The organism is Rodentibacter trehalosifermentans (assembly GCF_002000545.1).
Lineage (GTDB): Bacteria > Pseudomonadota > Gammaproteobacteria > Enterobacterales > Pasteurellaceae > Rodentibacter > Rodentibacter trehalosifermentans.
The window spans coordinates 1-44831 of the sequence record NZ_MLHL01000026.1 but is presented as its reverse complement, the minus strand read 5'-3'; the positions used below and the strand labels follow the sequence as shown (position 1 = coordinate 44831).

The window sequence follows — 44831 nt, the reverse complement described above, 5'->3', positions numbered from 1 at the left end:
TCAGCCCCTTCTATTATTTTTTCTTCGCGTATTTTAGAGAGTCAATGGCAACGGCGAGGATAATAATGCTTCCTTTAATAATATATTGCCAGTAAGGATTAACACCAATATAGGTTAATCCATAATTGATGACCGTAAAAATAATCACCCCAGTAACCACCCCAACGACCGTTCCTACTCCGCCGGCAAATGAGACCCCACCGACCACACAAGCCGCAATAGCATCTAATTCATACATAAAACCGAGGTTGTTGGTTGCCGAGCCTATACGACCGGCTTCTAACATCCCCCCAAAGGCATAGAACATACCGGCGATAATGTAGATCACCACAAGATTGCGTGCCACATAACACCGTGATTTTTCTTTGTTACCGCTGATTTGCCATTCTCGTTGTAGCTTACTATAATGCCGAACAATCGCTTTAAAGAATTTAAGGATAGAAATGCAATTTTCTAAGATGCACGGTTTAGGCAATGATTTTGTAGTAGTGGATGCTATTACACAAAATGTTTATTTTACGACGGAAACCATCAAACGCCTTTCTGATCGCCATCGTGGTATTGGTTTTGATCAGCTCTTAATTGTGGAGCCGCCTTACGATCCGGAGTTGGATTTTCATTATCGTATTTTTAATGCCGATGGCAGCGAGGTTTCCCAATGTGGTAATGGCGCACGTTGTTTCGCACGTTTTGTTACTCTTAAGGGCTTAACCAACAAAAAAAATATTGCGGTCAGCACCCAAAAAGGAAAGATGATTTTAACGGTTCAAGAAGACGGTCAAATTCGTGTCAATATGGGCGAGCCAATTTGGGAGCCGGCAAAAATTCCTTTTATCGCCAATAAATTTGAAAAGAATTATATTTTACGTACTGACATTCAAACGGTGCTATGCGGTGCCGTTTCTATGGGAAACCCTCATTGTGTTGTACAAGTGGAAGATATTTGCAGGGCAAATGTGGAACAACTCGGACCTTTATTAGAAAGTCATGAACGCTTTCCAGAGCGTGTTAACGCCGGTTTTATGCAAGTGGTAAATCGTAATCATATTAAATTACGGGTTTATGAGCGTGGTGCCGGTGAAACCCAAGCCTGTGGTAGCGGGGCTTGTGCGGCAGCAGCCGTAGGAATGATGCAGGGCTTGCTTGATAACAAGGTACAAGTTGATTTGCCAGGGGGGAGCCTTACAATTGAATGGCAAGGCGAGGGACATCCACTTTATATGACCGGAGAAGCTACTCATATTTATGATGGGAATATTACGCTTTGAAAGAAGTGCGGTTGAATTTAACCGCATTTTTTTGCGCTATTTTTAAGCAATCAATCTATTTTTTATTATTTCTGTTTGACAGTATGCCATAAATCGGTAAAATACGCCTCGCTGTTTAGCAATAGCAGTAACGGGCGGGAATAGCTCAGTTGGTAGAGCACGACCTTGCCAAGGTCGGGGTCGCGAGTTCGAGCCTCGTTTCCCGCTCCAATTTGCCCGAGTGGTGGAATCGGTAGACACAAGGGATTTAAAATCCCTCGCCTTTCGAGGCGTGCCAGTTCAAGTCTGGCTTCGGGCACCATTTTATAAAATCTCAATTTTATAAAAAACTCCTTTAAAATCCTACATTTGGGTCGTTAGCTCAGTCGGTAGAGCAGCGGACTTTTAATCCGTTGGTCGAAGGTTCGAATCCTTCACGACCCACCAATTTATAGCAAATTATAGCAAAGTCATCATCAAATCAGTCGTTAAACTTTCATTTTTTTCCTATCTTTCAAGCATTGTTAGATAAACCTCTTATTTTTACGAGATTAATTTTTCCAAGGTTGCAAAAAGCCTTTATAAATTAATCATCATTTATTTGGGTTTTATCGCTATTTTTTGGAATAGATTGCAAATTAATGGTGCGTTAGCCTTGGTGAGCTTCTAACAAGACTAAGACCTCATAATGTGCGGTGTTTGGAAACATATCAAAAAGTTGAATTTTTGTTGCTTTATAATGGGTGAGATAGCGTAAATCTTCACCCATTGAAACGGCATTACAACTGGAATATAAAATGAAGCGAGGTTGCATTTCATTGAGAAATTCACTTAATTTTTGCCCAATGCCACGGCGGGGCGGATTGACAATGGCCAAATCAGGATGATTTCCTGTCTGATTTAATGCAAAATTTGCCGCATCTAAAGATTGGAATTCTACCTGTTCTATCCCCAATGTTTGAGCCGATTTTTGTGCGGCTAAAATTGCTGAGGGGGAAATTTCTATTCCTGTGAGCGCTATCGGCTGGGATTGAGTTTGTTTAAGTATTTTTGCACAATGCAAGCCAAAGCCGCCCACACCACAAAATAAATCCCATAGTTTGCTTATCGGTAAGTGCTTTACCCATTCTTGTGCCGTGGCGTATAAACCGGCTGCAACGTTTGGGTTGGTTTGGAAAAAGCCTTGAGGGCGGATAAAAAGTGGCACATTATTAAAATTTTCCGGCAGATATTGCTGCTTTGTTAAAAAGATTTCTTCTTCACCTTCTAGAATGGCGGCATGTTGAGGCTGTAAATTGACACTGACTACCTCCAGTTGTGGGAGTCTTGCTAAAAGCCCATCAAGTTCACGACGAATGAGGGGTAACTTACTTTCAGAACGCAGTACAACGCGTAACATCAATTTTCCTGTCGCATGGCTTTCTGTTAGAAAAATATATTTTAGTTCGCCTTTTCGTTTTTCGATATTATAGGGAACTAAACCGGCCCGTCCGATAAAATCCTTAATAATAGGAAAAATCCTCTTAAACGAGGTGGGATACAAGGGGCAATCACATAAATCCACCGCACCTTGAGGATGAGCAAAAATCGGTCGTTCTACCGCACCACTCACCGCCATTTTGGCTTTATTACGGAATTCTGTCTGTGTCGATTGAAAAGGAGAAAACCAAACTAACTTTTCGCAGTTTAAATGAGAAAGCTGATGTTTAAGATGGGTTATCTTTTCAGCAAGTTGTTGCTCATAAGGCTTTTCAAGCCATTGGCAAGAGCGACAATCTCCTTTTTGATAATGATGGCAAATCATACTTTTTGTGCTAACCATTCTTGTTGAAGTGCGGTCAGTTTTTTATGATTTTCTGACCAACGTGCGCTTTTCGTCAAGGCTTCCCAAGTGCGGGATTTTCTTTTAAAGAGGGAAGCTAAACGGGCTTGTCGTTGAGCAAAGTGTGCTTGGGTTTCGATTAATTTTAAATGATCAAGCACTTGAACCACACCTTGTCGTTCATTACAAAGTAATAATAAATCACAACCGGCATTCAAGGCTTTTTCGCTGCGTTCTACAAAATCGCCCATAAATCCGGCTCCTTTCATACCCAGATCATCAGAGAAAATCGCCCCATTGAACTGTAATTGCGCCCGTAAAATATGTTTTAACCAATATTCCGAGCCACTTGCCGGTTGGCTATCACATTGTGAATAAATCACATGGGCAGGCATAATAGCATCTAATTTGCCTTGTTGAATTAATTGCTGGAAAGGTTGAATGTCTTGGCTGAAAATCTCATTCCGAGGTCTTTCATCATAAGGGGTTTCTAAGTGAGAATCCGCTAACACATGGCCGTGCCCCGGAAAATGTTTACCGGTTGTTGCCATGCCTGCTTCATGCATTCCGTCAATAAAAACGCTTGCTAAATTAACCGCACTTTTCACCTCATTTGAAAAACTCCGATCGCCAATAGCACGACATTCATGGCCCAAATCTAAAACAGGGGCAAAGCTTAAATCAATATCAAGGGCCAGCATTTCTGCCGCCATTTGCCAACCTGCTTCGTATGCCCAAGCCTGTTGTTGCTGAGGCGATTTGGATAAGGCGGCAAACGCCTGCATTGCCGGTAATTGGGTGAAACCCTCTCGGAAACGTTGTACCCGCCCGCCTTCTTGATCTACCGTAATTAATAGTGGTTTTTTTACACGCTGGCGGACGGAGGAAATAAGGTGTTGAATTTGTTGGTGATCGTGAAAATTACGGGTAAACAAAATCAGCCCGGCGACTAAAGGATGCGTGAGTAATTCCACCTCCTCTTGGGTGAGTTCATAGCTTTCAAGATCAATTAATAATGTAGACATAATTTATTGTAAATAAAGGCGATAATTTGTACTTTCCGGTGTTGGTTTGGCAAGCTCAATAAACTGTTTCTCTTGGGGCTGTAAATAAAAATGACCGACAAGGCTCTCTTTTTGTTGTGCCCAAACTTGCGTTACGCCCTGTTCGTTATACCAAAACAAATGGTAATTTACATGGCGTGGTTGAGTACTTTTATTTTTTACCCAAGCGGAATTGAAATCTGCTTTAGCTTCTATCGAAGGGGCAAGTTCTGCCACGATATTCAAAATAGGGCGATTTGTGTGGTTCAAATTCGGTACGGAACTTGAACAGGCCGCAAGCACGAGGCTTGCAAAAATAATCAGTGAACGTTTCATGATTTACCTAACATTTTGCCTAGCGGTTCTCCCCCGACGAGGTGCATATGGAGATGGAACACTTCTTGTCCGCCGTGTTGATTACAGTTGACGATAAGGCGATAGCCTTCTTCTGCAATCCCTTCTTGTTTGGCTAATTTCGCCGCGACGGTAAATAACCTTCCGAGCGAAACTTCATCTTGTTCTGTCACATCGTTGACTGTGGGGATTAATTTATTCGGAATGATTAAAATATGAGTTTTCGCTTGCGGCGCAATATCTCGAAACGCAGTGACAAGTTCATCTTGATAAACGATATTTGCAGGAATTTCTTGACGAATAATTTTGCTAAAAATGGTTTCTTCTGCCATAGCTTCTCCTTTATATATAATAAAAAAGTGCGGTTAAAAATTACCGCACTTTTTATCAAAAATTAGAGGGAATTGCAATTGACCCTCTCATCAAAAAGCCTATGAAAAACAGAGGCTTTTATCATTACTCTTCCTCTTCTTGTTTAATAAAGGATTCGTTGATTTCGATTTGTGCTTTATCCCGCAGGGCTTGTAAAAGTTGTGTGCGTAATTCAAATTGACGGGCTTGGCTTAATTGAGCGCCAAATTGTGCCAATTCCTGCTCATTTAATGTGCCCTGTTCTACCTTTTCAAGGGCAGCAACAATTACATCGCCTTTACTGTTGCGGACCACTTTATGGACCGTTTTTCCTTGTTCCGGTTTTACCATGGAGAAAATACCATTGGTTAAAATCGGATCTTGGGTTTCAACAAAACTAAAGGTTTGTGGTGCGCTGAATGTGATACCTTCCGATAATTTATTCGGCTGGTGAGAAAGCTCATCGACTAATTGGGTTGCATTTTCCATTAAGGTTTTTTCGGCTTTCTCACGTTTTAAAAAGCTTTCAATATCTGCTTTCGCTTCCTCTAGTGATTTTACCCCTTCCGCTTTATGATCTAACACTCTAACGACAACGAAGTGTTGTTCACCCACATTTAATGGCTCGGAATTTACACCTCCATTGGTAATATCGGAATCAAATATAGCCGAAACCACATTCGGGAAGTTGAGTGCTGCAGGGATATTTTGACGGGAGAAATCATCGCTTTGTTGAACTTTTACCCCGGCTGCTTGTGCAGCCGCATCTAACGATTTGCTGTCTTCAAAGGCTTTCTCGCGCACGTTTTTCTCAATAGAATAAAAACGGTTTTCCAACAAGGATTGACGAACAAGATCGGCGATTTGCCCTTTCACTTCATCAAGGGGTTTTTCTTTCCGTTCTTCCACTAAGATAATATGGAAATTGCCATCCACATTCACCGGTTCGCTATATTTTCCTACAGGGAGGGAGAGGGCGGCATCTTCAAAGGTTTTAGGTAATTCATTTGCATTAATCCAACCCAATTCACCCCCATTTTCACCTGAAATTTTATCTAAGGAATGGGTTTTGGCTAGTTCGGCAAAGCTTGCGCCATTTTGTAATGCTTGATAAGCGGATTGTGCCTCTTGCTCGTTAGCAAATTGGATATGCGCCAAACGTTGAGAGACAAATTGTGCTTTATTGTCTTGATAATATTGTGCAATTTCGACATCACTTACTTGAATGCCTTTGGCAACATCCTCGCGGGAAACTTCAATATATTGCACTTTCACTTGTTCAGGTTGCACAAAGGCTTTTTGATTGGCCTCGTAGTAGCTTTTCACTTCATCTTCAGAAATTGTTTGTTTTGCCATTGCTTCTAAAAGCGGTAGGGTGGCTAAACGTGCAATACGTTTTTGAAAGAAAACCTGTGCATTTTCTTTGACTTGAACGGGCACCATAAACTCGCTGTCAGCAATACCTTTTTGCATTTGTTCCAACGTGAGTGCACCACGCAAAATGCTTGCATAAGTATCAGAATTTAAACGGTTTTGTGCGAGAATTTGTTGGTATAGCCCATTATCAAATTTTCCATTGGATTGAAAATTAGGATCAGAAACGATGGCTCGTTTAATCATCTCGTCGCTGACATTTAATTTGAGTTCTTTCGCATATTGACGGAGCAATTCTTGATCCACTAAACGTTCAATGAGTGCTTGACGTAATGTGTTAACAAAAACAGGCGAATCAGATTGTGTTAAAAAGGCTTCACCTTCTTGGGCTGCGCGTGTTTCAAACTCTTGGTTGTAGCGCTCCATAAAGGTTTGTTGGGAGATGGTTTCCCCATTCACCTTGGCGGCGTAGGTGTCGTTTGTGTTAAATAAATAACCGGACATCCCCCCAACCAAAAACGAAACAGTAATTAATCCGAGAATAAATTTTGCAATTTTGGTGTTTGCCGCACCATGCATTTTTTCAATTAACATATTGACCCTTTTAAAAAGACAAAATTTTCGAAATTATAATCGAAAGTGAAAGAAATCGCACCTTAAAATGCGAAAACCCCGTGTTCAAAGAGGACTTTAATTCCCATAATAATGAGCACCAAACCACCAAAAATTTCAGCTTTACTTTTAAATTTTTTCCCTAAAAAATGACCGCTCTTTATACCGATAAAGGAAATCACTAAGGTAGTCGTCCCAATAATCCATATTGCTTGGAAAATATTTACGTTTAAAAAAGCAAAAGAGATACCTACGACAAGCGCATCAATGCTGGTGGCCAAACCCAATGTGAATACCCGTTTCATGCTAATAAGGGATAGGATGTTCTGTTCTTCATCTTCGGTGAAGCCTTCCCGAATCATATTGATACCAATAAGTGATAAAAGCAAAAAGGCGATCCAATGATCCCAATCTTGAATCAGACGGTTAAATTGCGATCCTAATAAATAGCCGATAAAAGGCATAATCGCTTGAAAAAAGCCAAAGCAAAAAGCGATCAGCAAGGCTTGTTTCCAACGAAACGATCGCATGGCTAACCCTTTGGATATGGACACAGCAAAGGCATCCATCGAAAGCCCTAATGCAATGAGCCATAATGTATAAAATGCCACGGTTGCTCCCCTTTATTTACCAATACAAAAGGAACTGAAAATATTGCCAAGGAGATCATCTGAGGTAAATTGTCCGGTGATTTCACTTAAATGCGTTTGCACCAAACGTAACTCTTCTGCCAATAATTCACCGGCATGGAAAGTCGTTAATTGAAATAAGCCGCTTTGTAGATGTTCGGCGGCTTTTTCTAAGGCCTCTAAATGACGGCGGCGGGCAAGAAATCCCCCTTCTGTTCCCATTTGGAAGCCCATGGCTTGTTTTAAATGCTCACGGAGCAGTGACACCCCCTGATGCGTTTGAGCCGATAAGCGAATAACCGGATAGCCGTTTTCTTCCGTTAAACCGGCGTGTTCATCACTTAAATCAATTTTATTACGCACAATAGTGATGGGAATGGTTGTCGGTAATTTTGCAAAGAATTCTGACCGCAGTTTTTCAAGATCTTGGCTATCGGGGTCATGGCTATCCAGCATTAAGATAATGCGATCGGCTTGTTCTATTTCTGTCCAAGCGCGAGAAATGCCGATACGTTCCACTTCATCGGTGGCATCTCGAAGTCCTGCGGTATCAATAATATGCAACGGCATCCCATCAATATGGATATGTTCACGCAATACATCACGCGTTGTGCCTGCGATTTCTGTCACAATGGCGGCTTCACGTCCGGCAAGGGCATTTAATAGACTTGATTTTCCCGCATTGGGGCGGCCTGCGATCACTACTTTCATTCCTTCACGCAAAATTGCCCCTTGCTTTGCTTCACGGCGAACGGCATCCAGTTGTTCGATAATATTGCGTAAATTTGCCTCAATTTTGCCATCGGCCAGAAAATCAATTTCTTCATCAGGAAAATCAATGGCGGCTTCAACATAGGTACGAAGATAGATAACAGAATCAACCAAGGCATTAATTTTATGGGAAAATTCCCCCTGCAAGGATTTTAATGCCGAACGGGCGGCTTGTTCGGAGGTGGCATCAATTAAATCGGCAATGGCTTCGGCTTGAGCGAGGTCTAACTTATCGTTTAAAAATGCCTGTTCAGAGAATTCGCCCGGACGGGCTAAACGAATCCCCTCAATTTGCAAGATTCGTTTTAACAATAGATCCAGCACTACTTGCCCACCATGACCTTGTAGCTCTAAAACATCTTCACCGGTAAAAGAGTGGGGGGCTTTAAAATAAAGTGCAATGCCTTGATCCAACAGGGTGCCGTCGGCATCTTTGAAAGGCAGATAATCTGCCATTCTAGGTTTCGGACATTTACCGAGGACAAGCTCTGCCACATGGAGGGCTAAAGGGCCTGAAACCCGTAAAATACCTATTCCACCACGCCCCGGTGCTGTCGCTTGGGCAACAATTGTTTCTTTCATAAAAACGCTTCCAAAAATCACCGCACTTTTGTGCGCTTAAAATACAAGAGGGCGTATCGCATACGCCCTTAAAGATCGGTTTTCAATAGGTTATGAGAGAAAAGGCACCTTTCGATGCCTTTTTCTGTCAGTAAGAATTATTTATTACGAGAATGTAATCCTTTTTTCTCTAATCCACGGTAAATCAGTTGCTGTTGTACTATTGTGATAAGGTTAGAGACTAACCAGTATAATACTAAGCCTGCCGGGAACCAAAGGAAGAAAAACATAAAAATTAACGGCATAAAATTCATCACTTTTTGTTGCACAGGGTCCGCGACCGGTGTCGGTGACATTTTTTGCAACAAATACATTGAGATCCCCATGAGGATAGGCAAAATGTAATAAGGATCTTGTGCCGATAAATCTTGAATCCAGCCAAAGAACGGCGCATGACGAAGTTCTACCGCTTCCATAAATGTCCAATATAACGCAATGAAAATCGGCATTTGAAGAAGGATAGGTAAACAACCGCCTAAAGGATTAACTTTCTCATCTTTGTAAAGCTTCATCATTTCTTGGCTCATACGCTGACGATCATCCCCAAAACGCTCACGCATTTCTTGCATTTTCGGTTGTAGCATCCGCATTTTTGCCATTGAAGTATATTGGGCTTTAGTGAGCGGGTATAAAATGGCTTTAACGACAATTGTCACACAGATAATCGCCAAGCCCCAATTGGATACTATCCCTTGAATAAAGGTTAATAAGAGGAAGAGGGGTTTAGCAATAAACCACGCCCAGCCGTAATCGACGGTTAAATCGAGGTGGTTGGCTACTTTTGCCATTTCATTTTGCAATTTAGGGCCTGTCCATAGTGAACTGGAAATCGTTTCTTCTGCACCGGCAGGAATGGTAACCACCGGCCCACGATAGCCTATGGAAGCGACATTATTCTTACTATCGGTGAGGGTATAAAGTTGATTATCCGCATCTTGGTTTGGGATCCAAGCGGAAACAAAATAATGCTGTAATACGGCAACCCAACCTGCTTTGGTATTGATGGAAAGATTGGCATCTTGCATATCGGAGAAGCTGTATTTTTTATAATTGGTTTCAGAGGAAGAATAAGCCCCACCGGTGTAAGTCGGCATTGCGACATTACCGGAGCTTTCCACTAAAGTGTGTTTTAACTGACCATAAGGTTTGACTTCAATGGCTTGGGCACTTTGGTTATTGATTTTATAATCGACACCAAGATCATAACTTCCCCGTTTTAACACAAAGACTTTTTGATAGGTAACGCCCTCTTTTTCAAAAACCAATGGCACTGAAAGGGTATCTTGCCCTTCGGCTAATTTGAAGTGATCACCTTCAATTTGATATTGCGCACGACCGGATTTGGTATCAATGCCGTTTTTTCCGATCAAACCGCTTTGTGCGATATAAATATGTTCAGGAGAATCTTTTAACAGGACAAAAGGGGTGTTGGAATTTAATTCTGCATCATATTTTAAGAGTTCGGAACTCACCACATCGCCGTCTAAGGTATCGACTTTCAAACGTAACACATCATTTTCAAGGGTGATAAGACGACCTTTGACTGCTGAATCCGACGCAATTTGTGTTGATGGGGAAGAACTTGCAGGGACATCTGAACTGATTGATGTGGTTTGTTCTGCAACCGGTGGTGGATTTTTATCCAATTGCCATTGCTGATAAACAAGGAAGGAAATAAAAAATAGTGCTAATACTAAGAGGCTACGTCTTGAGTCCATTACTTTTTCTCATCGTTATTATGGTTTTTTGGTGGAACCGGATCGAATCCACCCGCATTTAAAGGGTGACATTTTAATACACGTTTTAGTGTAAGCCAACCACCTTTTAACAATCCATGGGTTTTTAATGCTTCAATGCCATAGCATGAACACGTCGGGACAAATCGACAACGTGGGCCTATCAGGGGACTTATTGTTACCTGATAGAGACGAATTAACCCAATGAGGATTTTTGAGCCAAACGAATGTGCCGTTGCCATAATTTTTCCAATGTTTGATAAAATGTGGGGTTATCAAGTTTACCTATCCCGCCTTTTGCCACAAAAACAAAATCACAAGCCGGTAACTGATGTTGATGCAAGCGAAAACTTTCACGCACTAAACGTTTAATTCGATTGCGATCATGCGCACGCTTCAAATGTTTTTTAGCGACAGTTAAACCTAAGCGAGGATGCTCAAGATTATTTTTTCTAGCGAGAATACTTAGTTCAGGCGTGCTGGCTCGAAACGGTTGTTCAAAGACATTTTTGAATTGAATGGGAGTCAACAAACGCAACTCCCGAGAAAAGTTTAATTTAACCACTAAGAATAGCGATTATGCAGATAAACTTTTACGACCTTTAGCACGACGACGAGCTAAAACTTGACGGCCGTTTTTGGTTGCCATACGAGCGCGGAAACCGTGAGTACGGTTGCGCTTTAATACTGAAGGTTGGAATGTACGTTTCATTGTAATCTACCTAAATCAAAAATTATTGTGTTTTGAATTCAAAACAAGGGTTAAAAAAATAGACCGCAATTCTAATCATAAATTGGGCTTTCGTCAAACAAAGAACGGGATTTTTATCACACAATTTCCCACATCTTTAAAAATCGCAAGGATTATACGGATTTTAGCCTGAATCTCAAGTCACCTTTTTTTAGTTTTTCGCTTTTCGGGAGAGATTTTTTTTCAAGATTATTGTAAAATCCCCCCGATTTTTAACCGCACTTTGTAACGGTGATTGACCCCATTCCCACACACAATGGAAAAAGCATAACTAAGGATAATTTATTGTGAGCCTCTCTAATCTTTGGCAAAATTGCCTTTCCCAATTGCAAGATCAAGTTTCTGCTACCGATTTAAGTACTTGGCTTCGCCCCTTACAAGCCGATGTGGTTTCTGAAGATCAAATCGTGCTTTATGCCTCAAATGTATTTGTAAAGGGGTGGGTGGAAACCCATTATCTTGCGCAAATTCATCAAATTTGCCAAAACCTCTCACAAAACCCAAGATTACAAATTATTCTTAAAGAAGGCGTAAAACCCGCACCTAAAGCCGAGCCTGCAGTGCAAGCTAAACCGCAAGAAAGTGCGGTCAATATTGAGTCTGAAATTGAAAAACCGCTGAAGTTTGAATCGCATCTCAATACCAAACATTTATTTGAAAACTTTGTAGAGGGAAAATCCAACCAATTGGCTCGTGCTGTCGGACAAAAACTGGCGCAAGCACCCGGTGAGGCTGCCGCCAATCCTTTTTTCTTATATGGCGGCACCGGTTTGGGGAAAACCCACTTATTACACGCTATTGGTAATGGTATTTTAGCCAATAAACCCAACGCCCGTGTTCTTTACATTCATGCGAATAATTTTATGCAGCATATGGTGAAAGCAATGCGTGATAACAACATGGAGCAATTTAAAAAATTCTATCGTTCTCTTGACGCACTGTTAGTGGATGATATTCAGTTTTTTGCTGAAAAAGAAAAAACCCAAGAAGAGTTTTTCCATATTTTCAATAACTTATTTGAAACCGGTCGACAAATCATTTTAACATCCGACCGTTATCCGAAAGAAATTGAGAAAATTGAAGAACGTTTGAAATCCCGTTTTGGTTGGGGATTGACCACCGCTATTGAGCCGCCTGATTTAGAAACCCGTGTAGCGATCTTATTGAAAAAAGCAGAAGAACATCAAATGAATTTGCCGGAAGAAGTGGCATTTTTCATTGCACAACGTTTACGCACAAATGTACGCGAACTGGAAGGCGCACTCAATCGCGTGAAAGCAATGCAAGATTTTAAAGGCGGTGAAATTAATATTGATTTTGTACGTGATACCTTAAAAGATATTCTTGCCTTGCAAGAACGCTTGGTGACGATCGATAACATACAAAAAACCGTAGCGGAATACTATCGCATCAAGGTGTCGGATTTAAAATCCAAAAGCCGTCAACGCTCGGTGACACGCCCTCGCCAAATCGCTATGGCACTGGCAAAAGAATTAACCAACCGCAGTTTGCCGGAAATTGGTCGGGCTTTTGATCGGGATCATACCACTGTATTGAACGCCTGCCGTGAAGTGCCGAAATTTCGTGAAAAAGATAACAGTATTCAAGAAGATTGGGCGAATTTAATTCGCACCTTATCTGCATAAGGAGCCATCATGCAATTTAGTATTTCCAGAGAAAATCTCTTAAAACCGTTACAACAAGTTTGTGGCGTATTAAGCAGTCGCCCAAATATTCCAGTATTGAATAATGTATTACTTCAAATCGAAGATAACCGTTTAACCATTACCGGAACAGATTTAGAAGTCGAACTTTCAACGCAAACCCAGCTTTCCTCTTCTACTACAAATGGCAATTTCACCATTCCGGCAAAAAAATTCTTAGATATTTGCCGCACTTTATCCGATGAATTTGAAATTACCGTCACCTTTGAGGAAGATCGTGCCATTGTACAATCAGGCAGAAGTAAATTTAATCTCACCACTTTGCCGGCGGAAGAATATCCGAATTTAACAGATTGGCAATCAGAGGTGGATTTTGCCTTGCCGCAAAATACCTTGCGCCGTTTGATTGAGGCGACCCAGTTCTCTATGGCAAACCAAGATGCCCGCTATTTCTTAAACGGAATGAAATTTGAAACAGAAGGCAACTTACTCCGCACTGTCGCAACAGACGGACACCGTTTGGCAGTTTGTACCATTGCACTTGAACAAGAATTACAAAATCATGCGGTTATTTTGCCACGTAAAGGCGTGTTGGAACTCAATCGCTTATTAGAAAGCAGTGAAGAACCGGCACGTTTACAAATCGGTACAAATAATCTTCGCATTCATCTCAATCATATTACCTTCACATCAAAATTAATTGATGGTCGCTTTCCGGATTATCGTCGTGTATTACCACGTAATGCCACCAAAATTGTGGAAGGGAATTGGGATGCCCTAAAACAAGCTTTTGTTCGTGCCTCTATTCTTTCCAATGAACGTGTCCGTAGCGTACGTTTAAATTTAACTGAAAACCAACTTAAAATCACAGCCTCCAATCCTGAACACGAAGTGGCGGAAGAAATTGTTGATGTCGTGTATTCCGGTGAAGAATTAGAAGTCGGTTTCAACGTGACTTACATTTTAGACGTACTTAACGCTCTCAAGTGTCAACAAGTTCGTATTCGACTAACCGATGCGTCCTCTAGCTGCTTAATTGAAAACTGTGAAGATAACAGCAGCGAATATGTGATTATGCCAATGCGTCTATAAGATGGCAATTTCCCGTTTACTGATTGAAAAATTTAGAAATTTAAATGCCGTCGATCTTGAATTAGATTGCGGCTTTAACTTTTTAATCGGCAATAATGGAAGTGGAAAAACCAGCCTGCTAGAGGCAATTTTCTATTTAGGACACGGGCGCTCCTTCAAAAGTGCGGTCACAAATCGCATCATTTCTTATGATGAACCCCATTTTACCCTGTTTGGAAATATTCAAGAAAACCAACATCAGTGGTCAATAGGATTACAAAAACTTCGCCAAGGCAACACAATTGTTAAAATCAATGGTGAAGACGGAAACAAAATTTCCGATCTTGCTCACTTGCTCCCCATGCAACTTATCACCCCGGAAGGTTTAACTTTGCTTAATGGTGGACCAAGCTATCGCCGGGCATTTTTAGATTGGGGCTTGTTTCATCATCATGCTCATTTTCATTCTGCTTGGCGTAACCTAAACCGTTTATTAAAACAACGCAATGCAGCGCTCACTCAACATCAACCCTATGCAGCAATTAAAATCTGGGATATTGAGTTATCCAAACTTGCGCACGATGTCAGCAATTGGCGTGCAGAGTATGCGGAAGCTTTACGTACAGATATTGAAAAAACCTGCCAACTTTTTTTACCGGAATTAGAAATTAGTGTCGCTTTTCAGCAAGGCTGGGATAAAAACACTGAATATGGTGATTTACTGGAACAAAATTTTGAGCGGGATAAAGCCCTTGGCTATACTTTTTCCGGCCCACAAAAAGCAGATTTTCGTTTTAAAGCGAATGGATTACCCGTAGAAGATGTACTTTCTCGTGGACAATTAAAATTACTCATGTGTGCCTTACGTCTCGCCCAAGGCGAACATTTAATGAAAGAAAAACAACGTCATTGTATTTTCTTAGTTGATGATTTCGCTTCGGAATTAGATCCATTTAAACGTGAATTGCTTGCCGAACGTTTACAACAAAGCGGATCACAAGTATTTGTGACGGCAATTACACAGAAACAGCTTAAAGAGATGAAAGCGGAAACAGGAAGATTATTTGAAGTAGAAGATGGAAAGATTCGTGGAGTAATACCTTGATAAATATATAGAATTTGATAGTATAGGGTTAAAAATTAGTCATTTGGAGGACAACATGGAAGCCAACCAACCAACCAACCAACCAACCAGATAATAAAACCTATTATTTACATTGGGTTGATTATCTTATTCTTATTCCCTTCTTATTGATTGCACTCCTTCTTATTACTCTTTTTGTTGCTACTCTAGTAGAAGAAAGTAGTTTTTCCATTCCTTCATTCATCGGCTCTCTGGTCTTTATCGCGTTCTCAATCGTAGGATTTCTTAACCGAAAAGTGTACAAAGTCTATACAGATGAAAATGGTGTTTGGGTCAGTGGAGGCATTTTTCCTTGGTCAAAAGGAACCTATGGTTTAAATTGGAGAGATATTAGTGATGCAGTCTATTACACAGGCTTTATTAGTTGGTTTTTAAAATCTTATAAATTAGTTATACAACATCGTTATACAAAATCGAGTGAACTGGTTTTGAAAAATATCAAAAATGGCGATCAATTAGTTCAAGAAATCAATAAAAAAGTAAAAGAACTTAATCTGTATTAAAAAAAGCCCGCAAAAGTGCGGGCATTTTTTACTCATATTCCTCTAGCCACTTCAATAAAATCGCTTCAAGAATTGCCTCATTCGATTTTTGTGGATCATCATCAAAATCTTCCAGTTCACAAATCCATTGATGTAAATCCGTAAAACGTACGGTTTTAGGATCAAGATCAGGGTTTTGATCATACAATTCTTCTGCAATAAGTTGTGAATCCGTCCATTTCATTAGTGAGCCGCCTCGTTCGCATGATTAAGATTATATTTTGGAATTTCCACCACTAAATCTTCCTCTCCCACGATACACTGGCAAGAAAGACGGCTCTCCATTTCCAAACCCCATGCTTTATCCAGCATATCTTCTTCTTGATCGCTGGTTTCATTTAAAGAATCAAATCCTTCACGAATAACCACATGGCAAGTCGTGCAAGCGCAAGAGCCATCACAAGCGTGATGAATCTCTACCCCCGCATTATGTGCCACTTCTAACAAGTTATCACCGGCAGCTGCATCCACCACCATACCTTCCGGGCAAAATTCTTCATTTGGTAAAAAAATCACTTTTGGCATAATACTTTCCTCAAATCTCAATGATTAAAAAACAGCCTATTTTAAATAAAATTAAAACTCATCTAAATTTAACCGCACTTTTCTTTACAATTTTTCCATATCCGATACGTTCTTACCGGTTAAAGCGCGATTAATGCTCGCATTCATTCGTCTTGCAGCAAATTCTTGCGTGGCGGCATCTAAGGCTTTAATGCCCTGTGCGATGGCATGACGATCACTTCCCTGTTTCACCTCTATCAATTGTTTCAACACCGCTTCAATATGATGAAATTCTTCTGTGCTAAGCAAGGCAGAACCATCTGCCTGTAATGCCACAATCACACTCTCAATCACACGATCAGCTTCCACACGTTGCTCCGCCAATTCACGGGCTTGCAAATCTTCTTGTGCATGATCAAAGGAAGATTTGATCATCGCCGTCACTTCCTCATCGGTTAAACCATAAGAAGGTTTAATTTGAATGGAGGCCTGCACTTTGGTGGATTTTTCCATCGCAGTGACACTTAATAAACCATCGGCATCTACTTGGTAGGTCACTCGAATATGTGCCGCACCCGCTGCCATTGGCGGAATTCCACGTAAGGTGAAACGTCCAAGTGAACGGCAATCCGCCACCAATTCACGCTCACCTTGCACCACATGTACGCTCATTGCTGTTTGACCGTCTTTAAAGGTAGTAAATTCTTGAGCACGAGCAACAGGAATAGTAGTATTGCGTGGAATAATTTTTTCCACCAAGCCGCCCATGGTTTCAATACCGAGTGAAAGTGGTACCACATCAAGCAATAGCATATTGGCATCGGTTTTATTGCCGACTAAGATATCCGCTTGAATCGCTGCCCCAAGCGCCACCACTTTATCCGGATCAATAGAAGTGAGTGGGGTTTTGCCAAAAAATTCGCCGACTTGCTCACGAACATAAGGTACTCGTGTTGAACCACCTACCATCACCACTTGTTGAACCTCATCAGCATCGACATTGGCATCTTTTAAGGCTCGGCGACAAGCAAGTAATGAACGTTTTACAAGGGGATGAATTAATTCGTTAAATTGCTCACGGATGATGCTAATAGAAAAATCTTGCCAAGAAATGACCGCACTTTCCGAGTTGCTCAACGCAACTTTTGCTTGACCGGCAAGGGTGAGTAGTTCACGTTGTTGATTGACATTTTGTGGTTGGAATTGTGTTTGTTTTATGACCCAATCAGCAATGCAATGATCGAAATCATCTCCCCCTAAAGCCGTATCACCACCGGTTGCAAGAACTTCAAACACCCCTTTCGATAAACGTAGGATAGAAATATCAAAGGTTCCGCCGCCTAAATCATAAACTGCAATGATCCCTTCTTGGCCGCTATCTAAACCGTACGCTACTGCAGCGGCTGTCGGCTCATTTAATAAGCGTAATACATTCAATCCCGCTAAACGGGCGGCATCTTTTGTGCTTTGGCGTTGAGCATCATCAAAATAGGCGGGAACGGTAATCACAACCCCGGATAATTCTGCTCCTAGTCGCTGTTCTGCGATATGGTTCAAATGCGCCAAAATATCGGCAGATACTTCCACAGGGCTTTTTTTCCCTTGGTTTGTGAGGATCAACGGCAAGCCATTTTCACTCGCTACAAAATCATAAGGCATGGCTGGATAACGAGCCTGAACATCAGTTAGACTCCGTCCAATTAAGCGTTTGGCAGAAATGATCGTATTTTTAGGATCACTTGAGGCTTGCGCAAAGGCTTCTATCCCCACTTGTTTTCCATTTTTTCCATAGTACACCACGGAAGGAACTAGGCTGCGATCTTGCTCATCATTTAAAATCACCGCCTGACCGCTTCTTACGGAGGCAATTAAGGAATTAGTCGTCCCTAAATCAATCCCTACGGCTAAACGATGTTGATGAGGGGCAGCTGTTTGTTCAGGTTCTGAAATTTGTAATAATGCCATTTTTTTCTCTATCAATTTATCAAATTAATTAACCGGGTAACCGAAACAGTGTTTATCATCTTCTTCCTCTGTAAATAGATCCTGATAATGACGAGCAATGGGCTGAGTTTGCAACGTTTCTAAATTAATAATTTGGTTACCGTTTACTTGTTCCAATAGGAGCTGCCAATTTTCTTTTCGTAAATCATAATAAAAGCTCGCTATATCGGCTGTAAGTGCCCAACCTAGAAATTGCGAATAATTTAGTCCGATACTTTCCCATTTTCGCTTTTTTGGATGATAGTAATAAACTATCCCGATTTTTTCTCCTAAACCACCACCATTTACCGCAAAATAACCGCCTACAATATCATCTGCAATCAATAAATAAAGCGGACGTTCCCCCATACCTTCAAAGGTCTTACCCAAATTCCAAGTAAAAAAAACACGGGGCAATTTTTCGTGCCCCGAACCTAAAATACGCAACCAACCACCGTCAATTAAGAGACCACCGGTTTCATAAATAATCGCCCCTAAAGGAGTTTTGGTTGAAAGCTGCATTCCCAACAATTCGCTATTCGCGGCTTCCACCTCCTTTGGCAACACTTCAAAGTTGTTATTGACCTGCTTAAACCAGCTTTGAATCATATTCCACGTTGTCTTTTCTTTATCTATTAGTTCATTGAGAGATTTCATTTTATTTCCTTTTACTTATCCCTCTTGATGCTTAGTAATAATATCTTGCCAAGGCAATGAATAATAAAACCAATAAATATCCCTAAAAGGCAAATCATATATTGGTAACCAAGGCTTAAATTCGGTATTAAAATGAAGTATTAGTGGTAACTCATTTTCCGGACGAAGAATCAATTGTGTTAAATTATTTTTAATATAAATATACTCAGCACCAACTAAATAATTAGCATTATGCGTTAATTTCACCCATTTACCTTCAAATAATAAATTTAAAATTCCCTGATCACTATCAGATATTTTATGACCATATTGTTCTGTTAACCTAAGGAGCTCCTGATGGGTATCATACTTTTTCCACAATTGATTATTAATGATTAATACTCCAGCGTTAAAAGCATTATCCTGATTGTGGAAATCATGAGCTAAATTATCTAAACTGGCTGCTAAAAAATAGCCGCCTAGTTCAATTTCAAACATCGAGTTTAATGACCCATTAACAATTACATCACAATCTAAGTAAAGCACTCTATCACTATCAATAAATTCAGGAATGAAGTATCTAAAATAGGTGGAGTCTGAGGATATATGTGGTAAAGTCGAATATTTCTTTAATTCATTATATTCTATTTTTATATCAAAAATTTCACAATTTATTTTCTCTAAAAAAGCACGAATATGACTAAACCACTCACTCGAAAGTTCTCTATTTAAAATAAAAAAACGTATATCTTTATTGTGGTAACAAATTGATTTTATCGCAGTCATTAATTGTTCAGAAAAACGACTATCTGCTGCAAAAACAATTGTGTTTTTATCCACCATAACTATACCTCCAACAATTGCTCTTCCGTTTTTTCTATTTCAGAAATCAATTTTTGAATAAAACGTAATTTATTTGTTAGGGATAATGCGTTATCCCATTCATTATTACTTAAATAAGTTTGTAACTCTTTTAGCATTTCTACTTTAACTTTACAGACATTTTGCTCAAATATAGACAATGCGACTTCATTTTTTTCCAGTTCAATTGTTTCAAGCTCTTCACGCCATTGTAACTGCTGCATTAAAAACGCCACATCTTGCGTGCTCTTTTGTTCAATATCTTGTTGTTCACACAGATTAAGTGCAACAATGGCTTCTGCTCGAAGAATCGGATCTTTTAACGTTTTTAAAGCATCATTCACTTCTGTTGATTTCTGCATCGCCATTCTCTGCTCTAGCGCACTGGCAGATACAAAATTATCAGGATGAAGTGCTTTTTGTAATTCCAGATAACGGGCATTTAATGCTTGGCTATCCAACTGGAAATCAACAGGTAAACCAAAAATTTCAAAGGGATTTAACATACTCTTTTAGCTCGATATTAAACGTGGAAACTTTCACCGCAACCACAGGATTCTTTTACATTTGGATTGTTATATTTAAAGCCTTCGTTCAGCCCTTCTTTGACATAGTCCAATTCAATGCCGTTGAGATAGACCAAGCTTTTCGGATCGACAATCACATTCACGCCGTGTTGTTCAAAGACCTGATCTTCCTCGTTTAACACATCCACAAATTCTAGAACATAAGCCAATCCGGAACAGCCCGATGTTTTGACACCTAAACGCAATCCAATGCCTTTTCCACGGTTATCTAAAAAAGCTTTAACACGTTGAGCCGCTTTTTCTGTTAATGTAATGCTCATTCTTCCCCCAAGAAATCAGTAAAAGTGCGGTCGAAAACAACCGCACTTTTTATTTATTCACCTTGTTTTGCTTTATAATCGGCAATCGCTGCTTTTATCGCATCCTCGGCTAAAATCGAACAGTGAACCTTCACCGGCGGCAACTCTAATTCTTCCGCAATTTGGCTGTTTTTAATCGCCCCTGCTTCTTCTAAAGATTTGCCTTTAACCCATTCGGTAATCAATGAGCTTGATGCAATCGCAGAACCACAACCATAGGTTTTGAATTTTGCATCTTCAATAATGCCGTTGTCATTGACTTTAATTTGTAACTGCATAACATCACCACAAGCCGGAGCCCCGACCATTCCGGTACCTACGGAACTGTCTTTTTTATCCATTGAACCCACATTGCGTGGATTTTCATAATGGTCGATTACTTTTTCGCTATAAGCCATTTTAACTTTCCTTTTTTAAATTCTGATAAAGACTTTTCCATCAATTTGAGAAGTTGATGAAAGATTAATGGGCAGACCACTCAATCGTATTAAGATCGATACCTTCTTTAAACATATCCCATAATGGGGAGAGTTCGCGTAATTTTTTAACCGCATTTTTGACTAAATTCACGGTGTAATCAATTTCTTCTTCCGTGGTATAGCGACCTAAGGTAAAGCGAATTGAGCTGTGTGCCAGTTCATCATTAAGCCCCAATGCTCTTAACACATAAGAAGGTTCAAGACTTGCAGAGGTACAAGCAGAACCGGATGAAACCGCGATATCACGCAATGCCATCATCAATGACTCCCCTTCAACATAGTTAAAACTAATGTTTAAGTTATTATCAAGACGATGTGTCATCGAACCATTGACATAGGTTTCTTCAATATTTTTCAAGCCGTTATATAAACGATCACGAAGTGCTTTCAAACGAGGCATTTCTGTTGCCATTTCTTCTTTTGCAATACGATAAGCTTCGCCCATACCCACAATTTGGTGAACCGGTAAAGTCCCGGAACGCATACCACGTTCATGACCGCCACCGTGGATAATCGCCTCTAAACGGACACGAGGTTTGCGACGAACATACAAAGCACCGATACCTTTTGGTCCATAAAGTTTATGGCTGGACATAGACATTAAATCTACCGGTAATTCGGCAAGATTAATCGGCAGTTTTCCTACACTTTGTGTTGCATCAACATGGAAAAGGGTTTTATTTGCACGGCAAAGTTCACCAATGGCTTTAATATCTTGAATCACACCAATTTCGTTATTTGCGTGCATGATGGAAACCAAGATCGTATCAGGACGAAGTGCTGCTTTGAATTTTTCTAAATCAATTAAACCATCAGATTCCGGTGATAAATAAGTGACTTCAAAACCTTCACGCTCTAATTGGCGGCAAGTATCCAATACGGCTTTATGCTCGGTTTTGCAAGTAATGATATGTTTCCCCTTGGTTTGATAAAAATGCGCAACACCTTTAATTGCCAAGTTATCCGCTTCCGTTGCACCGGATGTAAACACAATCTCGCGAGAATCTGCACCAATTAAATCAGCAATTTGATTACGAGCAATATCTACCGCTTCTTCTGCTTGCCAACCAAATTTATGCGAGCGTGAGGCCGGGTTTCCGAAGGTGCCCTCGATGGTTAAAAATTCCATCATTTTTTTAGCCACTCGCTCATCAACCGGACAGGTCGCGGCATAATCTAAGTAAATAGGTAATTTCATTTTCACTCCTAAAAAATCACGCTAAAATTGACCGCACTTTAAGGGGCGGCGACTTTCCTTTATTGATTTACCAATATTAAATTTTCAATATGATGAGACTGGGATTTGACATGTTTATTTACAAGTTCTGCTAAGGTAATCTCATTTAAAAAGCTTTCAATACGATTGCTTAATTCTTCCCAAAGAGTATGGGTTAAACATTCTGTACCTTGTTGACAATTTCCCCGCCCCAAACACTTTGTTACGTGAATATTTTCATTCACCGCAGAAATAATCATCCCAACAGAAATTTGTTCGCTTGGTAAACCAAGCCGGTAACCGCCCCCCGGTCCACGAACGCTCTTTACCAACCCACCACGACGTAATTTAGCAAAAAGTTGCTCTAAATAAGATAATGAAATATTTTGACGTTCAGAAATATCGGCAAGGTTCACTGGACCCGTACCGGAATTTAATGCGATATCCAACACTGCCGTCACGGCATAACGTCCTTTTGAAGTAAGTTTCATAAAGTTTCCTTAAAAAAATTGTGCTAATCTTTACATATCCGACTAAAACAATCAACTATCTCTTTTAGGCAAATTTAACCGTTTTTCAACCGCACTTAGCATACCACGTAAAATATTTAATTCATTCTGCTCTACGTTGATACGATTATATAACCGTCTTAACTTTTGCATCACGCTTTGATTTTGAATAAATCCTAAAGATTGATATAGTCGTTCGGTATGATTGAAAAAGTATTCCATATCCCTTGCCGTTGCATATTGGTTATCAGGTGTGATATCAAAATGCCGTTGTTCCACTAAGTGGGCCATACGTAATTCATAGCAGACAAGTTGAACCGCCATAGCCAGATTTAATGATGAATAATCGGAATTTGCCGGAATTGTCAGATGATAATGGCATTTAAGCAATTCATCGTTATGCAAACCCACTCGCTCTCGCCCAAAAACAATAGCTACATTTCCCCGATGCTGTGCAACTTTTTCTGCACATTCTCTTGGTTCAATCAATGTACTCTGTAGATGGCGTAAACGTGCACTTGTTCCTATCACTAAAGAACAATCAGCGATTGCTTCATCAAAAGTCGACACAATATTGGCATTTTTAACAATATCATCAGCTCCCGCAGCAAGTGCAATAGCTTGTTCATCAACAGATTTTGGCGAAACAAGGTAGAGTTGGGAAAGCCCCATTGTTTTCATCGCCCTTGCGGAGGAACCGATATTGCCACTATGTGAAGTTTCAACAAGGACGATTCGAATATGATCTAACATCGCAGGCTATTCTCTGATTAAAACTTGCGACTATTTTATCATAATAACCTTGAAATTAAGTCAGGAATTTTCTTATTTTAGTGATAAAAATAACTTATCAATCATGAGGTACTAAACAGAGAAAACTCAAAGTTTATTTAAAGAATGAACGAAGAAAAGGTATGTTTGGAATATTTGGTGGGTCGTGAAGGATTCGAACCTTCGACCAACGGATTAAAAGTCCGCTGCTCTACCGACTGAGCTAACGACCCATATCGCTAAAAAAGCTTCGCCTATACTACTGATTTTATTTAGTAACGCAAGGAAATTTTTTGATTTATTTTGTTAGTTGAGTGAATAATCAACAATTTAGATCAAGTAATAGAAAAAATTAAAAGGCAGAGAATGACTCTCTGCCTTTTCTAAATGATATCTCTAAAAATTAGTAGGCTAACACAGCACGACGGTTTTTAGAGTATGCTGCCTCATCATGACCTAAAACAGCCGGTTTTTCTTCACCATAAGAAACGGTTGAAACTTTGCTACCTTCTACGCCTTTACCCGCTAAGAAAGATTTAACAGCATCAGCACGGCGTTGACCTAAAGCGATGTTATATTCCGGTGTACCACGTTCGTCAGTGTTACCTTCAACAACCACTTTTGATGATGGCATTGCATTTAAGTATGCGGCATGCGCATCTAAGATTTGAACGTATTCACCTTCGATATTGTATTTGTCAAAACCGAAATAAACGGTGTTATAACGTTGTTGAAGATCTTCAACAGAATAACCACCAAAAGTTTGACCATTGTTTGCACCGTTGCCTGCCGCATCATTGCTGGAAGAGCTACAAGCTGCTAATGCCGCAACAGAGGCTGCAACTAATAATGATTTAACAAATTTGCTCATTAGATTTCTCCTAATTACATTTTTATTTAGTTAAGTATGGCGACCAAGCAGGAAATTTCACTTGGCCATTACTTCCTGGAAGACTCGCTTTAAAGCGACCATCTGCAGAAACCAATTGTAGCACCTTTCCTAACCCTTGGGTAGAACTATAAATAATCATAATACCGTTCGGGGAAATACTCGGGCTTTCTCCGAGGAAAGAGGTACTTAATACTTCAGAAGCCCCCGTCGTCAGATCTTGTTTAACAACATTATTGTTACCATTGATCATAACAAGGGTTTTACCATCACCACTGATTTGTGCACTTCCTCTACCTCCGACAGGCGTTGCGCCACCACCATTGGCACTCATACGATAGACCTGAGGTGAACCACTTCTGTCTGAAGTAAATAAAATAGCACTGCCATCCGGCGACCATGAAGGTTCGGTATTATTACCCGCACCACGCGTTAATTGTGTTGGCGTACCGCCATTTGCACTCATCACATAAATATTTAATGTGCCATCTTGTGATGAAGCAAAAGCTAAACGGGAGCCATCCGGCGAAAATGCCGGGGCACCATTATGCCCCGGAAATGAAGCAACCACTTTACGGGCACCGGATCCTAAATCTTGTACTACTAACTGTGACTTCTTATTTTCAAAAGAAACATAGGCCAAACGTTTACCGTCCGGAGACCATGCTGGCGACATAATAGGCTGTGAACTACGATTCACAACAAATTGATTATAGCCATCATAGTCTGCCACACGCACCTCATAAGGCTGTGAACCCCCATTTTTTTGTACCACATAAGCGATACGGGTTCTGAATGCCCCTATAATTCCGGTTAATTTTTCAAACACTTCATCACTCACTGTGTGTGCACCATAGCGTAACCATTTATTGGTAACCGTATAGCTATTTTGCGCAAGCACTGCACCCGGTGTACCCGAAGCGCCCACCGTATCAACTAATTGATAAGAAATGTTATATCCACTTCCTGTTGCCGTTACCTGACCTACCACAACCGCATCAATCCCTAATGCAGTCCAAGCTTCAGGATTCACTTCTGAGGCTGAGGTCGGTTTTTGTGGCATTTGTGCCACGGCAATAGGGTTAAATTTTCCACTATTGCGTAAATCATCGGCAACAATCTTACCAATATCTTCCGGTGCTGAACCGGCAAATGGCACAACCGCAATAGGGCGAGCGCTGTCAACACCTTCATCAATAACAATGCGTACTTCATCTTCTGCTACCGCATGACCTGCAATAGCAAAAACCATGGCAAATACGCTTATGAGTTTTTTCATTAATTTCATTTTGTAACCTATAAGTAAACTAATTAACACACTTAAAAAACCATTATTTCGGAGCAAAATCAATACCCATTGATTTATATCTATTGTATACAGCATCCGATGGTGCAGCGGGCACTTTCTTCGTCCTTGCAATAGCAGCTAATGCCGCCGTACAAATATCTTCCGGCCCTGATTCTTTCTGATAACTCAAAATTGTGCCATCACGACCAAGTTGAATTCTCGTCTTGCAAACTTTACCGTTTAAACTAGGTTCTTTCAAGAAACGACGCATGATTTCCCGCTTAACCACTCCAGTATATTGATCACCCACTTTGCCACCGTCACCGGCGCCTAATCCGGCACCGCTTCCTTGAGAGCCGCCTTTATTGGCATTTCCCCCTTTCTGAGCGCTACCACCGCCGATATTGCCACCATTCATAAAATCATCCAAAGCGGCTTGATCTGCTTTACGTCTTGCAGCCGCTTTTGCTTCTGCCTCTGCTTTCGCCTTCGCTTCAGCTTTCGCCTTAGCTTCTGCAGCCGCCTTCGCTTTGGCCTCAGCTTCAGCTTTCGCTTTTTCCTTTGCTTTTTCTTCGGCCTGTTTTTTCGCTTTTTCCGCGGCCTCAGCGGCTTTCGCCTTCGCCTCTTCTTCTGCTTGTTTTGCCACTGCCGCTAAACGTTTTGCTTCAGCCTCTGCTTTTAATTTTGCCGCCTCAGCAGCTTGCTTGGCTTTTGCCTCTTCTGCTTTTTGTTTCTCTAAAGCTTGCTGGCGGGCCATTTCCTGCTGTTTTTGTTTTTCGATCTCTTGTTGCTGACGCTCAAGCTCCTTTTGACGTTGGATTTCTTGCTGGCGTTTGAGTTCTTGCTGCTTGGCTATCTCTTGTTGATTAACCTCTTCAGCCTCAACGGGTGGTTTTTCTTCCACAACAGATTCAGGCTTTTTCTGCTTATCCGCTTGCCCTTTTTTCTGTTGCTGAATTCGTCCCCACTCTTGTGCTGCATTGCCGGTATCCACCATCACAGCACCTATCGCATTGCCTTCTCCTTCGCCTCCGCCCATAATTTCAACCGTTTGAAATAAAGAGCTCCAAATTAACAGCCCAAACAAGGCAAGGTGCATAAGAATCGAAATGACAAACGCACTCGCTCCTTTTTTTTGTCGATTATTCTGCACGTTTTACCTACTCTACTAAATTGGGTTTGTCATTAAGCCTACTGATTTAACTCCGGCTAAATGAAGCAAATTTAATGCTTTAATGACTTCTTCATAAGGCACTTCTTTTGCCCCTCCCACTAAAAACATTGTATTGTTATCTTTATCAAATTCTTGTTTTGATAACTGCGTCACCATTTCTTCAGTTAAGCCTTCCTGACGTTCCCCACCAATAGAAAGTGCATACTGCCCAACACCGGAAACTTCCAAAATAACGGGCGTTTTATCTTCATTTGAGACATTTTGACTTTGCACGGAATCCGGCAATTCCACTTGTACGCTTTGACTAATAATCGGCGCAGTCGCCATAAATATCAGCACAAGAACAAGTAATACATCCAAAAATGGAACAATATTAATTTCAGATTTAATTTCTTTGCGTGAACGACGAGCCATATTTTCCTCTAAAACTTCACTAAAAATGACCGCACTTTTCTCTTAAAGTGCGGTTGATTTTCTCATTATTTTCTTAATGGGAATGTGGCGCTTTACCAAAAGCTTGACGATGTAAAATGGTAGTAAACTCATCAATAAAGTTGCCATAATTTTGTTCAATCGCATTGACACGCAAGCTTAAACGGTTATACGCCATCACTGCAGGAATCGCTGCAAACAAACCGATTGCGGTTGCAATTAACGCCTCTGCAATCCCCGGTGCCACCATTTGTAATGTTGCTTGTTTTGCCCCACTTAATGCCATAAAAGCATGCATAATTCCCCATACTGTACCGAATAACCCAATATAAGGGCTAACGGAAGCCACGGTTGCTAAAAATGGTACACGGCTTTCAAGGGTTTCAATCTCACGGTTCATGGCAAGATTCATCGCACGGGTCGTCCCTTTAATAATGGCCTCAGGCGCCTCAGCATTCACTTGTTTTAAACGTGAAAATTCTTTAAAGCCCACAAAGAAAATCTGTTCGCTTCCTGTGAGGACATCACGGCGATTTGATAAGCCTTCATATAATTTATTCAAATCTTCACCAGACCAAAAGCGATCTTCAAAGGTATTGGCTTCTTTTAAGGCATTCGTCAAGACACGACTACGTTGAATGATAATTGCCCAAGAAATAATTGAAAATAAAATCAAAATGACAATAACAAGTTGTACGACAATACTTGCTTTTAGAAAAAGATCTAAAAAATTGAGTTCTGCAGTCATTACCTACTCCGAGAAGGTTATATCGTTTGAAAAGGCGGATTTTATTTCACTTGGAATGGCCGCCGGTTTCATTTTGCCAAGATCAACATAGGCTACCTTCACGGTAGCCTTTGAGAGTATTATTGTTTCCCGCATCAGTCGCTGCGCAAAAAGAAGTGTCGCTCCCTTTATTGCAGTCAGTTCCGTTTCAACAATAAGATAATCATCGAGTTTTGCCGGAACACAATAATCAATCGCCATCGATTTGACAACAAAGGCGTGCTGTTGTTCCTGCATTAATTCTTGCTGAGAAAAATTTTGTTTTCTTAAATATTCCGTTCTCGCCCGTTCAAAAAAATGCAAATAACGTGCATGATAAACCACACCGCCTGCATCCGTATCTTCATAATAAACTCGCACAGGGAAACGAAAGATTTTTGAATCCACCTTTACTTTCCTCATTCAATAATTTAAGGCTGTGTATTTTAGAGTCAGTTTTTACTCTTCGCAAGTACTTTCAAATCAGCAAAATCTAATTTACGAATAATGTAAAACTATCGATATGAGAAATGCTAAATAGCCAAAATAAGGAAAAAATACGGCTTTCCAAACAGTACGTTTAATTTCAAAACCCATTCCGTGAATCCAGCCGCAAACCACGCCCCAAAGAATGAAAAGTACCAAAAGCGGATTTGCACTTCTTAATTGTGTGGAAAAAAGATTGATATTAAATAAAAAGGCAAGCGTTAATATTACCGCCAAGATAAATGAAAGGGTTCTTAACGAACCCTTATTAACATATTGATAGAGAAACTGAATCATTATTCGTCAAATTGCCCTAAATTTTCTTTGTTTTTGGTGACTTTTACGCTTGCAAAGATTGCCGCTAAAATACCCACTACCCAAATTACATATAACATCTTATTTCTCCTTTAGTATAATGAGTTTGTGTTTTCTTCCACAAAGCGTTCATCCAAACGACCAAACATTTTAAAGTATGACCAAATGGTGTAAGCCAAAGAAATCACCACGAAAACAAGCGCTAAGAAAAGCATCCAAGTGAGCGTTAACTCGCTCGATGTCGCATCCCACATTAATAAGCTCTGTTCCGGATGTGTGCTTGAAGGCATCACAAATGGGAACATTGATACCGCTGCGGTAATAATTATCCCTGCCATTGTTAATGAAGAGAATAAAAAGGCGAAGCCACAACGATTTGCTTTAGAAAATGCCACATTTAATAAAGCGCTCAACACAGCCAATGCAGGGAAAATCCACAGAATCGGCATGTCATTGAAGTTTCTAAACCATGCACCGGTTTCCACAGCAACTTCTTTACCCATAGGAGAAGAAGGTGCAAAGTGATCGATAGTACTAGTCACCACATAACCCTCTTTGAAGTATAGCCATACCCCCGCAAGAACAAAGGCAATCAAGGTAACAATCGCACCGATTTGGGTCATACCACGCACACGATCTCTTAGTTCGGATGTCGTTTTCATTTGCAACCAGTTTGCCCCGTGAGTGACAAGCATTGCAAGGCTAATCACACCACATAATAAAGCAAATGGATTTAATAAGGCAAAAAATGATCCCGTATAAGTGACCTGTGAGATTTCATTGAATTCAAATGGCACACCTTGTAATAAGTTACCAAATGCTACACCGAATACTAATGCAGGAACGAAACCACCGGCAAACAAGCCCCAATCCCATACTGCACGCCATGTTGGGTTATCAATTTTTGCGCGATACTCAAAACCAAGCGGACGGAAGAATAATGCCGCTAATACCAACACTAATGCAATATAAAAACCGGAGAATGATACCGCATAAACAATCGGCCATGCTGCGAATACAGCACCACCGGCAGTTAATAACCAAACTTGGTTACCATCCCAGTGTGGTGCAATTGAGTTAATCATAATACGGCGTTCCACTTCTTTTTTACCGGCTACAGGTAAAAGTGCGGTCACACCCATATCAAATCCATCAGTAACAGAGAAACCGATAAGCAATACAACGACTAACACCCACCAAATAAAACGTAGAAATTCATAATCAATCATAATTCGTCTCCTGCTTATTTAGATGATTGTTCAAAATAGTATTTGCCGGTTTTCAATGCACTAGGACCTAAACGTGCATATTTAAACATTAAATACATCTCAACAACGATAAACGCTAAGTAAAGTGCACAGATTAAACCAATAGAGAACCAAAGATCACCCACACCTAAATTTGAAGCCGATACACCGACCGGTAATACTTCATAGATTGCCCACGGTTGACGTCCGTATTCAGCTAAGAACCAACCACATTCAATCGCAATCCAAGGTAAAGGCAAGCCCCATACCAATGCTCTTAGCAATAATGGACTTTGTGTTACTTTATTACGCAGATTTTGAACAAACGCACCAAATGCTAACAAGGCAAGTAATCCACCTACCGCTAACATAGCACGGAATGCCCAGAAGTTAGGACCTACATTTGGAATGGTATCACGAGCCGCTTGTTTAATTTGCTCTTCTGTCGCATCCACCACTTTATCAGTGTAGCGTTTTAACAATAAACCAAAACCAAGATCTTTTTTCACTTCTTCAAATTTTGCTTTAGTTTCAGGATTCACTTGCCCTGATGCTTTTTTCTCTGCTTTTAATTGAGTGAAAAGATCATAAGCGATGATACCACTGCGAACCCGTTGTTCATTTAACGCTTGGAGTTCTTTTAAACCGGTGATTTCTTTATCAAAAGAGCGGGTTGCCACAATACCGCCAATCATTGGTACGCTAATTTCAAAATCATTTTTCATTTCAGCGGTATTCGGAATCGCAGCGATATGGAATGATGCCGGTGCCGGTTGGGTTTCAAACTCGGCTTCCATTGCAGCTAATTTTACCGGTTGGGCTTTACCGATGTCATAACCCGATTCATCACCAAGAATTAATACGGAGAGAGAAGCAATAAAACCAAAGGTGGCTGCAATAGAGAAAGAGCGTTTTGCAAATCCAAGATCGCGTCCTTTTAAGAGATAGTATGCACTGATCCCTAATACAAAGAATGCACCTGTGACATAACCGGCAGAAAGGGTGTGTAAGAATTTACTTTGAGCAACCGGATTTAACCATAACTCCATGAAGCTAGTCATTTCCATACGCACGGTTTCAAAATTAAATTCTGATGCCACCGGATTTTGCATCCAACCGTTTGCCACCAAAATCCACATGGCAGAAAGGTTTGAACCGAATGCCACACAGTATGTGGCAAGTAAATGTTTACCCTTAGATAAACGATCCCAACCAAAGAAAAATAAACCCACAAAGGTTGATTCTAAGAAGAATGCAAGTAATGCTTCAATCGCCAATGGCGCACCAAAGATATCACCTACATAATGTGAATAGTAGGACCAGTTAGTACCAAATTGGAATTCCATAATGATACCGGTAGTCACCCCAAGGGCAAAGTTAATACCAAATAACTTACCCCAGAATTTTGTCATATCTTTATAGACTTCTTTGCCTGTTACAACATAGGTCGTTTCCATAATGACTAATACGAAAGTCAAACCTAATGTTAGAGGGACAAAAATGAAGTGATATAACGCAGTTAAGGCAAACTGCAAGCGAGAAAGTTCAACAACGTCTAACATCTCAACCTCTTGTAAAAATTACAAGTCATTCACTATGATTAATAAAGGTCACCCTTAAATAACCACCCCAAGCTTAATTCCGCCCAAACAAGCGGATTAAACAAATACTGAATATCCACACACAACAAATCCTTTTGTCCATTTCAACAAAACAATAGGTTATAAAGCAGATAACTCAAGATACGCCATTATTCTACTACTAATCATAAGGATAAAAAACATCAAAAACGTTATCTCGATCACATTTTTGATATAAACAGGGAAATAACCTTTATAAATTATATTTTTACAAATTGATTCATATCAATTTTAAAAATTTTCCAATAAAAAGAAATCAACCGGGTAACGCAAGATTAGCATTCATATCATTCAATACAAAATATTGAGCATTCTTCATTTATTTCTTCCCAAAATGAAACTGCTTTCTAACATTATGTTTACAAATCAGAATAGGAATTAAATTAGAATAAAATTTATCCATAAAACAACAAACATCTCCTAGCCTTATTCATTAAAAGTGGTATGATCCGCACAGTTTTTAACTTTTTTGAGGTATTTATGCTCTATTTAGAATTTTTATTCTTATTATTAATGCTTTATGTGGGAAGCCGCTTTGGCGGTATCGGATTAGGCGTAGTATCCGGTATCGGATTGGCAATTGAAGTGTTTATCTTCCGTATGCCGGTGGGAAAAGCTCCGATTGATGTCATGCTCATCATCCTTGCCGTCGTAACCTGTGCATCTATATTGGAAGCCGCCGGTGGTTTGAAATTTATGTTACAAATCGCAGAACGTATTCTTCGTAAAAATCCGAAACGTGTCACCTTGCTTGGTCCTTTAGTGGTGTATTTTTTAACCTTTATGTTGGGTACCGGTCACTCTGTTTATACCATTATGCCGATTATCGGTGATGTTGCATTAAAAAATAAGATTCGTCCTGAACGCCCAATGGCCGCTTCTTCTGTTGCCTCTCAACTCGCCATTACATCCAGCCCGCTTTCCGCTGCTGTTGTTTTCTACTTAGGTAAGATTACAGCAATGCCGGGCTTTGAGCATATCAGCTTATTAGATATTATTTGTGTGACGGTACCGGCGACACTGGCAGGAACAATAGCTCTTTCCTTATACAGTATGCGTCGTGGTAAAGAATTAGAGCAAGATCCGGAATATCAACGTCGTTTGGAAGACCCCGTATGGCGGGATCGTATTTTAAATACCACGAGTACAACCTTAAACGAATCACTTCCTCAGGGTGCTAAGAAATCTGTTTATCTTTTCTTATTAGCACTAATCGTTATTGTTGCTATAGCAATGATTCCTGAGATTCGCACAATCGGCACAGGAAAAGCAATCTCTATGTCACTCATCATCCAAATGATGATGCTTTGCTTTGGCGGAATTATTTTACTTGCCACCAAAACCAACCCACAAATTGTCCCAAATGGCGTTGTCTTTAAATCCGGTATGGTGGCCGCTATTGCCATTTACGGTATTGCCTGGATGAGCGATACCTACTTCCAATATGCGATGCCTGAATTTAAAGCCGCCATTACCGATATGGTACAAACCTATCCTTGGACATTTGCCCTTGCTTTATTCGCCGTATCCGTGGTGATTAATAGCCAAGCGGCAACTGCCGTCATGTTACTTCCTGTTGGGATTGGTTTAGGTATTCCTGCCCCAATTTTAGTGGGATTAATGCCGGCGACCTATGCTTATTTCTTCATCCCGAATTATCCATCGGATATTGCAACTGTAAACTTTGATGTAACAGGTACTACAAAAATTGGTAAGTATTACTTCAATCACAGCTTTATGGTTCCCGGTTTGATTGGTGTCCTCGTTGCTTGCCTTGTGGGAGTCACTGTCGCCGAGCTGGTTATTCGTTAGTAAAAATTTTCAATCAAAAGCACCCTATTGGGTGCTTTTTTCTTACAGTGATCTTAAAAGTGCGGTCATAAAACACTTAGTTTTTATGGATTTAAGAGTAGCCGATTGCTCGTTGTATTTGAGTAGGGAAGGGGGGCTAAACGAGATTTAGCTGTTTAGCAGAGAATCATAAAATAGAAAAGGTTGATCATAAATTTACGATCAACCACTTCACTTTTTGTTATCAGAAATTTTGTTTTCAGCTATACCTGGAATTAATAGACCCCTTGTGCCAACATTGCATCAGCCACTTTCACAAAACCGGCAACGTTTGCTCCCACTACATAGTTAATATTTTCTTGACCGTCTACCATACCGTATTTTTTACAGTTCGCGTGAATATCCAGCATAATTCGGTGTAATTTCTCATCCACTTCCTCTGCTGTCCAATATAAACGTTGTGAACTTTGTGCCATTTCTAAACCTGAAGTGGCAACCCCGCCTGCATTGGCGGCTTTACCCGGTCCGAATAGTACGCCTGCTTCTAAGAATGCATCGGTTGCTTCAATAGAAGTCGGCATATTCGCCCCTTCAGCCACTAATTTCACACCATTGGCGATCAATGCTTTTGCATCGGCAATTTCAAGCTCATTTTGAGTTGCGCAAGGCAATGCGATATCCACTTTCACTTCCCAAGGTCGTTTGCCTTCTACATATTGCAAACCAAATTGTTCCGCATAGTCTTTCACACGGCCACGTTTTACATTTTTGATCTCGAAAAGTGCGGTCAATTTTTCAGTGGTAAAACCTTCAGGATCGTAAACATAACCGGAAGAATCTGAGCAAGTCACCACTTTTGCTCCTAATGCTAAGGCTTTTTCGATCGCATATTGTGCCACGTTGCCCGAACCGGAAACCGAGACCACTTTACCCGCGAAACTATCACCTTTTTCCGCTAACATCGCTTGTGCAAAATAAACTAAGCCGTAGCCGGTTGCTTCAGGGCGAATCAAACTGCCACCGAAAGATAACCCACGACCGGTAAAGACACAGGCAGCTTGGTTTGATAATTTTTTCATATACCCGGCAAGGTAGCCCACTTCACGACCACCAACACCGATGTCTCCGGCCGGCACGTCTGTGTCCGGTCCAATATGGCGATAAAGTTCCGCCATCAACGCTTGGCAGAAACGCATGACTTCTGCATCGGATTTGCCTTTTGGATCGAAATCCGAACCGCCTTTACCGCCGCCCATTGGTAATGTCGTTAATGCATTTTTGAAGATTTGTTCAAAACCTAAGAATTTTAAAATAGAAAGGTTTACCGATGGATGGAAACGCATACCACCTTTGTAAGGCCCGATTGCACTGTTAAATTGCACACGAAACGCACGGTTTACTTGCACCTGACCTTTATCATCCGTCCAAGCAACACGGAATTGAAATGCACGTTCAGGTTCAACCAAACGCTCTAATAAGGCTTCGGAACGATATTTGGGATTGGCTTCCAAAAACGGCCAAATCGAAGTGAACACTTCACGAACCGCTTGTAAAAATTCTGGCTGATGACCATCACGCTGTGCGACTTTGGCTAAAAATGCATCTAAAGATGAGACTGTTGACATACTGTGTTTCCTTCTTAATTTTTGATGTTATTTGTGTTTGTTTTATTATGAGCAACCGTTTGCTAACGGGCTGGAACAATATGCTATGAGTTGTTTAATATTGCAATGATTTTTTTAAAGAAAAAATGAACTAGAAAGAAAAAACGAGAAAATATTTAAAACTTTCCCGTTTTTATTAAATAAAATATAATTTTTGTGATAAAGATCACATTTTCACATAAAAACTTACTTATTTTTATTTTCCAAATAAAGCCACTCGGCGACCTGTTTGGCAAAATAGGTCAAAATACCGTCTGCACCTGCTCGCTTAAAGCAAAGAAGAGACTCCATAATACATTCTTTTTCTTTTAACCAGCCATTTTGAATAGCCGCCACATGCATAGCATATTCACCGGAAACTTGATAAGCAAAAGTCGGCACACCAAAATGCGTTTTTACACGATATACCATATCCAAATACGGCATTCCCGGTTTTACCATCACCATATCTGCACCTTCCTGTAAATCGAGTGCTACTTCTTGCAAGCCTTCATCACCATTTGCCGGATCAAGTTGGTAAGTTTTTTTATCGCCACCTTTAAGGTTAGAGGAAGAGCCGACCGCATCGCGGAAAGGTCCATAATAATTTGAGGCATATTTTGCGGAATACGCCATAATTTGCGTATTGATAAAGCCTTTTTCTTCCAATGCTTGGCGAATACGCCCGATACGCCCGTCCATCATATCACTCGGCGCAACAATATCCGCTCCCGCCTCCGCATGAGAAAGCGCCTGTTTTACCAAAACATCAGTTGTGATGTCGTTTAATACGTAACTTTCTTCGTCAATAATGCCGTCTTGTCCGTGAATAGTATAAGGATCAAGTGCCACATCCGTCAGCACTCCTAATTCCGGATATGCGGTTTTTAAGGCTTTCACAGCGCGTTGAACCAAGCCATTCGGGTTATAGGCTTCTTCCGCCATCAACGTTTTTTTGTTTTGCTCAATCACCGGGAAAAGCGAGATAACCGGTACACCATATTTCACCAAAAGCCCGGCTTCGATTAATAATTGATCAATAGTCAATCGTTCCACACCGGGCATAGAAGGAACAGGTTCCCGATAATTTTCCCCCTCTAAAATAAATACCGGATAGATTAAATCATCGACCGAGAGTTTATTTTCTGCCACAAGGCGACGACTAAAATCATGTTTACGCAAACGACGCAAACGGCGGGTAGGAAATCCTGTAAAAATTTGTTGGGTCATATTTGTCATCCTTTTACTGACTATTTATTATGAGAAAGGGGGCGATGCCCCCATGATTTATTCTGTTTTTTCAGATTCTTTTGGATTTTCAACCGCATTTTCTTCATCATCTTTAGGCTGGTAGAAACGTGCAACGAACAAGCCCAATTCAAATAATAAACACATCGGCACGGCGAGTAATGTTTGAGAAAATACATCAGGCGGTGTGAGAATCATACCGATAAGAAAAGCAGCAACAATAATATAAGGGCGTTTTTCCGCAAGAGCTTTTACGGTGGTAACACCTGTCCAGCAAAGTAAAATGATGGCAACCGGCACTTCAAAGCACACGCCAAAAGCAAGAAATAAGGCTAAAGCAAAATCAAGATAGCTGCTGATATCCGTAGCAATTGCCACCCCTTCTGGGGCAGTTTGGGTGAAGAAGCCGAACACAAAGGGGAATACCACATAATAGGCAAAAGCAACACCGAAATAAAATAAAATCGTACTGGAAAACAATAGAGGATAAATCATGCGCTTTTCGTGTTGATATAATGCTGGCGCAATAAATGCCCAAATTTGATAAAGCAAATAAGGCACTGAAATAAACACAGAAACAATCGCGGTTAATTTAATCGGCGTGAAAAATGGGGTTTGAATATTTGTGGCAATCATCGTTGCCCCTTTTGGCATTACTTCTGTTAAGGGAGAGGCAACGAAATGATAAATATCATTAGAAAAATACACCAATCCAACAAATATCACCGCTACACAAATCACACAACGCAATAAGCGGTTTCTTAATTCGATGAGATGGCTAATAAGGGGTTGAGATTCATCCACGTGATTCATAAAAACTCTCTATGACTGGGATTTTTGTGTCGGTGTGACTTCTATATCATCCGGAGGATAATAATCAGACAAACGCTCTGTTAATTCAGCTTGTTCATGAGGCTCAAGTGCGGTCAAATCCGGCACTGTTTTTTCACTTACTTCCGGCGTTTCATTTACCGTTAATACATCGGAAGAATGAGGATTTTCCATGGATTTATCGGTATTTTCAGCCGCACTTTTGATTTCTTTGATTTGTTCTTCAATCGTTGTTCCTGCCTCAGCAGCTTTTGACTCTAATTCTGCACGCATTTTATCTGCTTGTGCTTTTAATTCCTCAACGGTTTTACTTAATTCAGGCGAAAGCGTTTGTAAATTCAAGGATTCCGCTTTCTTAATGCTATCTTGCAATTCTTGTAATTTCAGTTCTTGTTTTAATTCATTTTGAACATTTGCCGCCAATCCACGGATGGTTTTCACCCAACCCATCACGGTTCTAATCGCTACCGGCAAACGTTTAGGGCCTAGTACAACTAAGCCTATAATCATCAATAAAACAAGTTCGGAAAAACCAATATCAAACACGGGTTATGCCTGTTCTTTCTCTTTTATTGTTTCAGTTTTTGATGTTTCGGCGTTGTTATCAATTGATTTGAATTCCGCATCTTTAGTTTTTGGATCATCATCTTGCATTGCTTTTTTAAAGCCTTTTACCGCCGCACCAAGATCCGCACCTGCATTTCTTAATTTTTTCGTACCAAAAACTAATAAAATCACCACTAACAAGATAATCATTTGTGCCGGAGATAACCCAAACATAATAAAATCCTCTTCTTAAGAATAAAAATCTGGGCTGAATATACTCTTTTTGAGTGCATTGAACAATAGCTCAAACGAATTATTTTCGCCTCTTTAATAAACCGGCAATGAGAATTATTGAACCGGTTTCCATGATGCAAACCTCTTTTTAAATTCAGGTAAAGCTTTGCAAAATAGATAGAAATCTAAAAACTGCGGTTACAAGCAATCAGATATAAATAGTAATGAACATTAATGAATAATAACTCATTGAAATATCAATAAATTTTATCTGAAACGAACATTGGTGAACGTTGATGAATTGTATTCTGGCGGTGAGAGGGAACAACAACATTTAACGCTCAAGCCTTGATTTTACTGGGTTTTTCTCTGATTGCTTTTGTTTAGAGGGATCTAAACAGGGATCTAAAATCCTAATTTAATCTAAATGAGAGAAAAGTAATAATCAAGTAATATCGTTAAATCTCATTTAATATCAGGCAAGAAAAAGGGCGATATTCTTGCCCTTATTTATGTGCTCTTAAAAAGAGTTTATTGAGGTTGTCTATTACGTGCATTTTCATAGGCTTGTAGGCGGTCTCGCTTGCCTACGGATAGCACAAAAACGGTGATCTCATTATCTCGCACTTCATAAACAAGGCGATAACCCGCCGAGCGTAGTTTGATTTTATAAAGTGCGGTAGAAAATCCGCTTAATCTGTCGGCTTGAACGTGCGGATTTTCTAAGCGTTCGTACAATTTCTTCTTAAATTGGCTTTTTACCGGTTCGCCGAGTTTCTGCCATTCTTTTAAGGCTTTTTCGTGGAATTTTAGGCTATAAGTCATCAAGATTCACCGCGATAAATTCACCGTCTTTCATGCGTTCTTGCGCAATTCTGCCTAACTCCGCATCTTCTGCCAATTCTTGAAAATACTCAAAAAGTGCGGGGGTAACACAATAAAAAGCCGGTTGATTACGGTTCAAAATAGCGACTGCGCCCTGTTCGCTTGCCTGTGCAATGCCCATCGGGTCGCGTTTTAAATCGGTAATGCTTGCCGCTTGCTGTGTCAAAATTTGGTGTATTGCCATGATTTGCTCCTTACCAATAGTTTCAATCCAAATAATAGCACTATAAAAAGTTTTTTTAAAGTCTTGAATAGATATAAAAACGATTGGAGGGGCTTATATTTTCTGTCGTTTTGGGTTATGGCCATCATAAAAATAATTTTTTCTGTGAGTATGTTTTTTTCATAGGAAACACAGGAATTTTAGGAACGAAAATTTTTTTATTTTATTTATCAAATACTTAAGTGCTAAAAAGTGTTCCTATTTTTAGTTTTCAAAATAGGAGCATAATAGGAATTTTTTAGGAACGGAAAAAAGCCATTTTTTCAAAATAGGAATGAAAAGGGCAAAAATAGGAACAAAAAGCAATAAAATAGGAACAGTTTATTTTTATAATATATTGATTTATAAAAATTTATTATCATTTATTCCTATTTTTCCTATAAAAAATCAATTTAACCTACAAAAATCTTTTTCAGTGCATAAAAAAAGCAAGGTGTGCGCCTTGCTCTTTTGGTTATTTAGCCGTTTTCTTCTTCGGTTTCCGGCTCATCTGAAAACGGCATGATTTTGAATGCCCTAAATTGTTTTCCCATCATTTTTTTAGGTACTTTGAACATAAATTCATAGCCAGTCTCTTCTGTTTGTGGTCTTTTCAATATGCCGGCATTGAATAGCACGCTTTTTAGCATATTTTTGGGGTAAATACTCATCGCCTCATAAAAAACGGAAGGGATTACAAAATAATGCTCTGTAAATTTAGATTCTTTCACATTATCCGATAACACTCTCACGCCGGCTATTTTCTGCGGTGTTCTTGCGTTTGGGTCGTGTGGATACTCAATAAAACAAGATTCATTGACTAAAAGCCAATTCACCACGCTATCAATAATGCTGGTTTCTTCTCGGCTGTTTTCGCCAAATTCCTCTTTCCAGTTGAGAAAGTTTTTCAAAATGGCTTGTGCGCTTTCTTCTTCCGTCCATTGGGTTAAATCTTTGGCTAAATATAACGCTGTTTCCAGCACGGCAAAACGATCACCGGCTACCCGTTGAACTTGCCCGCTCATATTGCTAGATAAATCTAACCATTTTTGCCGGATTGCTTTATAGGTGGTTTTTATGCTGTCCGCATTATTGGCAAGGAAAGCGATCCATTCACGCCCAATCACGCCAAAGCATTCTTGCACTTTTTCGTTCAGGTGGTCGGCGTGGGCTTTATTATTCGGGAAATGGTGCAAATTGCGGGCTTCTTCTAACGGAACATTCAAAAGCCGCACTAATTGCCCTGCGTGGACTTTTGCCCCTTGTAGTCTTAATTGGGTTTCTAAATCCTTTTCACCCGTTGAAAGTGCGGTTACTTTCCAGCGTTTTATTTGGCGGTTTCCGCCCTCTTTCTCGCCGCGTATTTTGTCCGTCTCATTGAACAAATCATAAGCGATATTTTCAAGGTTTTTCCCATCTTTGGCTTGCCCGATTTCGTCAAGAGTAATAAAGCCGTCATTGCGTGCGGCGGCTTCGTTTTTAACGCCCGTTGCCGTGGTACTCCAGCTTAGTTTGATTTTGTCGGGATTGCCGTAAATGCTGTTGGCTATGTTTAATGTGGTGCTTTTCCCTTTTGAACTTTCGGCGAAAAGGTGAACACCAAAGGATTCACGCCCCAAAAGCGAAAGCATAGGGGCTGCAAGTGCAACCGCCACGCCCAACATCATCGAAACATTGCCTTTTACATTTTGGGCGATCTCCCGTTGCCAATCGGCAAGTGTACCACTTGTTATATAACCCAAACTTGAGCCGCTTTTATCGGTGAAATAAATTGGCTTTTTAGGTGTGCCAATGATTTCCCCATTTGGTAATAAATACGCCCCATTTAGCCAACCTGTAACGTTGGTGATCGTCCATTGGGTCGAATGGTTGCCGTTAAAGTGAAAATGCTCGGTGAGCTTTTGAGTTAAGCCCGATCCCTGTGTCATCTTCAAGCCTTGCGCCTTCAACACCTTCCAGCCGGAATCCGTGCCAAAATCCTCACGGGCAATCGCAACCGTTCTAGGGGTGTTTTCGTCTCGGTTTTGCCATTGGAACAAATAATAATATTCACCGCTTGCGGTTTTTCCTTCGCCCACTAACGCTAAATTGTCGCAAATCCACGTTTCTTTTTCTTGAATGATCTCGCCGGTGTCTCTATCCACTTTAGGCGTTATATAATGTAACCCTTTAATCTTGCCATTTTCTCGATATTCAACATAAGGCGTTTTGCGTGGGGCATTGCCTTGTTCTTCCGTTTCTATCATGATTTCAGCCGTATTGCGTGCCTCTTCATCTTCTCTTAGGCGTAAAACATAGGCGCTTAAATCCTGCTTGTTTTCGCCCAAGTTATCGGCAAAAAAGACTTTTTCAGCCTTTGAATGTTTGGCAATGGCCAAAAGTAGGGCGGTTTCTTGTGCTTGGCTGACTTCACCAAAACGGCAAAATGTCACGGCGTGAACATCTTCTTTTAAAATCTGATAATTGACCGCATTTGCCAGTTTTTCAGCGTCTAAAATGATCGGCTTATAATCATTGCCTAAACCTAATTTATCACGCAATAAGCCCCATTCTAGCCCGTTTCCTTTCTCGTTCCCAAATCCCCAAGCCTTCCACGCTTTATCACCAATCAAAGCAAAAATATGCTCATAGGCTACGCGCCCTTGTTCGTCAAAGTGCGGTACTTTTGGCGGTTGTTTTTTATATGCCATAATTCCCCCTAACCTTGATTTCTATTCTTAAAAAACGCAATCACATCGCCGGCGCGGTATTTTTTCGGGCTGCGTGGGCGTGGGTCGCCTAAGGTTGCCGGAAAGCCCGGCAATTTAATTAAGGTTTGAATCACATAACCATAAGAACAACCAGCATAATCGGCAATGTCGTGCGGTGTCCATATTTTATCGGCGTTGATTTGTTGCGTTTCAATGCGTTGCACACGGGCTTTCAGGCTTTCCAATTCCTTTAATAAAAATTCGGCCATAGTCGGTTGATTTTCCATATTTCCCCCTAGCGTTGTTGCCGTCTTGCTTGTTTTTGTTGGGTGCGCTGTTTTTTCTTGCGGCGTTGTGCTTTGGCTTTGATAAATTGCGCTTGTTGTACTAATCGTTCGGCTTTCTGCCACAGGGCGATCCCCTCTTCATCGCTAAAAATTTCAATCAGCGTGCCATTTGGTAAAGTAATTCTATGCGTTATCATGGCTCGCTCCTTTCGATAAAGTAGGTTGGGGTTTGGGAAAACATTGGTCTAATTTCCCTTGAATTCGGTCGATCTGTAACTGTTGAAAGTGTGCAATATTCAACATAAAGCCGCGCAATTCGTTTACCTCTTTCAAATAATCGGTAGCTCCAGCCATATCCAAGCACGTGCCTAGGGTTTCAAGGCGTGAAACTTCCATTTGGATTTCATCAAGAAAAGAAAGGGAAAGATTAGGCATAAATCCCTCCTTGCACAAAAGTGCGGTCAAATTTCGGGTTGATTTTGGCGATAAGTGAAAGGCATTGAAAATCGGCGCTAAGGCTTAGGCGCGCGTTGGTTTCGTTGTTGGCTTGAATAGTTTGAACGCACAAATTAAAGTGCGGGTGCGTGCGATTCACGCATAGAAATTTGTAGATCATTTCTGCGGTTTCCTTGTATTCATTTTCAAGAGTTACCGCTAAAATTGTCACGTTTTGGCGGTAACGCGTAACGGGGTGACAAACTGCCATACAAGGAAAGCAGCCAACCGCAAGCGGTTGCCCATTACGCGCTACCATTGAGAATAGTCTATCAGAAGATAGATTATTTTGGAGAGGTGCGCGAGCGCTACGAACAAAAAAAGCGCAAATTGGCGCGCTGTTGTTCGCCTTGTATATTTTCAGCTTGTCACGGCCGGCTTCAGATTTTGCTAAAGCGGATTTAATATAGTTTAATTTCGTTTTAACTGTCAAGCCGCTTTGTAAAAATTTTCTGTTTTTAGGCATGAAAAGGTTGCACGCCACCGTATTAAACGGTAGATTGTCGTTTAAATAGTTCATTGAATTATTCGCTTTAAATTGTCGTTATAGGGAACGGGCTTATCTTTCGGGGTAAGCCCTTATTTTTTGTTTGAGGTTTCCGCTTTGTTATCTTGCGCCCATCGGTGCGTTTGAGTTACGGGCGAAAATTGCGCAAATTGCCCTTGTTCAAATCCGGCGCGAACAATCCCTTTCAATTCGCATGATTCGCAATAAACGTGAGCAACCGTTACAACTGCGCTAGGGCGTGTGGAACTCCGGATTTTCAACGCTTTGCCACATTCGGGGCAATCAAGCCGTAAGCCTGCCATCTTCGCCGCCTTTTGTATGGTTGGGGTTTTGTTTATCTAACCACGCTTGCACATCTTCACGCGCCCATCGGTTGGTCCTGTCATATTTAAGCGGTTTAGGAAAATCGCCCCGCTTCATTAAATAATAAATTTTTGTGCGTTTGGCGATCCCCATTTCTTCTAATTCTTGAATGGTTAATAAGGCTTTTAATGTCATATTCTTTCCTTTTATTTAAGTGCGGAATTGACCGCACTTTGATTAAATTAAAATAATGTTATTCTTTATTTTCAAATATCACGTTTTTATGCTCAATCGCCGCTATTAAATTAAGATTTTCCACGATATAACATTCTTGTCTTAAATAAGCGCTGATATAATCTCCCGTGTTTTCATCATTATAAATTGAGCGGTGATAACTGCCTTTTTGTGTATAAATGCTTAGATTTTTTAACGTAGTAATCACGGCGCATTTTCGAGGGAATTGAGGAGGAATAATCGCCGGCATACCGCCAAAATAATTTGATAAATAAAGATTATTAATTCCGCCGTTTTCTGAAGAATTAAATGCGCCCTGAATATTAGCATTCGCTTTTGCTACTAAATCCGCCCCAACAAAGAAAACAAGGTCATTGCGTTCTTGATATTGCGCCGGTAATTTATTGCGCAGTGCGATCGCCAATTCATCTAAATTTTTATAGTCGGCTTGTTCAGAAAATAACGTGATTTTGCCCGCACTTTTTCCATCGGTGATGATATTTGCCGGGTTTTGTTCTTTCAGTTGGGCGATCCAACCTTTCACCACATCCGATAAATCTTCCGCTTGCGTGTTTGTTGCTTCGCTTTCACCGTGCCAGCCTATTTGCAACATATCTAAAATAAATTGGGTTTCGGTCAAGCGTGTGAAATTTTCCGCAAAATTATCTTGAATCACTTCAAGTTCATCAATTAAACGCCAATCAATTTGCACGCCGCTGTCGATCTCTTGCGTTTGATAGGTGTCACCATATTCCACAATGGAACGATTACGCCCGTCATATTTACGCCCCGTTGTCGTGCCGTTTAATGCCCCAAAGATTTTTTTACCTTTTTGATCTCTCACCGTCATCCAATTAATCGAGTTGAGAAAATCGGAACGGGTTTTAAAATCTTTCATCAACTCTTGCTGCGCTTTATCATTGAGTGAAATGGATAATAAAACGTCTTCTTTTTCAGCCAATTTACCTTGATATTTTGCCGCCAATTGGCTGGCATATTGTCTTAGTGTGGTTGTCATGTTGTTTTCCTCTTAAAAAATAAAGTGTTCATCTATATTCAGCAATCTCCATCAACGTTCACCATTTGTTTATTTTGATTGTGGTTCGGATTGTAAGAAAAA

General features: G+C 40.4%; 51 protein-coding genes, 4 tRNA genes and 1 pseudogene. 9 read left to right on the top strand and 47 right to left on the bottom strand.

What is annotated here, in order from left to right; all coding sequences use genetic code 11:
• Window positions 1–13: 13 nt before the first annotated feature.
• Window positions 14–379, bottom strand: a pseudogene (locus BKK52_RS05690) (ABC transporter permease subunit); the annotation flags it as partial.
• A 64-nt stretch (window positions 380–443) separates the two neighbouring features.
• Between BKK52_RS05690 and dapF the strand changes: the two are divergent.
• The 4 genes from dapF (at window position 444) to BKK52_RS05670 (ending at window position 1694) form a co-directional block, all read left to right on the top strand.
• Entirely contained in the window at window positions 444–1268 is an 825-nt protein-coding gene (gene dapF / locus BKK52_RS05685) for a diaminopimelate epimerase (protein ID WP_077478201.1), read from the top strand.
• A 134-nt stretch (window positions 1269–1402) separates the two neighbouring features.
• Window positions 1403–1478 (top strand) — tRNA-Gly (locus tag BKK52_RS05680).
• A 4-nt stretch (window positions 1479–1482) separates the two neighbouring features.
• Window positions 1483–1569: transfer RNA gene (locus BKK52_RS05675), tRNA-Leu, on the top strand.
• 49 nt (window positions 1570–1618) lie between these two features.
• Window positions 1619–1694 (top strand) — tRNA-Lys (locus BKK52_RS05670).
• 202 nt (window positions 1695–1896) lie between these two features.
• Here the strand turns inward: BKK52_RS05670 and rlmC are convergent.
• From rlmC to rpmH, 11 genes are all read right to left on the bottom strand, one after another.
• Window positions 1897–3051: a 23S rRNA (uracil(747)-C(5))-methyltransferase RlmC gene (rlmC, locus tag BKK52_RS05665; protein WP_077421240.1), complete on the bottom strand. Its 1155-nt coding sequence runs from the start codon at window positions 3049–3051 to the stop codon at window positions 1897–1899.
• Window positions 3048–4094: a beta-N-acetylhexosaminidase gene (nagZ, locus tag BKK52_RS05660; RefSeq protein ID WP_077421239.1), complete on the bottom strand. Its 1047-nt coding sequence runs from the start codon at window positions 4092–4094 to the stop codon at window positions 3048–3050. Before nagZ ends, rlmC begins: the two co-directional genes overlap by 4 nt.
• Before the next feature lie 3 nt (window positions 4095–4097).
• Complete coding sequence (locus tag BKK52_RS05655) at window positions 4098–4448, bottom strand: putative periplasmic lipoprotein (RefSeq protein ID WP_077474229.1); 351 nt, start codon at window positions 4446–4448, stop codon at window positions 4098–4100.
• On the bottom strand, window positions 4445–4798 hold the full coding sequence (hinT, locus tag BKK52_RS05650; RefSeq protein WP_077421237.1) for a purine nucleoside phosphoramidase: 354 nt from the start codon (window positions 4796–4798) through the stop codon (window positions 4445–4447). Before hinT ends, BKK52_RS05655 begins: the two co-directional genes overlap by 4 nt.
• A gap of 124 nt (window positions 4799–4922) precedes the next feature.
• The gene (locus tag BKK52_RS05645) at window positions 4923–6785 is read right to left on the bottom strand and encodes a SurA N-terminal domain-containing protein (RefSeq protein WP_077421236.1); all 1863 of its coding nucleotides are present in this window, start codon (window positions 6783–6785) and stop codon (window positions 4923–4925) included.
• A 62-nt stretch (window positions 6786–6847) separates the two neighbouring features.
• Window positions 6848–7414, bottom strand: coding sequence for a manganese efflux pump MntP (locus tag BKK52_RS05640; protein ID WP_077474231.1), 567 nt, complete (start codon window positions 7412–7414; stop codon window positions 6848–6850).
• Between the two features lie 12 nt (window positions 7415–7426).
• Window positions 7427–8785 carry a tRNA uridine-5-carboxymethylaminomethyl(34) synthesis GTPase MnmE gene (gene mnmE / locus BKK52_RS05635; RefSeq protein WP_077421234.1) on the bottom strand — a complete coding sequence of 453 codons (1359 nt, stop codon included), beginning with the start codon at window positions 8783–8785 and terminating at the stop codon, window positions 7427–7429.
• Between the two features lie 137 nt (window positions 8786–8922).
• A complete protein-coding gene (gene yidC / locus BKK52_RS05630) occupies window positions 8923–10542 on the bottom strand; it encodes a membrane protein insertase YidC (protein ID WP_077478199.1) in 1620 nt (539 codons plus the stop codon).
• Window positions 10542–10802: a membrane protein insertion efficiency factor YidD gene (yidD, locus tag BKK52_RS05625; RefSeq protein ID WP_077421232.1), complete on the bottom strand. Its 261-nt coding sequence runs from the start codon at window positions 10800–10802 to the stop codon at window positions 10542–10544. The genes yidC and yidD overlap by 1 nt, the downstream gene beginning before the upstream one ends.
• Window positions 10757–11125 (bottom strand): ribonuclease P protein component, encoded by a 369-nt coding sequence (gene rnpA / locus BKK52_RS05620; protein ID WP_077421231.1) that lies wholly within the window; start codon window positions 11123–11125, stop codon window positions 10757–10759. The genes yidD and rnpA overlap by 46 nt, the downstream gene beginning before the upstream one ends.
• Window positions 11126–11137: 12 nt before the next feature.
• Window positions 11138–11272, bottom strand: coding sequence for a 50S ribosomal protein L34 (rpmH, locus tag BKK52_RS05615; RefSeq protein ID WP_007241546.1), 135 nt, complete (start codon window positions 11270–11272; stop codon window positions 11138–11140).
• 326 nt (window positions 11273–11598) lie between these two features.
• Here rpmH and dnaA point away from each other — a divergent pair, with 326 nt between their 5' ends.
• The 4 genes from dnaA to BKK52_RS05595 all read left to right on the top strand — a co-directional run bounded on the left by dnaA (window position 11599) and on the right by BKK52_RS05595 (window position 15693).
• Complete coding sequence (gene dnaA / locus BKK52_RS05610; protein ID WP_077474233.1) at window positions 11599–12957, top strand: chromosomal replication initiator protein DnaA; 1359 nt, start codon at window positions 11599–11601, stop codon at window positions 12955–12957.
• Window positions 12958–12966: 9 nt separating this feature from the next.
• Window positions 12967–14067: a DNA polymerase III subunit beta gene (dnaN, locus tag BKK52_RS05605; protein ID WP_077478197.1), complete on the top strand. Its 1101-nt coding sequence runs from the start codon at window positions 12967–12969 to the stop codon at window positions 14065–14067.
• 1 nt (window position 14068) lies between these two features.
• Entirely contained in the window at window positions 14069–15151 is a 1083-nt protein-coding gene (gene recF, locus BKK52_RS05600; protein WP_077478195.1) for a DNA replication/repair protein RecF, read from the top strand.
• Between the two features lie 275 nt (window positions 15152–15426).
• Window positions 15427–15693 (top strand): hypothetical protein, encoded by a 267-nt coding sequence (locus tag BKK52_RS05595; RefSeq protein WP_077478193.1) that lies wholly within the window; start codon window positions 15427–15429, stop codon window positions 15691–15693.
• 28 nt (window positions 15694–15721) lie between these two features.
• On the opposite strand, the gene iscX is transcribed toward BKK52_RS05595, so the two are convergent.
• From iscX to BKK52_RS05490, 21 genes are all read right to left on the bottom strand, one after another.
• Complete coding sequence (gene iscX, locus BKK52_RS05590) at window positions 15722–15916, bottom strand: Fe-S cluster assembly protein IscX (protein WP_077478192.1); 195 nt, start codon at window positions 15914–15916, stop codon at window positions 15722–15724.
• Complete coding sequence (gene fdx, locus BKK52_RS05585; protein WP_077433450.1) at window positions 15916–16257, bottom strand: ISC system 2Fe-2S type ferredoxin; 342 nt, start codon at window positions 16255–16257, stop codon at window positions 15916–15918. Before fdx ends, iscX begins: the two co-directional genes overlap by 1 nt.
• Window positions 16258–16341: 84 nt before the next feature.
• The gene (gene hscA, locus BKK52_RS05580) at window positions 16342–18201 is read right to left on the bottom strand and encodes a Fe-S protein assembly chaperone HscA (RefSeq protein WP_077478190.1); all 1860 of its coding nucleotides are present in this window, start codon (window positions 18199–18201) and stop codon (window positions 16342–16344) included.
• Between the two features lie 24 nt (window positions 18202–18225).
• Window positions 18226–18876 (bottom strand): DUF2625 family protein, encoded by a 651-nt coding sequence (locus BKK52_RS05575; RefSeq protein ID WP_077478188.1) that lies wholly within the window; start codon window positions 18874–18876, stop codon window positions 18226–18228.
• A gap of 15 nt (window positions 18877–18891) precedes the next feature.
• Complete coding sequence (locus BKK52_RS05570) at window positions 18892–19698, bottom strand: glycosyltransferase family 8 protein (protein ID WP_077415443.1); 807 nt, start codon at window positions 19696–19698, stop codon at window positions 18892–18894.
• A gap of 2 nt (window positions 19699–19700) precedes the next feature.
• A complete protein-coding gene (gene hscB / locus BKK52_RS05565; protein ID WP_077478186.1) occupies window positions 19701–20222 on the bottom strand; it encodes a Fe-S protein assembly co-chaperone HscB in 522 nt (173 codons plus the stop codon).
• Between the two features lie 17 nt (window positions 20223–20239).
• Window positions 20240–20563: an iron-sulfur cluster assembly protein IscA gene (gene iscA / locus BKK52_RS05560; protein WP_077421481.1), complete on the bottom strand. Its 324-nt coding sequence runs from the start codon at window positions 20561–20563 to the stop codon at window positions 20240–20242.
• Window positions 20564–20616: 53 nt separating this feature from the next.
• A complete protein-coding gene (gene iscU, locus BKK52_RS05555; RefSeq protein ID WP_077415449.1) occupies window positions 20617–21000 on the bottom strand; it encodes a Fe-S cluster assembly scaffold IscU in 384 nt (127 codons plus the stop codon).
• A gap of 64 nt (window positions 21001–21064) precedes the next feature.
• On the bottom strand, window positions 21065–22279 hold the full coding sequence (locus BKK52_RS05550; RefSeq protein ID WP_077478184.1) for an IscS subfamily cysteine desulfurase: 1215 nt from the start codon (window positions 22277–22279) through the stop codon (window positions 21065–21067).
• A gap of 59 nt (window positions 22280–22338) precedes the next feature.
• The gene (iscR, locus tag BKK52_RS05545; protein WP_077421479.1) at window positions 22339–22788 is read right to left on the bottom strand and encodes a Fe-S cluster assembly transcriptional regulator IscR; all 450 of its coding nucleotides are present in this window, start codon (window positions 22786–22788) and stop codon (window positions 22339–22341) included.
• Between the two features lie 51 nt (window positions 22789–22839).
• Window positions 22840–23559: a tRNA (cytosine(32)/uridine(32)-2'-O)-methyltransferase TrmJ gene (trmJ, locus tag BKK52_RS05540; protein ID WP_077478182.1), complete on the bottom strand. Its 720-nt coding sequence runs from the start codon at window positions 23557–23559 to the stop codon at window positions 22840–22842.
• 175 nt (window positions 23560–23734) lie between these two features.
• Window positions 23735–23810, bottom strand: a tRNA-Lys gene (locus BKK52_RS05535).
• 170 nt (window positions 23811–23980) lie between these two features.
• Window positions 23981–24448: a peptidoglycan-associated lipoprotein Pal gene (gene pal, locus BKK52_RS05530; RefSeq protein WP_077421477.1), complete on the bottom strand. Its 468-nt coding sequence runs from the start codon at window positions 24446–24448 to the stop codon at window positions 23981–23983.
• Window positions 24449–24470: 22 nt separating this feature from the next.
• Entirely contained in the window at window positions 24471–25754 is a 1284-nt protein-coding gene (gene tolB, locus BKK52_RS05525; protein WP_077421476.1) for a Tol-Pal system beta propeller repeat protein TolB, read from the bottom strand.
• Window positions 25755–25797: 43 nt separating this feature from the next.
• Window positions 25798–26907 (bottom strand): cell envelope integrity protein TolA, encoded by a 1110-nt coding sequence (gene tolA, locus BKK52_RS05520; RefSeq protein ID WP_077478180.1) that lies wholly within the window; start codon window positions 26905–26907, stop codon window positions 25798–25800.
• A gap of 15 nt (window positions 26908–26922) precedes the next feature.
• Window positions 26923–27342: a colicin uptake protein TolR gene (gene tolR, locus BKK52_RS05515; RefSeq protein WP_077478178.1), complete on the bottom strand. Its 420-nt coding sequence runs from the start codon at window positions 27340–27342 to the stop codon at window positions 26923–26925.
• 73 nt (window positions 27343–27415) lie between these two features.
• Entirely contained in the window at window positions 27416–28108 is a 693-nt protein-coding gene (gene tolQ, locus BKK52_RS05510; RefSeq protein WP_077474112.1) for a protein TolQ, read from the bottom strand.
• 3 nt (window positions 28109–28111) lie between these two features.
• Window positions 28112–28549, bottom strand: coding sequence for a tol-pal system-associated acyl-CoA thioesterase (gene ybgC / locus BKK52_RS05505; RefSeq protein ID WP_077474110.1), 438 nt, complete (start codon window positions 28547–28549; stop codon window positions 28112–28114).
• A 75-nt stretch (window positions 28550–28624) separates the two neighbouring features.
• The gene (gene ybgE, locus BKK52_RS05500) at window positions 28625–28909 is read right to left on the bottom strand and encodes a cyd operon protein YbgE (RefSeq protein ID WP_077474108.1); all 285 of its coding nucleotides are present in this window, start codon (window positions 28907–28909) and stop codon (window positions 28625–28627) included.
• 110 nt (window positions 28910–29019) lie between these two features.
• Complete coding sequence (cydB, locus tag BKK52_RS05495) at window positions 29020–30156, bottom strand: cytochrome d ubiquinol oxidase subunit II (RefSeq protein WP_077421471.1); 1137 nt, start codon at window positions 30154–30156, stop codon at window positions 29020–29022.
• A 14-nt stretch (window positions 30157–30170) separates the two neighbouring features.
• Window positions 30171–31736: a cytochrome ubiquinol oxidase subunit I gene (locus BKK52_RS05490; RefSeq protein WP_077474106.1), complete on the bottom strand. Its 1566-nt coding sequence runs from the start codon at window positions 31734–31736 to the stop codon at window positions 30171–30173.
• 558 nt (window positions 31737–32294) lie between these two features.
• Here BKK52_RS05490 and BKK52_RS05485 point away from each other — a divergent pair.
• Window positions 32295–33626 (top strand): anaerobic C4-dicarboxylate transporter, encoded by a 1332-nt coding sequence (locus tag BKK52_RS05485; RefSeq protein WP_077474105.1) that lies wholly within the window; start codon window positions 32295–32297, stop codon window positions 33624–33626.
• A gap of 254 nt (window positions 33627–33880) precedes the next feature.
• Here the strand turns inward: BKK52_RS05485 and gdhA are convergent, their stop codons facing one another.
• The 14 genes from gdhA to BKK52_RS05410 form a co-directional block, all read right to left on the bottom strand.
• Complete coding sequence (gene gdhA / locus BKK52_RS05480; RefSeq protein WP_077474103.1) at window positions 33881–35230, bottom strand: NADP-specific glutamate dehydrogenase; 1350 nt, start codon at window positions 35228–35230, stop codon at window positions 33881–33883.
• Between the two features lie 225 nt (window positions 35231–35455).
• The gene (hemB, locus tag BKK52_RS05475; RefSeq protein ID WP_077421683.1) at window positions 35456–36478 is read right to left on the bottom strand and encodes a porphobilinogen synthase; all 1023 of its coding nucleotides are present in this window, start codon (window positions 36476–36478) and stop codon (window positions 35456–35458) included.
• A gap of 57 nt (window positions 36479–36535) precedes the next feature.
• Window positions 36536–37309 (bottom strand): twin-arginine translocase subunit TatC, encoded by a 774-nt coding sequence (tatC, locus tag BKK52_RS05470; RefSeq protein WP_077474102.1) that lies wholly within the window; start codon window positions 37307–37309, stop codon window positions 36536–36538.
• 9 nt (window positions 37310–37318) lie between these two features.
• Complete coding sequence (gene tatB, locus BKK52_RS05465; protein WP_077478177.1) at window positions 37319–37873, bottom strand: Sec-independent protein translocase protein TatB; 555 nt, start codon at window positions 37871–37873, stop codon at window positions 37319–37321.
• A gap of 3 nt (window positions 37874–37876) precedes the next feature.
• On the bottom strand, window positions 37877–38107 hold the full coding sequence (gene tatA, locus BKK52_RS05460) for a twin-arginine translocase TatA/TatE family subunit (RefSeq protein ID WP_077421686.1): 231 nt from the start codon (window positions 38105–38107) through the stop codon (window positions 37877–37879).
• Between the two features lie 531 nt (window positions 38108–38638).
• Complete coding sequence (locus tag BKK52_RS05455; RefSeq protein ID WP_077421687.1) at window positions 38639–38932, bottom strand: type II toxin-antitoxin system RelE family toxin; 294 nt, start codon at window positions 38930–38932, stop codon at window positions 38639–38641.
• Complete coding sequence (locus BKK52_RS05450; RefSeq protein ID WP_018355457.1) at window positions 38922–39176, bottom strand: type II toxin-antitoxin system Phd/YefM family antitoxin; 255 nt, start codon at window positions 39174–39176, stop codon at window positions 38922–38924. Before BKK52_RS05450 ends, BKK52_RS05455 begins: the two co-directional genes overlap by 11 nt.
• Window positions 39177–39673: 497 nt before the next feature.
• Window positions 39674–41884, bottom strand: coding sequence for a DUF927 domain-containing protein (locus tag BKK52_RS05445; protein WP_077478175.1), 2211 nt, complete (start codon window positions 41882–41884; stop codon window positions 39674–39676).
• Window positions 41885–41892: 8 nt separating this feature from the next.
• Complete coding sequence (locus tag BKK52_RS05440) at window positions 41893–42171, bottom strand: hypothetical protein (RefSeq protein WP_077478173.1); 279 nt, start codon at window positions 42169–42171, stop codon at window positions 41893–41895.
• A gap of 8 nt (window positions 42172–42179) precedes the next feature.
• Window positions 42180–42368: a hypothetical protein gene (locus BKK52_RS05435; protein WP_077474097.1), complete on the bottom strand. Its 189-nt coding sequence runs from the start codon at window positions 42366–42368 to the stop codon at window positions 42180–42182.
• Window positions 42355–42606, bottom strand: coding sequence for a hypothetical protein (locus tag BKK52_RS05430; RefSeq protein WP_077478171.1), 252 nt, complete (start codon window positions 42604–42606; stop codon window positions 42355–42357). Before BKK52_RS05430 ends, BKK52_RS05435 begins: the two co-directional genes overlap by 14 nt.
• A complete protein-coding gene (locus tag BKK52_RS05425) occupies window positions 42599–43186 on the bottom strand; it encodes a host cell division inhibitor Icd-like protein (protein ID WP_077478169.1) in 588 nt (195 codons plus the stop codon). Before BKK52_RS05425 ends, BKK52_RS05430 begins: the two co-directional genes overlap by 8 nt.
• Window positions 43187–43456: 270 nt before the next feature.
• Window positions 43457–43672, bottom strand: coding sequence for a helix-turn-helix transcriptional regulator (locus BKK52_RS05415; RefSeq protein WP_077478165.1), 216 nt, complete (start codon window positions 43670–43672; stop codon window positions 43457–43459).
• A gap of 58 nt (window positions 43673–43730) precedes the next feature.
• Window positions 43731–44729: a phage major capsid protein, P2 family gene (locus BKK52_RS05410; protein WP_077478163.1), complete on the bottom strand. Its 999-nt coding sequence runs from the start codon at window positions 44727–44729 to the stop codon at window positions 43731–43733.
• Between the last annotated feature and the right edge of the window lie 102 nt (window positions 44730–44831).

Bases quoted from the DNA above. Each gene is read 5' to 3' on its own strand.
- dapF (WP_077478201.1), top strand. From the start codon at position 444: ATGCAATTTTCTAAGATGCACGGTTTAGGCAATGATTTTGTAGTAGTG.
- rlmC (WP_077421240.1), bottom strand. From the start codon at position 3,051: ATGATTTGCCATCATTATCAAAAAGGAGATTGTCGCTCTTGCCAATGG.
- nagZ (WP_077421239.1), bottom strand. From the start codon at position 4,094: ATGTCTACATTATTAATTGATCTTGAAAGCTATGAACTCACCCAAGAG.
- BKK52_RS05655 (WP_077474229.1), bottom strand. From the start codon at position 4,448: ATGAAACGTTCACTGATTATTTTTGCAAGCCTCGTGCTTGCGGCCTGT.
- hinT (WP_077421237.1), bottom strand. From the start codon at position 4,798: ATGGCAGAAGAAACCATTTTTAGCAAAATTATTCGTCAAGAAATTCCT.
- BKK52_RS05645 (WP_077421236.1), bottom strand. From the start codon at position 6,785: ATGTTAATTGAAAAAATGCATGGTGCGGCAAACACCAAAATTGCAAAA.
- mnmE (WP_077421234.1), bottom strand. From the start codon at position 8,785: ATGAAAGAAACAATTGTTGCCCAAGCGACAGCACCGGGGCGTGGTGGA.
- yidC (WP_077478199.1), bottom strand. From the start codon at position 10,542: ATGGACTCAAGACGTAGCCTCTTAGTATTAGCACTATTTTTTATTTCC.
- yidD (WP_077421232.1), bottom strand. From the start codon at position 10,802: ATGGCAACGGCACATTCGTTTGGCTCAAAAATCCTCATTGGGTTAATT.
- rpmH (WP_007241546.1), bottom strand. From the start codon at position 11,272: ATGAAACGTACATTCCAACCTTCAGTATTAAAGCGCAACCGTACTCAC.
- dnaN (WP_077478197.1), top strand. From the start codon at position 12,967: ATGCAATTTAGTATTTCCAGAGAAAATCTCTTAAAACCGTTACAACAA.
- recF (WP_077478195.1), top strand. From the start codon at position 14,069: ATGGCAATTTCCCGTTTACTGATTGAAAAATTTAGAAATTTAAATGCC.
- iscX (WP_077478192.1), bottom strand. From the start codon at position 15,916: ATGAAATGGACGGATTCACAACTTATTGCAGAAGAATTGTATGATCAA.
- fdx (WP_077433450.1), bottom strand. From the start codon at position 16,257: ATGCCAAAAGTGATTTTTTTACCAAATGAAGAATTTTGCCCGGAAGGT.
- hscA (WP_077478190.1), bottom strand. From the start codon at position 18,201: ATGGCATTATTACAAATTTCAGAACCTGAACAAACAGCTGCCCCTCAT.
- BKK52_RS05575 (WP_077478188.1), bottom strand. From the start codon at position 18,876: ATGAAATCTCTCAATGAACTAATAGATAAAGAAAAGACAACGTGGAAT.
- BKK52_RS05570 (WP_077415443.1), bottom strand. From the start codon at position 19,698: ATGGTGGATAAAAACACAATTGTTTTTGCAGCAGATAGTCGTTTTTCT.
- hscB (WP_077478186.1), bottom strand. From the start codon at position 20,222: ATGTTAAATCCCTTTGAAATTTTTGGTTTACCTGTTGATTTCCAGTTG.
- iscA (WP_077421481.1), bottom strand. From the start codon at position 20,563: ATGAGCATTACATTAACAGAAAAAGCGGCTCAACGTGTTAAAGCTTTT.
- iscU (WP_077415449.1), bottom strand. From the start codon at position 21,000: ATGGCTTATAGCGAAAAAGTAATCGACCATTATGAAAATCCACGCAAT.
- BKK52_RS05550 (WP_077478184.1), bottom strand. From the start codon at position 22,279: ATGAAATTACCTATTTACTTAGATTATGCCGCGACCTGTCCGGTTGAT.
- iscR (WP_077421479.1), bottom strand. From the start codon at position 22,788: ATGAAACTTACTTCAAAAGGACGTTATGCCGTGACGGCAGTGTTGGAT.
- trmJ (WP_077478182.1), bottom strand. From the start codon at position 23,559: ATGTTAGATCATATTCGAATCGTCCTTGTTGAAACTTCACATAGTGGC.
- pal (WP_077421477.1), bottom strand. From the start codon at position 24,448: ATGAGCAAATTTGTTAAATCATTATTAGTTGCAGCCTCTGTTGCGGCA.
- tolB (WP_077421476.1), bottom strand. From the start codon at position 25,754: ATGAAATTAATGAAAAAACTCATAAGCGTATTTGCCATGGTTTTTGCT.
- tolR (WP_077478178.1), bottom strand. From the start codon at position 27,342: ATGGCTCGTCGTTCACGCAAAGAAATTAAATCTGAAATTAATATTGTT.
- tolQ (WP_077474112.1), bottom strand. From the start codon at position 28,108: ATGACTGCAGAACTCAATTTTTTAGATCTTTTTCTAAAAGCAAGTATT.
- ybgC (WP_077474110.1), bottom strand. From the start codon at position 28,549: ATGAGGAAAGTAAAGGTGGATTCAAAAATCTTTCGTTTCCCTGTGCGA.
- ybgE (WP_077474108.1), bottom strand. From the start codon at position 28,909: ATGATTCAGTTTCTCTATCAATATGTTAATAAGGGTTCGTTAAGAACC.
- cydB (WP_077421471.1), bottom strand. From the start codon at position 30,156: ATGATTGATTATGAATTTCTACGTTTTATTTGGTGGGTGTTAGTCGTT.
- BKK52_RS05490 (WP_077474106.1), bottom strand. From the start codon at position 31,736: ATGTTAGACGTTGTTGAACTTTCTCGCTTGCAGTTTGCCTTAACTGCG.
- BKK52_RS05485 (WP_077474105.1), top strand. From the start codon at position 32,295: ATGCTCTATTTAGAATTTTTATTCTTATTATTAATGCTTTATGTGGGA.
- gdhA (WP_077474103.1), bottom strand. From the start codon at position 35,230: ATGTCAACAGTCTCATCTTTAGATGCATTTTTAGCCAAAGTCGCACAG.
- hemB (WP_077421683.1), bottom strand. From the start codon at position 36,478: ATGACCCAACAAATTTTTACAGGATTTCCTACCCGCCGTTTGCGTCGT.
- tatC (WP_077474102.1), bottom strand. From the start codon at position 37,309: ATGAATCACGTGGATGAATCTCAACCCCTTATTAGCCATCTCATCGAA.
- tatA (WP_077421686.1), bottom strand. From the start codon at position 38,107: ATGTTTGGGTTATCTCCGGCACAAATGATTATCTTGTTAGTGGTGATT.
- BKK52_RS05455 (WP_077421687.1), bottom strand. From the start codon at position 38,932: ATGACTTATAGCCTAAAATTCCACGAAAAAGCCTTAAAAGAATGGCAG.
- BKK52_RS05450 (WP_018355457.1), bottom strand. From the start codon at position 39,176: ATGGCAATACACCAAATTTTGACACAGCAAGCGGCAAGCATTACCGAT.
- BKK52_RS05445 (WP_077478175.1), bottom strand. From the start codon at position 41,884: ATGGCATATAAAAAACAACCGCCAAAAGTACCGCACTTTGACGAACAA.
- BKK52_RS05440 (WP_077478173.1), bottom strand. From the start codon at position 42,171: ATGGAAAATCAACCGACTATGGCCGAATTTTTATTAAAGGAATTGGAA.
- BKK52_RS05435 (WP_077474097.1), bottom strand. From the start codon at position 42,368: ATGATAACGCATAGAATTACTTTACCAAATGGCACGCTGATTGAAATT.
- BKK52_RS05430 (WP_077478171.1), bottom strand. From the start codon at position 42,606: ATGCCTAATCTTTCCCTTTCTTTTCTTGATGAAATCCAAATGGAAGTT.
- BKK52_RS05425 (WP_077478169.1), bottom strand. From the start codon at position 43,186: ATGAACTATTTAAACGACAATCTACCGTTTAATACGGTGGCGTGCAAC.
- BKK52_RS05415 (WP_077478165.1), bottom strand. From the start codon at position 43,672: ATGACATTAAAAGCCTTATTAACCATTCAAGAATTAGAAGAAATGGGG.
- BKK52_RS05410 (WP_077478163.1), bottom strand. From the start codon at position 44,729: ATGACAACCACACTAAGACAATATGCCAGCCAATTGGCGGCAAAATAT.